The sequence below is a fragment of the Paenarthrobacter sp. NEAU-H11 genome (genome assembly GCF_050573415.1).
Lineage (GTDB): Bacteria > Actinomycetota > Actinomycetes > Actinomycetales > Micrococcaceae > Arthrobacter.
Genome location: NZ_JBNZGA010000012.1, coordinates 56019 through 110001, shown reverse-complemented (window position 1 = coordinate 110001; position 53983 = coordinate 56019). Strand labels below are relative to the sequence as shown.

At 67.1% G+C, this 53983-nt stretch carries 57 protein-coding genes (2 of these 57 only partly in view); 31 read left to right on the top strand and 26 right to left on the bottom strand.

Translation table 11 applies throughout. The features are described from left to right. Positions 1-150 carry the 5' portion of a WXG100 family type VII secretion target gene (locus ACQ3DC_RS15490; protein WP_157240220.1) on the bottom strand. Its footprint begins 114 nt before the window's first position, so only the first 150 of its 264 coding nucleotides appear in the window; it begins with the start codon at positions 148-150; its stop codon lies off the left edge, out of view. Positions 151-363: 213 nt separating this feature from the next. Between ACQ3DC_RS15490 and ACQ3DC_RS15485 the strand changes: the two genes are divergently transcribed. Continuing rightward, positions 364-636 (top strand): DUF2277 domain-containing protein, encoded by a 273-nt coding sequence (locus tag ACQ3DC_RS15485; protein ID WP_321214803.1) that lies wholly within the window; start codon positions 364-366, stop codon positions 634-636. Between the two features lie 9 nt (positions 637-645). On the opposite strand, the gene ACQ3DC_RS15480 is transcribed toward ACQ3DC_RS15485, so the two are convergent. The 6 genes from ACQ3DC_RS15480 to ACQ3DC_RS15455 form a co-directional block, all read right to left on the bottom strand. Continuing rightward, positions 646-2991: a heavy metal translocating P-type ATPase gene (locus ACQ3DC_RS15480; RefSeq protein WP_430752643.1), complete on the bottom strand. Its 2346-nt coding sequence runs from the start codon at positions 2989-2991 to the stop codon at positions 646-648. A gap of 26 nt (positions 2992-3017) precedes the next feature. Beyond that, complete coding sequence (locus ACQ3DC_RS15475) at positions 3018-3257, bottom strand: heavy-metal-associated domain-containing protein (protein ID WP_157240224.1); 240 nt, start codon at positions 3255-3257, stop codon at positions 3018-3020. A gap of 58 nt (positions 3258-3315) precedes the next feature. Continuing rightward, positions 3316-3663 (bottom strand): metal-sensitive transcriptional regulator, encoded by a 348-nt coding sequence (locus tag ACQ3DC_RS15470; RefSeq protein WP_157240226.1) that lies wholly within the window; start codon positions 3661-3663, stop codon positions 3316-3318. Positions 3664-3950: 287 nt separating this feature from the next. After that, positions 3951-4469 carry a universal stress protein gene (locus ACQ3DC_RS15465; protein ID WP_321214801.1) on the bottom strand — a complete coding sequence of 173 codons (519 nt, stop codon included), beginning with the start codon at positions 4467-4469 and terminating at the stop codon, positions 3951-3953. A gap of 54 nt (positions 4470-4523) precedes the next feature. Then, positions 4524-5264: a class F sortase gene (locus ACQ3DC_RS15460; RefSeq protein ID WP_430752642.1), complete on the bottom strand. Its 741-nt coding sequence runs from the start codon at positions 5262-5264 to the stop codon at positions 4524-4526. 103 nt (positions 5265-5367) lie between these two features. Beyond that, positions 5368-6045, bottom strand: a complete 678-nt coding sequence (locus ACQ3DC_RS15455) for a hypothetical protein (RefSeq protein WP_430752641.1) — start codon at positions 6043-6045, stop codon at positions 5368-5370. Positions 6046-6340: 295 nt separating this feature from the next. On the opposite strand from ACQ3DC_RS15455, the gene ACQ3DC_RS15450 reads away from it, so the two are divergent. The 3 genes from ACQ3DC_RS15450 to ACQ3DC_RS15440 all read left to right on the top strand — a co-directional run bounded on the left by ACQ3DC_RS15450 (position 6341) and on the right by ACQ3DC_RS15440 (position 8005). Next, a complete protein-coding gene (locus ACQ3DC_RS15450) occupies positions 6341-6541 on the top strand; it encodes a hypothetical protein (RefSeq protein ID WP_157240233.1) in 201 nt (66 codons plus the stop codon). A 62-nt stretch (positions 6542-6603) separates the two neighbouring features. After that, positions 6604-7710: a WD40/YVTN/BNR-like repeat-containing protein gene (locus tag ACQ3DC_RS15445; RefSeq protein ID WP_157240235.1), complete on the top strand. Its 1107-nt coding sequence runs from the start codon at positions 6604-6606 to the stop codon at positions 7708-7710. Beyond that, on the top strand, positions 7670-8005 hold the full coding sequence (locus tag ACQ3DC_RS15440; RefSeq protein ID WP_157240237.1) for a MoaD/ThiS family protein: 336 nt from the start codon (positions 7670-7672) through the stop codon (positions 8003-8005). The genes ACQ3DC_RS15445 and ACQ3DC_RS15440 overlap by 41 nt, the downstream gene beginning before the upstream one ends. A gap of 76 nt (positions 8006-8081) precedes the next feature. Here ACQ3DC_RS15440 and ACQ3DC_RS15435 read toward each other — a convergent pair whose 3' ends face one another. The 4 genes from ACQ3DC_RS15435 to ACQ3DC_RS15420 form a co-directional block, all read right to left on the bottom strand. After that, positions 8082-8318 carry a hypothetical protein gene (locus ACQ3DC_RS15435; RefSeq protein ID WP_139030984.1) on the bottom strand — a complete coding sequence of 79 codons (237 nt, stop codon included), beginning with the start codon at positions 8316-8318 and terminating at the stop codon, positions 8082-8084. Positions 8319-8445: 127 nt separating this feature from the next. Next, positions 8446-9675 carry a pyridoxal phosphate-dependent aminotransferase gene (locus ACQ3DC_RS15430; protein ID WP_157240238.1) on the bottom strand — a complete coding sequence of 410 codons (1230 nt, stop codon included), beginning with the start codon at positions 9673-9675 and terminating at the stop codon, positions 8446-8448. Positions 9676-9713: 38 nt separating this feature from the next. After that, positions 9714-11408: an alpha-amylase family protein gene (locus tag ACQ3DC_RS15425; RefSeq protein ID WP_430752640.1), complete on the bottom strand. Its 1695-nt coding sequence runs from the start codon at positions 11406-11408 to the stop codon at positions 9714-9716. After that, positions 11405-12397, bottom strand: coding sequence for a TIGR03885 family FMN-dependent LLM class oxidoreductase (locus tag ACQ3DC_RS15420; RefSeq protein ID WP_430752639.1), 993 nt, complete (start codon positions 12395-12397; stop codon positions 11405-11407). The genes ACQ3DC_RS15425 and ACQ3DC_RS15420 overlap by 4 nt, the downstream gene beginning before the upstream one ends. A gap of 173 nt (positions 12398-12570) precedes the next feature. On the opposite strand from ACQ3DC_RS15420, the gene ACQ3DC_RS15415 reads away from it, so the two are divergent. After that, complete coding sequence (locus ACQ3DC_RS15415) at positions 12571-13494, top strand: AEC family transporter (protein ID WP_421092617.1); 924 nt, start codon at positions 12571-12573, stop codon at positions 13492-13494. 45 nt (positions 13495-13539) lie between these two features. Then, the gene (locus tag ACQ3DC_RS15410) at positions 13540-14616 is read left to right on the top strand and encodes an ATP-dependent DNA ligase (protein WP_430752638.1); all 1077 of its coding nucleotides are present in this window, start codon (positions 13540-13542) and stop codon (positions 14614-14616) included. A 100-nt stretch (positions 14617-14716) separates the two neighbouring features. Here the strand turns inward: ACQ3DC_RS15410 and ACQ3DC_RS15405 are convergent, their stop codons facing one another. Continuing rightward, positions 14717-16036 carry an MFS transporter gene (locus ACQ3DC_RS15405; RefSeq protein WP_421092619.1) on the bottom strand — a complete coding sequence of 440 codons (1320 nt, stop codon included), beginning with the start codon at positions 16034-16036 and terminating at the stop codon, positions 14717-14719. 232 nt (positions 16037-16268) lie between these two features. Here ACQ3DC_RS15405 and ACQ3DC_RS15400 point away from each other — a divergent pair, with 232 nt between their 5' ends. The 12 genes from ACQ3DC_RS15400 (at position 16269) to ACQ3DC_RS15345 (ending at position 27845) form a co-directional block, all read left to right on the top strand. Further along, a complete protein-coding gene (locus tag ACQ3DC_RS15400) occupies positions 16269-17096 on the top strand; it encodes an IclR family transcriptional regulator (RefSeq protein ID WP_323057985.1) in 828 nt (275 codons plus the stop codon). A gap of 172 nt (positions 17097-17268) precedes the next feature. Further along, on the top strand, positions 17269-18150 hold the full coding sequence (locus ACQ3DC_RS15395; protein ID WP_321214792.1) for a shikimate dehydrogenase: 882 nt from the start codon (positions 17269-17271) through the stop codon (positions 18148-18150). Beyond that, positions 18150-20033, top strand: a complete 1884-nt coding sequence (locus ACQ3DC_RS15390; protein ID WP_430752637.1) for a bifunctional sugar phosphate isomerase/epimerase/4-hydroxyphenylpyruvate dioxygenase family protein — start codon at positions 18150-18152, stop codon at positions 20031-20033. Before ACQ3DC_RS15395 ends, ACQ3DC_RS15390 begins: the two co-directional genes overlap by 1 nt. A 58-nt stretch (positions 20034-20091) precedes the next feature. Further along, positions 20092-20979 (top strand): protocatechuate 3,4-dioxygenase subunit beta, encoded by an 888-nt coding sequence (gene pcaH / locus ACQ3DC_RS15385; RefSeq protein ID WP_430752636.1) that lies wholly within the window; start codon positions 20092-20094, stop codon positions 20977-20979. 4 nt (positions 20980-20983) lie between these two features. Then, on the top strand, positions 20984-21547 hold the full coding sequence (gene pcaG, locus ACQ3DC_RS15380; RefSeq protein ID WP_323057989.1) for a protocatechuate 3,4-dioxygenase subunit alpha: 564 nt from the start codon (positions 20984-20986) through the stop codon (positions 21545-21547). Beyond that, a complete protein-coding gene (locus tag ACQ3DC_RS15375; RefSeq protein ID WP_430752635.1) occupies positions 21544-23031 on the top strand; it encodes a lyase family protein in 1488 nt (495 codons plus the stop codon). The genes pcaG and ACQ3DC_RS15375 overlap by 4 nt, the downstream gene beginning before the upstream one ends. After that, positions 23024-23842: an alpha/beta fold hydrolase gene (locus tag ACQ3DC_RS15370; protein ID WP_430752634.1), complete on the top strand. Its 819-nt coding sequence runs from the start codon at positions 23024-23026 to the stop codon at positions 23840-23842. Before ACQ3DC_RS15375 ends, ACQ3DC_RS15370 begins: the two co-directional genes overlap by 8 nt. Then, positions 23839-24345 carry a 4-carboxymuconolactone decarboxylase gene (gene pcaC, locus ACQ3DC_RS15365; protein WP_157240257.1) on the top strand — a complete coding sequence of 169 codons (507 nt, stop codon included), beginning with the start codon at positions 23839-23841 and terminating at the stop codon, positions 24343-24345. Before ACQ3DC_RS15370 ends, pcaC begins: the two co-directional genes overlap by 4 nt. A gap of 87 nt (positions 24346-24432) precedes the next feature. Continuing rightward, entirely contained in the window at positions 24433-25647 is a 1215-nt protein-coding gene (locus tag ACQ3DC_RS15360; RefSeq protein WP_430752633.1) for a thiolase family protein, read from the top strand. Between the two features lie 4 nt (positions 25648-25651). Then, on the top strand, positions 25652-26347 hold the full coding sequence (locus ACQ3DC_RS15355; RefSeq protein ID WP_157240261.1) for a 3-oxoacid CoA-transferase subunit A: 696 nt from the start codon (positions 25652-25654) through the stop codon (positions 26345-26347). Between the two features lies 1 nt (position 26348). Continuing rightward, positions 26349-27023: a 3-oxoacid CoA-transferase subunit B gene (locus tag ACQ3DC_RS15350; RefSeq protein WP_430752632.1), complete on the top strand. Its 675-nt coding sequence runs from the start codon at positions 26349-26351 to the stop codon at positions 27021-27023. Between the two features lie 21 nt (positions 27024-27044). Continuing rightward, positions 27045-27845, top strand: coding sequence for an IclR family transcriptional regulator domain-containing protein (locus tag ACQ3DC_RS15345; RefSeq protein ID WP_430752631.1), 801 nt, complete (start codon positions 27045-27047; stop codon positions 27843-27845). Between the two features lie 84 nt (positions 27846-27929). Here the strand turns inward: ACQ3DC_RS15345 and ACQ3DC_RS15340 are convergent, their stop codons facing one another. Continuing rightward, a complete protein-coding gene (locus ACQ3DC_RS15340; RefSeq protein WP_430752630.1) occupies positions 27930-29267 on the bottom strand; it encodes an MFS transporter in 1338 nt (445 codons plus the stop codon). A 172-nt stretch (positions 29268-29439) separates the two neighbouring features. Between ACQ3DC_RS15340 and ACQ3DC_RS15335 the strand changes: the two genes are divergently transcribed. The 6 genes from ACQ3DC_RS15335 to ACQ3DC_RS15310 all read left to right on the top strand — a co-directional run bounded on the left by ACQ3DC_RS15335 (position 29440) and on the right by ACQ3DC_RS15310 (position 35210). Then, a complete protein-coding gene (locus tag ACQ3DC_RS15335) occupies positions 29440-30276 on the top strand; it encodes a shikimate dehydrogenase family protein (protein WP_430752629.1) in 837 nt (278 codons plus the stop codon). Positions 30277-30356: 80 nt separating this feature from the next. Further along, positions 30357-31223, top strand: a complete 867-nt coding sequence (locus ACQ3DC_RS15330) for an IclR family transcriptional regulator domain-containing protein (protein WP_157240270.1) — start codon at positions 30357-30359, stop codon at positions 31221-31223. A gap of 113 nt (positions 31224-31336) precedes the next feature. Then, a complete protein-coding gene (locus tag ACQ3DC_RS15325) occupies positions 31337-32506 on the top strand; it encodes a Re/Si-specific NAD(P)(+) transhydrogenase subunit alpha (protein ID WP_321214781.1) in 1170 nt (389 codons plus the stop codon). Next, a complete protein-coding gene (locus ACQ3DC_RS15320; protein ID WP_157240271.1) occupies positions 32506-32826 on the top strand; it encodes an NAD(P) transhydrogenase subunit alpha in 321 nt (106 codons plus the stop codon). The genes ACQ3DC_RS15325 and ACQ3DC_RS15320 overlap by 1 nt, the downstream gene beginning before the upstream one ends. After that, the gene (locus tag ACQ3DC_RS15315; RefSeq protein ID WP_421092629.1) at positions 32823-34196 is read left to right on the top strand and encodes an NAD(P)(+) transhydrogenase (Re/Si-specific) subunit beta; all 1374 of its coding nucleotides are present in this window, start codon (positions 32823-32825) and stop codon (positions 34194-34196) included. The genes ACQ3DC_RS15320 and ACQ3DC_RS15315 overlap by 4 nt, the downstream gene beginning before the upstream one ends. A gap of 93 nt (positions 34197-34289) precedes the next feature. After that, on the top strand, positions 34290-35210 hold the full coding sequence (locus ACQ3DC_RS15310; RefSeq protein ID WP_430752628.1) for a diacylglycerol/lipid kinase family protein: 921 nt from the start codon (positions 34290-34292) through the stop codon (positions 35208-35210). 6 nt (positions 35211-35216) lie between these two features. On the opposite strand, the gene ACQ3DC_RS15305 is transcribed toward ACQ3DC_RS15310, so the two are convergent. The 6 genes from ACQ3DC_RS15305 to ACQ3DC_RS15280 form a co-directional block, all read right to left on the bottom strand. Beyond that, positions 35217-35942 (bottom strand): maleate cis-trans isomerase family protein, encoded by a 726-nt coding sequence (locus tag ACQ3DC_RS15305; protein ID WP_323057999.1) that lies wholly within the window; start codon positions 35940-35942, stop codon positions 35217-35219. Positions 35943-35951: 9 nt separating this feature from the next. After that, the gene (locus ACQ3DC_RS15300; protein ID WP_321214778.1) at positions 35952-37376 is read right to left on the bottom strand and encodes an amidohydrolase family protein; all 1425 of its coding nucleotides are present in this window, start codon (positions 37374-37376) and stop codon (positions 35952-35954) included. Positions 37377-37403: 27 nt separating this feature from the next. Beyond that, on the bottom strand, positions 37404-38192 hold the full coding sequence (locus ACQ3DC_RS15295; RefSeq protein ID WP_430752627.1) for an aspartate/glutamate racemase family protein: 789 nt from the start codon (positions 38190-38192) through the stop codon (positions 37404-37406). After that, on the bottom strand, positions 38189-38872 hold the full coding sequence (locus ACQ3DC_RS15290) for a GntR family transcriptional regulator (protein WP_157240280.1): 684 nt from the start codon (positions 38870-38872) through the stop codon (positions 38189-38191). The genes ACQ3DC_RS15295 and ACQ3DC_RS15290 overlap by 4 nt, the downstream gene beginning before the upstream one ends. Before the next feature lie 80 nt (positions 38873-38952). Next, positions 38953-40311, bottom strand: a complete 1359-nt coding sequence (locus ACQ3DC_RS15285) for an MFS transporter (RefSeq protein ID WP_323058002.1) — start codon at positions 40309-40311, stop codon at positions 38953-38955. Between the two features lie 317 nt (positions 40312-40628). After that, positions 40629-41468 (bottom strand): ACT domain-containing protein, encoded by an 840-nt coding sequence (locus ACQ3DC_RS15280; protein ID WP_157240282.1) that lies wholly within the window; start codon positions 41466-41468, stop codon positions 40629-40631. A gap of 165 nt (positions 41469-41633) precedes the next feature. Between ACQ3DC_RS15280 and ACQ3DC_RS15275 the strand changes: the two genes are divergently transcribed. From ACQ3DC_RS15275 to ACQ3DC_RS15265, 3 genes are all read left to right on the top strand, one after another. Beyond that, a complete protein-coding gene (locus ACQ3DC_RS15275; protein WP_321214775.1) occupies positions 41634-42722 on the top strand; it encodes an FUSC family protein in 1089 nt (362 codons plus the stop codon). 53 nt (positions 42723-42775) lie between these two features. Then, on the top strand, positions 42776-43519 hold the full coding sequence (locus ACQ3DC_RS15270; RefSeq protein ID WP_430752626.1) for an IclR family transcriptional regulator: 744 nt from the start codon (positions 42776-42778) through the stop codon (positions 43517-43519). Positions 43520-43640: 121 nt separating this feature from the next. Next, entirely contained in the window at positions 43641-44828 is a 1188-nt protein-coding gene (locus ACQ3DC_RS15265; RefSeq protein ID WP_321214773.1) for a 4-hydroxybenzoate 3-monooxygenase, read from the top strand. A 98-nt stretch (positions 44829-44926) separates the two neighbouring features. Here the strand turns inward: ACQ3DC_RS15265 and ACQ3DC_RS15260 are convergent, their stop codons facing one another. Beyond that, entirely contained in the window at positions 44927-45466 is a 540-nt protein-coding gene (locus ACQ3DC_RS15260; RefSeq protein ID WP_157240286.1) for a TetR/AcrR family transcriptional regulator, read from the bottom strand. 56 nt (positions 45467-45522) lie between these two features. Here ACQ3DC_RS15260 and ACQ3DC_RS15255 point away from each other — a divergent pair, with 56 nt between their 5' ends. Continuing rightward, positions 45523-46578 (top strand): FAD-dependent monooxygenase, encoded by a 1056-nt coding sequence (locus tag ACQ3DC_RS15255; protein WP_157240288.1) that lies wholly within the window; start codon positions 45523-45525, stop codon positions 46576-46578. Here ACQ3DC_RS15255 and ACQ3DC_RS15250 read toward each other — a convergent pair whose 3' ends face one another. The 5 genes from ACQ3DC_RS15250 to ACQ3DC_RS15230 all read right to left on the bottom strand — a co-directional run bounded on the left by ACQ3DC_RS15250 (position 46579) and on the right by ACQ3DC_RS15230 (position 51857). Continuing rightward, positions 46579-48399, bottom strand: a complete 1821-nt coding sequence (locus tag ACQ3DC_RS15250) for an ABC transporter permease (protein WP_323058007.1) — start codon at positions 48397-48399, stop codon at positions 46579-46581. Continuing rightward, on the bottom strand, positions 48396-49463 hold the full coding sequence (locus tag ACQ3DC_RS15245; protein WP_430752625.1) for an ABC transporter ATP-binding protein: 1068 nt from the start codon (positions 49461-49463) through the stop codon (positions 48396-48398). Before ACQ3DC_RS15245 ends, ACQ3DC_RS15250 begins: the two co-directional genes overlap by 4 nt. A 55-nt stretch (positions 49464-49518) precedes the next feature. Then, positions 49519-50595, bottom strand: coding sequence for an extracellular solute-binding protein (locus tag ACQ3DC_RS15240; protein ID WP_430752624.1), 1077 nt, complete (start codon positions 50593-50595; stop codon positions 49519-49521). A gap of 235 nt (positions 50596-50830) precedes the next feature. Beyond that, the gene (locus tag ACQ3DC_RS15235) at positions 50831-51265 is read right to left on the bottom strand and encodes an acyl-CoA thioesterase (RefSeq protein ID WP_139030952.1); all 435 of its coding nucleotides are present in this window, start codon (positions 51263-51265) and stop codon (positions 50831-50833) included. Positions 51266-51353: 88 nt separating this feature from the next. Next, complete coding sequence (locus ACQ3DC_RS15230) at positions 51354-51857, bottom strand: GNAT family N-acetyltransferase (protein ID WP_321214767.1); 504 nt, start codon at positions 51855-51857, stop codon at positions 51354-51356. A gap of 153 nt (positions 51858-52010) precedes the next feature. Between ACQ3DC_RS15230 and ACQ3DC_RS15225 the strand changes: the two genes are divergently transcribed. The 3 genes from ACQ3DC_RS15225 (at position 52011) to ACQ3DC_RS15215 (ending at position 53837) form a co-directional block, all read left to right on the top strand. Then, positions 52011-52517: a MarR family winged helix-turn-helix transcriptional regulator gene (locus ACQ3DC_RS15225; protein ID WP_321214766.1), complete on the top strand. Its 507-nt coding sequence runs from the start codon at positions 52011-52013 to the stop codon at positions 52515-52517. 73 nt (positions 52518-52590) lie between these two features. Further along, positions 52591-52920: a hypothetical protein gene (locus tag ACQ3DC_RS15220; protein WP_430752623.1), complete on the top strand. Its 330-nt coding sequence runs from the start codon at positions 52591-52593 to the stop codon at positions 52918-52920. Continuing rightward, a complete protein-coding gene (locus ACQ3DC_RS15215; protein WP_430752622.1) occupies positions 52917-53837 on the top strand; it encodes a serine/threonine-protein kinase in 921 nt (306 codons plus the stop codon). Before ACQ3DC_RS15220 ends, ACQ3DC_RS15215 begins: the two co-directional genes overlap by 4 nt. Here ACQ3DC_RS15215 and ACQ3DC_RS15210 read toward each other — a convergent pair. After that, on the bottom strand, positions 53834-53983 hold the end of the coding sequence (locus ACQ3DC_RS15210; protein WP_157240296.1) for a histidine phosphatase family protein. Its footprint extends 522 nt past the window's final position; 150 of the gene's 672 nt are visible here — the last part of the coding sequence; its start codon lies beyond the right edge, outside the window; it ends in the stop codon at positions 53834-53836. The two genes, ACQ3DC_RS15215 and ACQ3DC_RS15210, sit on opposite strands and share 4 nt — an antisense overlap.

The window sequence follows — 53983 nt, the reverse complement described above, 5'->3', positions numbered from 1 at the left end:
GCGGAACTTGTCCGCGTCCGGCCCCTTCCAGTCGGTGCTGTTCAGCAAGCTGGTGAGATTGGACTTCTGCGTCTCGATCTGTGACGCGCCCTCCTGAAGCTTGCTGCCCAGCTGACGAAGCTGCTGAACGTCTGCACCCCACATGGCCATTGGTTTCTCCTTGTTAGATCGTGGATCCGAACCAGGTCGGCATCCCCCGCGGCCCCCCGGCTCATCCGGAAGATCCATTGCCTAAAACCTACCCCGGTCCGCAAAACAGTGTCGATGGGCAGCCCTGCCCATGCCGGACTCCCCATGGACGGCAGCCCCTGCGGGCCCGCGGAAGGGGTCGATCGCAGGCGTTCCAGAGCCTAGCATGGCTGTATGTGCCGGAATATCCGAACCCTTCACAACTTCGAGCCGCACGCCACGTCCGAGGAGGTCCATGCGGCCGCACTGCAGTATGTGCGGAAGGTCAGCGGCAGCACCAAGCCCTCCAGGGCCAACCAGGAAGCCTTTGAGGAGGCGGTTCACGAGATCGCCCACATCACGCAGCATCTCCTTGACTCGCTGGTGTCGCAGGCGCCTCCCAAGGACCGCGAAACCGAGGCGGCCAAGGCCAAGGCCCGCGCCGCCGTCCGGTACGGCGCGGCCTGAACTCCCGGACTACCTGCCTGCGGGCTGCCTGCCGAAACTCCGCAGCCGCAGCGAGTTGGCCACCACCAGCACCGAACTGGCGGCCATCGCGGCACCTGCGATCATCGGGTTGAGGAGGCCGAGCGCAGCCACGGGAATGCCGACGGCGTTATAGAAGAACGCCCAGAACAGGTTGGTCTTGATGGTGGCCAGCGTCTTCCGTGAGAGCTCGATCGCCTGTGCCACCTGGGCAAGGTCGTTGCCCATCACGGTCAGGTCTGCCGCCTCAATGGCCACGTCCGTGCCGGAGCCCATGGCGATCCCGAGGTCCGCCTGTGCGAGTGCCGCTGCATCATTGACGCCGTCTCCGGCCATGGCCACGGTGGCGCCGCCGGCCTGCAGCCTGCGCACCGCCTCGACTTTCCCCTCCGGCAGCACCCCTGAAAAAACGTCTTCCTCGTCAATGCCGACGGCGGCGGCCACCTGGGCGGCGACGGCCGCATTGTCACCCGTGAGCAGGATGGGGCGCAGGCCCAGCGCCTTCAAGCGCGCGACGGCGGCCGCGGAGCCTTCCTTGACGGTGTCGCGCAGGCTGATGATGCCGGCGGGAGTGCCGTCCACAGCAACCCAAATGGCGGTGGCGCCCGTGGCTTCCGCCGCCGACAATGCGGCGTGCTGTTCCTGCGCAATGGTGACGCCGTTCTCCTGCAGCCACCCCGCGCGGCCGGCAGCAACCAGCCTGCCCTCGACGGTTCCCGAAACGCCCCCGCCGGGGGCGGAACGGAAGCCCTGCACGGCCGGGAGGGCGCCGCCGTCGTCCGCTGGGTGGATCCCCTTGGTGCCCCCATGGGCGGCGGCCGCGATAGCCCTGGCCACCGGATGCTCGGACGCCGCCTCCACGGCGCCGGCCAGCCGCAAGACGCCACCCTCCGCGAAGCCCTCGAAGGCCAGCACCGCGTCCACGGCAAGGACGCCGGTGGTGACGGTCCCCGTTTTGTCCAGCAGGATGGTGTCCACCGTCCGGGTGTCCTCCAGGACCTGCGGCCCCTTGATGAGGATGCCCAGCTGGGCCCCGCGCCCGGTTCCGGTCAGCAGGCCAACCGGGGTGGCAAGCCCCAGGGCGCACGGGCAGGCGATCACCAGGACGGCGACGGCGGCGGTAAAGGCCGAGCGCAGGTCAGCACTGCTTACGTCGGGTCCCGTAAAGAGGAGCCACAACGCGAACGTCAGCGCGGCGATGCCCAGGACCACGGGAACGAACACGGCGCTGATGCGGTCCGCAAGGCGGGCTATGGGCGCTTTGCCGGTCTGGGCCTGGGACACGAGGCGCGCTATTTGGGCGAGGGTTGTTTCAGAGCCGACACGCGTGGCGCGCACCAGCAGGCGGCCGGACGTGTTGATGGTGGCGCCCGTGACGCGGCTGCCGGGGCCTACCTCCACCGGTACCGACTCGCCGGTCACCAGGGAAGCGTCCACGGCCGAAATCCCGTCTGCCACCACGCCGTCGGTGGCAATCTTTTCACCGGGCCGGACCACCAGGATGTCATCCACCTGGAGCCGGTCGGCCGGGATCCGCTGTTCGGTGCCGCCACGCAGGATGGTGGCATCCTTTGCGCCCAGGTTCAGCAGGGCCTGCAGGGCGTCGCCGGCTTTCTGCTTCGCGTTGGCTTCCAGGTAGCGGCCCAGGAGCAGGAAGGTTGTGACAACGGCCGCCACCTCGAAGTAGAGGCCGCCGGCCTCCATCCCTTCCATCCCCGGGTGTTCCGTCATGCGCGGATCCACCAGCAACTGCCCGGCCGAGAACAGGTACGCGGCCGTCACGCCGATGGAAACCAGGGTATCCATGGTGGACGCCAGGTGCCGCGCATTGATGGCCGCCGCGCGGTGGAACGGCCAGGCCGCCCAGGTCACCACCGGCAGCGCCAGGAGCGCGGCCACCCACCCCCAGTGAGGGAACTGGGCCGCGGGAACCATGGAAATAACGAAGACCGGGACGGTCAGGACTGCTGCCAGGATCAACCGGGGGCGGAGCTGCGCGGCGCCGCCATGGGCCGCGTGGTCGCCGACGGCCGCCCCGGTTGCGGGCAGCACCTCGGTTCCTCCGCCGGCAGTGTAAGGTGCTTGCGCTGCCGGAGCCTTGCGAAGCGTGGCCTTGTAACCGGCCGCATTGACCGTGTCTACGAGCTGTTGGTCGGTGACCCCGGCCGGAACGGTCACGTGGGCTGATTCGAGGGGGAGGTTCACCGTGGCCTGCACGCCGTCGAGCTTGCCGAGTTTCTTCTCCACCCGGTTGACGCAGGAGGCGCAGGTCATGCCCTCAATATCGAGCTCCACCACCCGGGTGCCGGGCTGGTGGAGAAGGTCCTGGTTGCTCATGCGGATCCCCGTGTCAGTGGTGGTCTTCAGGCTTCATTGGCGACGACCAGGTAGCCGGCCTCCGCCACTGCCTCGCCGATCTCGGAAGGGGAGAGTTCCTTGCTCGAGGTGATGGTCACCGTGGAAATGCCCCCGGCGTTCAGTTCGACGTCCACTTCTTCGACGCCCGCCAAGGCTTCGAGTTCTTCGCTGACTGCGGAGACGCAGTGGCCGCAGGTCATTCCGGACACGCTGACGATGGTGGTGGCGGGGGAGGTGGTGCTCATGGCTTGCTCCTTTGGGGGTGGCCGGCGGTGGCCGGCACGTAATCGGGTAATGGGCGGGTCAGCGAAGCAACCGGCCGATGGCGTCTGCCGCTTCCTTGACCTTGGCGTCTATTGCTTCCGCGCGTGCTGCCGGGTCCGGTTCGGAGGCGGCTCCCACCACGCAGTGGCCGATGTGTTCCTCCATCAGGCCCAGGCTCACCGCATGCAAGGCCTTGGTGACGGCGGATACCTGGGTGAGGATGTCGATGCAGTACTTGTCCTCATCCACCATGCGCGCAATCCCGCGGACCTGGCCCTCAATGCGCCTGAGCCTGCGAAGGTATGCGTCCTTATTGCCGGTGTAGCCGTGCGTCGGCAGGTGCGCCGTCCCGGGCCCGGGCGCAACCGCTTCTTCGATGCTGTCCATGGCATCAGGCTATACCCCTCAGGGGTATTCGATCAAGTACCCCCAGGGGGTATCTTTGCGAAGGTGTCCACGGCCAAAGAAGGCACAAAAAAGCTCCGGAGTGCGTTATTGGGGGATACGCACTCCGGAGCGGCTTTTGGGCAAATCCGGCGCCAATTGCGGTTGGTGCCGGTCTGCTTGAATCAGCTTACTGGCTGGTAGCGCGGACCGCCAGCGCCCCGAATAACTACTTTCGCTTTATTATCCGAGTCACCACGGAGGCCTGATCGGGGCCGGGATGGCGCCGATCACGGCCGGTCTTCATGGGCGGGCATCCGGTAGGGAACCACCAGGACAGGCCTGCTTTGATGATGGCTGAGCCACGCCCCCACCGATCCATTCAGGGCCTCCGCGAGGCGGTGCGAGAACCCCCGCTCCGAGGTGCCCACGATAATCATCGGCGCATTGGTTTCCGCAGCAAGCTGCGAGAGGCCGCGTGCGGGATCTCCGGCCAGTGTCCGCAGTGTCCACTTCACGCTGTCTGCCCCTCCCGGCACGTTTGCCACCGCGGCTTCGATGACTGCTGTGAGTTCCAAGGTCAGGGACCGGATCTCCTGGTCATCCGCCTCCGGATGGAGGGACAGCCGGTGGGCGGAGCGCGCCGGGTCCCACTCCACGAGATAACTTGCCTCGTCCACGTAGGCGCAGACCAGCGGGACGCCCAGCTGCGCAGCGAGGGTTGCAGCAGTCTGCAGGACTTCGGGATGCTGCTTGGGCATGACACCCACCAGGAGCGGGGCCGTGCCGTTGAATCGATCAGACGTCATAGCTCATTGTCCGCCTAGTGAAAGGCCCTGCACAGGGAGGCGGGCTTCACGCCGCTAAGAAACCGCAGGTGAGGCGGTGACAACGACGTTTTTCCCCCAGGGATCTTCCGTGTAGCAGCTGATGAGGACCAGGCGGTTGGGCACGATCTCCCAAATGGGGCTGTCCTTCAGGCTGGACTTCAGGTAGGTGGTGATGCTGTCCACCTGATAGGTGATGGTGCCTGAGGCCGTGTCAACCTCGAACCGGTCGCCCACCGCGGCGGCTGAACTCAAGTGATTGAAAGGCGCCTCCGCGCCGTCCCAGCTGTGGCCGATCACGTAGGTGGTGTTGGACGAGCCTTCGCCCGGCGTGCCGAAGGGAGTCAGCCAGTAGCCGTCTTTCGTGGCGGGCGGCTCGATGGTCTGGCTCGACTCGGCGGCGCTGTCCGGATCGAGGGGGTGCACGGGCACGTCGAAGCCCGCGGACGGGTACCGGATGCGGCGGGGCTGTGATGCGTCGGGCAGCAGAGGTTCCGGAGCGGCAGCGGCGGGGGATTCCGCAGGTGGCGCAGTTCCTGGTGCGGCAGCGGTTGCGGCGGGCGGCGCCGGCTTGGGGGCCGGAATCCCGGCATTGGCGGATTCGACGGCACGTCCGGCGAATCCGGAGGCAGGGTGCGGTGGGCTGAACAAGGGTGCGCCAAAGGTAAAGGACAGGAAAGCCAGGACGCCGCACAGGAGAATGGCCAGATCTCCCCGGTCCCAGCCCCGCCGCCGGGGTTTTGTCTCAGCGACGTGCCGGCTTTGGGCCTTTTCCATAATGCTCCCCGATGCTCGAGACGGGACCGGAAGGAAGGCGCCCCGCCGGGCACTGGCGGAACGCCTTCCTTGTCAGGTGGCCGCAATTGCGGCTTGGCCGGCGTCAGCCGCCCAGGGGCTGCGTGCGCGACCTGCGGCGGACCGCGACTGCCGCTCCTGCAGCCATCAGGGCACCCAGTCCAGCCAGCCAGGACGGACCGCTGTCAGCACCGCCGACGGCGGTCTGGGCGTTGTACCCCTGGTTGGTTCCCAGGCTGGTGGCTGCCGGGGCAGCCGCCGGGGCGGCGGCAGGTGCCTGCCGCTGGACGGCAGCCTGGGGTGCGGCTGCCACTGGTGCCGCCGCCGGTGGAACGGCTGCGGGCTGCTCGACGACGGGCGTAACAGCAGGGGGCTCGACCACAGGCTGGTTGACGACCGGTTGTTCGACCACGGGCTGCTCCACCACGATGGGGGGTTCCACGACGATCGGCGGCACCACCACAGGCGGCGTGACCACTACGGGCGCTGCGGGCGCCACGCAATCGTTGGCGTGAACGGCGATTCCCTTCGTGTCCCAGTTCCGTGCGCCCATGCCGTCGTTTGGCGGAACGATGTCATCCAGGTGCAGGTCGTGCCCGTCCAAGGCGCTGACGCCGATGGTGACTGCCTTGTAGAAGCCGCCGCCCTCAGCGTGGCAGATGGTGATCTTGTCTTTGGTCTTGTCGCCGGCGGCGGTGGCCGGAGCGGCGACGGTGAACGCCGCGAGCCCCAGCACCCCCAGTGTGGCCATGGTGCGTTTCATGATGATTCTCCCCAGTTCTTTGCCGGAAACGGACCATGCTGAGGAGGAACAGTGCTTGCGCCGAATGCCCCAGCAACACGGTCAGCTTGCTTGAGTTTTCAGGCTAGGCGGGTGCCCCCGGGGCAGTCCTGAGTAGGGGGTACTCGTCTTTTCCCGCCCTTGGCTGGTCCGGTTACTTGCGGGTACCCGCATCACGCAGGGACGACCCGCACCGGCTACCTGCCTTCCACGGGTGGATCTTGTCCGCGGGTGCCGCCGGGCCTAACGTTGAAGCAGACGAAAGGTGCGTGGAGTCATGGAAATCTTCATGTGGTGGCTGGACCTGGACCTGGCAAGTAAGGAATGGCTGCGGGAAAACCTTCGTGCCGAGGAATTGCCCCTTTCGGTGCTCCAGGGGATTGCGGAAGCAGGCGGTCCGCATCCGGAGAATCCTGCGGCCGTCCTCACCGAGGCTGACTGGGATTTCATTGAGACGCAGTCGGAGTTCGTGGACTAGCAGTCCCGTGTGCCGGCCCGGCAGCAAGAAAACCGTTGCGGGCCGCCTTGGGCGGTGGTTGCATGGTGGGCATGGCAACCACCGAGAGTTTTGTCCTTGCAATCGGAACCAAGAAGGGCTTGTGGCTTGCCACGAGCGGGGACCGGCGCCAATGGTCCTTCACCGGCCCGCATTTCCTGATGAGTGAGATCCCCAGCATCGGGATAGACACCAGGGAAGGCCGGACCCGGATCATGGTGGGCGTCCGCAGCGAACACTGGGGGCCCACCGTAGCCCACTCGGATGACCTCGGAGCCAGCTGGTCGGAGCCGGAGCAGGGCGCCGTCAGGTTTCCGGAGGACACCGGCGCAGCGCTGGAGCGCATCTGGCAGATTTACCCGGACGCGGAGTCCCGCCCCGGCGTCGTCTGGGCGGGGGCGGAGCCCATTTCCGTGTGGAAGTCAACGGATGGCGGTGAACACTTCGAACTGAACCGGGGTCTCTGGGACCATCCCCACCGCAGCGAGTGGGGTGCCGGGTACGGCGGCGCCGCCGCGCACTCCATCGTGGTCCATCCCGCGGGGGAGACGGTCCATGTGGCCATGAGTACCGGAGGTGTTTACAGGTCGCTCGACGGCGGCACCTCCTGGGAGCCGCGCAACCGCGGCATTTCCGCCTACTTCATGCCCGACCCCAACCCGGAGTTCGGCCAGTGCGTGCACAAGATCGCCGCGGATGCCGCCGTCGACGGGCGCCTGTACGCCCAGAACCACCACGGCGTCTACCGCACGGATGACAACGGGGAGAGCTGGAACTCCATTGCGGAGGGGCTGCCCGCCGATTTCGGCTTTGTGATGCTGACCCATCCCCGCCGCGAAGGCACCGCATGGGTTGTTCCCCTGAAGGCTGACGGCGAACGCATCCCGCCGGGCGGCGAACTGGCAGTCCACCGCACGGACGATTCCGGCAGCACCTGGAAGAGGCTCAGTAATGGCCTGCCTACACGGGAGTACAACAGTGTGCTGCGTGATGCTGCGTCCGTGGACACCGCGGAGCCGGCAGGGGTCTACTTCGGGACCCGCGGCGGAAGCGTCTACGCCAGCGCTGACGAGGGTGAGGTGTTCCAGGAGGTGGCGTCCCACCTTCCGGATGTGCTGTGTGTCCGGGCAGCCGTGGTTGCCGGTGGCTGACAACAACGCACGGCACATCACTGTGGTGCTCCCCAGTGTCCTGCATCCGCTGGCCGGCGGGCAGTCGGTCCTGACTGCGCCCGCCGACGGGCCGGTGACGGTGGGAAAGCTGCTGGATGCGGTGACCTCGGACTTCGCGGTGCTCGCCCGGCGGCTCCGCGACGAGACGGGCGCGCTGCGGCGTTTCGTGAATGTCTACGTGGGCGGAGACGAGGTGCGGCGGCTGCAGGGCCTGGACACCGAGGTGGCTCCGGGCCAGGAGGTGCTGGTCATCCAGTCCGTGGCCGGAGGCTGAGCGGGCTGGCAGGGGGCGTCCGTTGCGGCGGGCAGCCCTTACTGGCTACGCCCGCGGCAACGGCTTCCGGCTGGGGTCAGGCCACCCGCCAAACACTGCATTCGTCCGTATTGATGGCTTTGCGCAGGCCGGTGAGCCGGTCCAGGATCCAGACGACGCCGATGCCCGGTGCCGTTTCCTGGACGCGGCCGCGGCGGATCACCACGTCGTCGTAGGAGGGCCCGACGGAAAGGCGGGCTTCGATCTCGTCGCCGCGGTGGAGCTGGTCCAGGGCGCGGACTCTGGTCACATGTGGTGTCGCTTTCTGCTTCATGGCGTGGCCTCCTGGCTGGGGCTGGTGCCGGCTCTTGCCTGCAGAATCAAGTGTGCCCAAGCAATGTTGCGCCCGCGTTTCCCCTCGGTTAGGCGCGGGTTAGCTTTTCGCGCCGGAGCTGTTTCCCCTACGGCAGTTCCAGGCTGGTGCGGTAGGCCGCCAGGAACGTGGAGATCCGCCGCACGGCCTCCCGGATATCCAGCACGGACGGAAGGATCACGAACCGGAAGTGGTCCGACGCCGGCCAGTTGAAGGCCGAACCGTGCGAGACAAGGATTTTCTGGTCCTGCAGCAGGTCCAGGACAAATTGCTCGTCGCTGCTGATGGGGTAGAGCTCCGGATCCAGCCGGGGAAACAGGTACATGGCTCCAGCCGCAGGCACGCATGTCACGCCGGGGATGGCCGTCAGCAGTTGGTGGGCAAGGTCCCGCTGTTCGCGGAGCCTGCCGCCGGGCCGCACCAGCGCCTCGATGCTCTGGTAGCCGCCCAGGCAGGTCTGGATGGCGTGCTGGGCCGGGACATTGGCGCACAGGCGCAGGGAGGCAAGCAGTTCCAGTCCCTCCCGGTAGGCGGCGGTTGCGGCGAGCGGTCCGGTGACTGCCACCCAGCCGGCCCGGTAGCCCGGCATCCGGTAGGCCTTGGACAGGCCGCTGAACGTCAGGCAGCAGACGTCCTCCGCCACAGCGGCAGTGTGGATGTGTTTGGCGTCCTCGTACAGCACCTTCTCGTAGATCTCGTCGGAGAACAGGACCAGGTGGTGCTTGCGGGCCAGCTCCGCGAACTGCGCCAGGATGTGGCGCGGGTAGACGGCGCCGGTGGGGTTGTTGGGGTTGATGATCACAATCCCCTTGGTGCGGCTGGTGATCTTGGCTTCCACGTCGGCCATGTCCGGCCACCAGTTCTCCGCCTCGTCGCAGAGGTAGTGCACCGGCTTGCCGCCGGTCAGGGTGACGGCGGCCGTCCAGAGAGGGTAGTCCGGTGCCGGCACCAGGATCTCGTCGCCGTTCTCCATGAACGCCTGCAGGCACATTGAAATGAGCTCGCTGACGCCGTTGCCGATGAAGACGTCCTCCACGCCAATCTGCATCAGGCCGCGGGTCTGGTAGTACTGCGAGATCGCCGTGCGCGCCGTGAAGATGCCCTTCGAGTCGCTGTAGCCCTGGGCACCGCGCAGGTGGTGGATCATGTCCACCACCACGGACTCCGGCGCCTCCAGCCCGAACGGTGCGGTGTCCCCCAGGTTCATCTTGAGGATCCGGTGCCCCTCCGCCTCCATGGCTTTGGCGGCCCGCAGGATGGGCCCGCGGAGTTCGTACCGCACGTTCTGGAGCTTGCTGGAGTGTTGCATGGGGCGCATGGTTGATTTTTTCACAAACGGACGACGCCGGCGCACGGCTAGGGTGCCGGCCGATCGCCCTTGCGGTGCAGGCGGAACCAGCGGTAACCGTAGCGTCCCAGCCCAACCGTGAAGCCGCCGTCGGGATCCAGCGCTGTGTTGTCGCCGTCAAACAGGTCCAGCAGGACAGCGTCCCTGAACGCATTCCGCGGCCCGTCCTCCGCGCCCACCGTGCCCCTGACCTTCACGGGCTCCTCCCCGAAGTTGTGCAGCAGCACCAGGGTGCCGCCGTCCGAGCTGAGCGTGTGGGCGAAGACGGCCGGCTCCGGCTGGTCGATGAGGGCGAACTTGCCCCAGCCCAGCTCCGCCGATTCACGGTAGCGGCGGATCAGCGTGACCATGAAGTTGAACAGCGAACCGGGGTCCCGCTTGGCTTTGGCGGCATTCAGGTTGTCCGGGCCATACTCGTCCCGGACAACGGGCGCCACGAGTCGGGACACGTTGGCGGTGGAGAACCCGCCATTCTTTTCGTCATTCCATTGCATCGGGGTGCGCACGGCGGCGCGGCTCTTCTGCCGCAGGTCCTCGCCCATCCCGATCTCCTCGCCGTAGAACAGCACCGGTGTGCCGGGGAGGGAGAACATCAGCGAGTACACCATCCTGATGCGTTCCTGGTCGCCGCCGAGCATCGGGGGTAGCCGCCGGCGCAGCCCGCGCCCGTAGATCTGCATGTTCTTCTCGGGCCCGAACGCCGCGAAGACCTCTTCGCGTTCGCCGTCGGTGAGCTTGTCCAGGGTGAGTTCGTCATGGTTGCGGACGAACATGGCCCACTGGTTGTCGGGGTGGAGCGGTGGCCGGCTCTTCAGGGTTTCGGCCAGGGGACGGGCGTCCTGGCGGGCCAGCGACAGGTAGATGTGCTGCATGGACATGAAGTCGAACTGCATGTTCAGCTCGTTGCCCTCGGGGCCGCCGAAGTACTCCACCTGTTCCTTGTAGGGCAGGTTCACCTCGCCCAGCAGGACCGCGCTCCCGTTCCGGCGGCTGACGAAACTCCGCAATGCTGCCAGGTATGCGTGCGGATCCAGGTTGGCGGCCTCGTCCCTGGGCTGGCCCCGGGTTTCCAGGAAGAAAGGCACCGCGTCCAGGCGGAACCCGTCCAGGCCCAGCTCAAGCCACAGGCCCATGGCCTTGGCGATTTCATTCCGCACCGATTCGTTGGTCACGTTCAGGTCCGGCTGGTGTTTGGCGAACATGTGCAGGTACCACTCGCCGGTAGCGTCGTCCTGGGTCCAGAGTGAGTTCTCTTCGCCCGGGAACACTACCTCGGAGGACGTATCGGGGGGAGTGTCGCTCCGCCACACGTAGTAGTCCCGGTACCGGTTGTCCGTGGATTGCCGGGCCTCGACAAACCAGGGGTGCTGGTTCGAGGTGTGGTTCACCACAAAGTCCGCGATGACCCGCATGCCGCGGTCCTTGGCGGCCCTGATGAACTCCACCAGGTCCCCCATGGTGCCCAGCCGGGGGTCCACGGTGAAGAAATCCGTGACATCGTAGCCATCGTCCCGGTCCGGCGAGGGGTAGAAGGGCATCAGCCAGATGCAGGTCACGCCCAGGGCTGCCAGGTAGTCCACGCGCTGGGTGAGGCCGGCGAAGTCCCCGGTGCCGTCGCCGTCGTCATCAAAGAACGTCTCGACGTCCAGGCAGTACACCACTGCGTTCTTCCACCAGAGGTCCGAGGTTTCGGCGATCCTCATGCCGGAGCCTGTGCCTGCGCCTGGAGCCGCGAACCGTGCACCTGTGGAAGGACCTCCGCGCCGAACGCATCAATGAACGGCGCCTGCTCCTGCCCCACGAAGTGCAGGTAGAGCTCGTCGAAGCCCAGGTCGGAGTAGCCGGCCAGCCACTCGGCGTGCTGGCCCAGGCTCGCCGAAACGTTGACGGCCTTGCGGACCTGTTCCTCGCCCACCTGCCCGCTGACGCCGTCGAAATGCCCGGCTGTGGGGAGGTCCCACGGGACAGGCGGGGCGAAGGTGTTGGTCCGCCACTGGTCCAGGGCGATCGCTGCCGCGTCCTGTTCACGGGGCGCCCAGGACAGGTGCACCTGCAGCACGGCCTTGCCGCGGCCGCCGTTGTCCCGGTAGGCGGCCAGCATGTCCTTGAGCTTGGCTGCCGGCTGGTTGACGGTGACCAGCCCGTCCGCCCAGGCGGCGGCGCGCCGCGCGGTGTCCACACTGATGGCCGGCGCGATCAGCGGCGGAGGGGGCTCCGGAACGTCCCAGATCCGGGCCTGTTCCACGGTGACCAGGCCGTGGTGCGTTACGTCCTCGCCCCGGTGGAGCCGCCGGATCACCTCAACGCATTCCTCCAGCCGGCGCTGCCGCGTTTCCTTGGGCGGCCACGCATCGCCGGTGATGTGCTCATTCATGTTCTCGCCGCTGCCGGGTGCCATCCAGAACCGGCCCGGGAACATGCTGGCCAGCGTGGCGGAAGCGTGGGCAATGATGGCCGGGTGGTAGCGCTGGCCAGGCGCCGTCACCACTCCAAACCGGAGGCTGGTGGTGGCCAGCGCGGCACCCAGCCAGGACCAGGCAAACCCGGAATGCCCCTGCCGGGCAGACCACGGCTCGATATGGTCCGAGCACATGGCGGCATCGAATCCTGCCCGTTCCGCGTGCTGGACGTCTTTAAGCAGTTGCCCGGGACTGATCTGTTCGTGCGAGGCGTGGAAGCCGACAGTAACCATCGTTAACCTCTACCGTCCGGGGAGGTGTTGTGTCGAGGGGTCGCGGGGCTTCCTGTGTCCAGGGGGCGCGGCGCCTGTCCGGCGGCCGGTCACTTGTCAGATAACTTTGGACTTGTAGTACTGCGCTGCCCCGGACTCGCGCGCAGGCCGCGGAAACGGAAGGAAGTACCCCTGTGGGCGGTGTGCTGATCGGCCTGGCGGTGATCGGCGTCGTCATTGCGGTGGGGTACATCGCCGCACGGTGCGGCCTGGGCGGTGAGCACACTGTCTCCGCACTGACCCGCACTGCCTTCTTCATCACCAACCCCGTCCTGCTGTTTACCGTGGTGCTGGAATCGGACCTCACCGTGGTGTTCTCGGCCTATGTGCCGCTGGCGCTGATCACGGCAGCCGCCACCGCACTGCTGTACGTGCTGGCCAGCCGGCTGTGGTTCCGGCGGCCCCTGGCGGAAACCGCCGTGGGCGCAATGGCCAGTTCCTATGTCAACGCGAACAACATCGGCATCCCCATCACGCTGTATGCCCTGGGCGACGCGACCCCCGTGGCGCCGGTGCTGCTGGTCCAGCTGCTCCTGTTCGCCCCGCTGGTCCTCACCCTACTGGACCTTTCCGCGGCCGGCCGGGTCTCGCCGCGCCTGCTGCTCACCCAGCCCTTCCGGAACCCCATGATCATCGCATCCCTGCTGGGGGTGGTCCTCGCAGCGTTCCGTGTGGAACTTCCGGAACCAGTGATGGCACCGCTGGACCTCCTGGGCGGAGCCGCCGTCCCCGTGGTGCTGCTGGCCTTCGGCATGTCCCTGCACGGGACCCGGATGCTCCAAAGCGGCGGCCACACTGCGGAAATCCTCACTGCCACCGCGCTGAAGTCCGCGGTGATGCCCGTGGTGGCCTTCGTCGTCGGCCGCTTTCTCTTCAACCTGGACCAGCACATGCTCCTGGGCGTGGTGCTGATGGCGGCGCTGCCTTCGGCCCAGAACGTGTTCCTGTTTGCCGCGAAGTACGGGCGGGGCGTTGCGGTGGCCCGGGAAACCATCCTGCTGTCGACGGCGGCCGCGGCCCCGGCGCTGATCCTCATTGTGTGGCTGCTGGCCGGGTGAGCGCCGGTCTTCCGGAAGCGGCTGCCGCCCGGCAAGATGGGGCACATGGAACTTCCCGTGATGCCGCCGGTCCCGCCCATGCTTGCGAAGGCCGTCAGCGGCATCCCGGAGGGGGAGCTCAGTTATGAACCCAAGTGGGACGGGTTCCGGTCCATCATCTTCCGCGACGGCGATGAGCTGGAGATCGGCAGCCGCAACGAAAAACCAATGACCCGCTACTTCCCGGAACTTGTCGAGGCGCTGAAGGAGAACCTGCCGCCACGCTGCGTGGTGGACGGCGAGATCATCCTGATCGGTTCCTCCGGCGACCGGCTGGATTTCGACACCCTCCAGCAGCGCATCCACCCCGCCGCCAGCCGGGTGAAGCTGCTCGCGGCGCAGACGCCGGCCTCCTTCGTGGCGTTCGACCTGCTGGCCCTGGGCGACGACGACTACACGGGCCGGCCCTTCACGGAACGGCGGGCGGCGCTTGAGAAGGCGCTCGCCGGCAGCACGGCCCCGGTCCACCTCACCGCCGCCACCACGGACAAGGACACGGCGGAGCAGTGGTTCCGGCAGTTCGAGGGTGCCGGGCTGGACGGCGTGGTGGCCAAACGCCTGGACGGCAGGTATGAGCCGGACAAGCGTGTGATGTTCAAGACCAAGCACGAGCGCACGGCCGACTGCGTGGTGGCGGGTTACCGGCTGCACAAGAGCGGGCCGGACGCCATCGGATCCCTGCTGCTGGGCCTATACAAGGACGACGGCGGCCTGGCCAGCGTGGGCGTGATCGGCGCCTTCCCCATGAAGCGGCGGCAGGAACTGTTTGAACAGCTCCAGCCGCTGGTGACCACCTTCGATGACCATCCGTGGGCTTGGGCGAAGCAGGAGGAAGGCGAACGGACCCCGCGGAACGCCGAAGGCAGCCGGTGGAGCGCGGGCAAGGACCTGTCCTTCGTCCCGCTGCGCCCGGAACTGGTGGTGGAGGTCCGCTACGACCACATGGAGGGCGAAAGGTTCCGCCACACGGCCCAGTTCAACCGCTGGCGGCCGGACCGGGACCCGGAATCCTGCACCTACGCGCAGCTGGAGGAGCCGGTCAGCTTTGACCTGGCGTCGGTGCTGGAGACCGGCCGGCCGTAGTTGCTGCGAGGTTGCTGCCGAAACAGCCCACTTATAACCAGTAAAGGCCCGCCATTCCGGGGAATGGCGGGCCTTCCGGTCCCGAAACCGGGCTGGTGCGTTACTTCAGGCCGAGCTGCTTGGTGGGGGTCCTGAAGGATTCCTTGGCCGTGAGGGCGGAGATGACCGCGACGGAGCAGATGACGCCGGTAAAGATGCTGATCTGGACCCACCCGCCGGGCTTGATGCCGCCCATGGCCGCGACGATCGCCGGGGCGAAGCCTGCCATCAGGAAGCCCAGCTGGGTGCCGATGGCCAGGCCGGAGAAGCGCACCTTGGTGCTGAACATCTCGGCGTAGAAGGACGGCCAGACGGCGTTGGAGGCTGCGTAGCCGCAGGAGAAGAAGCCGATGGCTGCCAGGAACATCAGCGGCACGCTGCCGGATTCCAGGCTGAGCAGGAACACGGGGGTCAGCGCGGCACTGGCCACGGCACCGTAGATGAACACCGGCTTGCGGCCGATCTTGTCAGCGAGCATGCCGAAGAGCGGCTGGGTGCCCAGTGCCACCAGGTTGGCGCCGACGACGAGCCACAGCGTGGTGGTGCCGTCCACGCCGGCAACCGTCTTGGCGTAGCTGATGGCGAGGGTGCCGAACACGGTGGAGACGGCGGCGATGAAGGCGCAGCAGATGACGCGGAGGACGTCGCGCCAGTGGCCCTTGAGGAGGTCGGCGACAGGGAGCTTGGAGATCTGCGCGGACTTCTGTGCTTCCTCGAAGGCCGGCGGCTCGTGCAGGGTGCGCCGGATGAAGAAGGCAACAACAACCACCACGGCACTCAGCCAGAACGGGATGCGCCAGCCGATGCCGTACTTGATCTCGTCCGGAAGGGCGAGCACGGGGATGAAGACGAGGGCAGCGAGGATCTGGCCGCCCTGGGTACCGGTGAGGGTCCAGGAGGTGAAGAAGGAGCGGCGGTTGTCCGGGGCGTGCTCCAGCGTCATGGAGGAGGCGCCTGCCTGCTCGCCGGCGGCGGAGAGGCCCTGGCAAAGCCGGGCCAGGACCAGCAGGGCCGGAGCCCACCAGCCAACGGTGTTGAAGTCCGGAAGGCAGCCGATCAGGAAGGTGGAGGCACCCATCAGCAGGAGGGTGAACATCAGGACCTTCCGGCGGCCCACCCTGTCGCCGAAGTGGCCCAGGATGACGGCGCCAACCGGCCGCGCCACGTAGGCGAAGCCGAAGGTGGCGAAGGACATGATGGCCGCGTTCGCGTCAGCATTGGGGAAGAAGACCGTGGGGAAGATCAGGGCTGCGGCGGAACCGAAGATGAAGAAGTCGTAGTATTCGACGGCGCTGCCCAGGAAGCTGGCGAGGGCTGCCTTCTTCGGCGTCCCGGCCGGGGCGGCGATGCCTGGCTCAGTGGACGGAAGTAACTGGCTCATGGAGTTCCTTAGATGTGACGACTTTGTCGCGGATGGATCAGGGGGCTCGCAGCCGGCGTGGCCTGGGGTAGGGGCTTGGCCCGGCACGGCTGGACGGTTGGGAAAACCCGAACAGTAGCCACATGGTGGGAGCTACTTGTGCGATACAGCAATGATGGCTGTGAGTGGAGTCACTTGTCAAGAAAATAATCATCATCTAGAAATAGCTCTCACTATGTGGCAACATCGAGGTATGAGTGTGAATCAAACCACAGCTGACGACGATGCAGCTGTCGACATCAAAGCGGACGCCAAGGCGGCCAAGGCGGACCGTACGGACATGGTGGGCAAGGCCCTGGGCCTCCTGGTCCTCCTGGGAGACGAGCCCCGCGGCGCGAGTGCCGCGGAAATCTCCCGCCGTGCGGACCTGCCCTTCAGCACCACTTACCGCCTGCTGGGATCGCTGACGCGGGACGGGTTCGTTGATTATGAACCGGACGGGCGCCGGTACCACCTGGGCCTGAGGATCTTCCAGCTGGGCCAGCGGGTCTCGAACCACCACGGCTTCGCAGGAACGGCCATGCCGGTTTTGCGCCGGGTGACCGAGCAAACGGGTGAGGCAACCATCCTGAGTGTCCGGGACGGCCACCACCACCTGACGGTGAACAAGGTGGACGGCCCGCAGATGTTCAGGGTGACCAGCGACCCCGGACACCTGGGCTCCCTCTCCACTACCGCCGTCGGCAAGGCCCTGGTGGCCTTCGCGGAGGATGCCGAGCGGGAAAAGCTGTTGGCGGAGCTTCCGCTGGAGCGGTTGACGGAAAAGTCCATTACGGACCGCGACGCCTTCCGCGCCGAAATCGAGAAGGTCCGGGCCCAGGGGTATGCGGTGATGGATGAGGAGAACGAGGCCGGCATGCGCGCCGTCGCGGTCCCGCTCCTCAACTCCCAGGGCCACGCGTTCGCCTCGCTGGCCACTGCCGTTCCTGTCTTCCGCCTGAGCCTTGAAGGCCTGGAGGCGCACGTTCCCCTGCTGCAGGAGGCCGCGGCGGAACTGGCCGCGCGCCTTCCGCAGCGGTGAGCCAGGGCGTGCCCCATCGCACGAATACCGCAGATTCAGGCCCATCTGTTCGTATGTAGAACAAGAGTGCGAGAAGTGAACATTTGTTATATCGTTATTCCAGTCACCTGCTGGCTGCGTGTGCCCGAGGGCAACGCCGGCCGCCCGGTGCCGTATCAAAGGAGCTGCACGGATGAGTAATCGAACTGAGTCCTACCTCGTGGGACTGGTCGGCGACGGCGTGATGCCGTCACTCACCCCGCCCATGCACGAACGCGAAGGTGATGTGCAGGGACTGCGCTACCTTTACCGGCCCATCGACCTCCTGGAACTGGGCCTTTCCGGGGAATCCGTGGGAGAGCTCCTCAGGAGCGCCCGGAACCTCGGCTTCAATGGCCTGAACATCACCCACCCCTGCAAGCAGCTGGTCCTGCAGCACCTGGATGAGGTTTCTCCGGACGCCCGCCGGCTGGGCGCCGTCAACACCGTGGTGATCGAGGACGGCCGGTTCGTCGGCCACAACACCGACTTTTCCGGCTTTGCCGCCGCACTGGCTTCCGGCCTCCCTGCCGCAAAGCTGGACCGCGTGGTGCAGCTGGGTGCCGGCGGTGCCGGTTCCGCCGTCGCCTACGCCCTGCTCTCCGCCGGTGTCCGCCACCTGGACCTCGTGGACATGGACGCCGCCCGCGGCGCCGCCCGGGCCGCTGAACTGGCCGGCTTCTTTCCGGACAGCACCGTGACGGCACGGACGACGACGGAGCTGCCGCGGCTGATGCCTTTGGCCGACGGCCTGGTGCACTGCACGCCCGTGGGCATGGCCGCCCACCCCGGCGTTCCCCTCGACCTGGACCTGCTGGAGCCCCGGCACTGGGTGGCGGACATCGTCTACCGGCCCATCGAGACCGAACTTGTCCGCGGCGCCCGCGCCAAGGGCTGCGACGTGCTGGACGGCGGCCGCATGGCCGTGGGCCAGGCCGCCGACGCCTTCCGCATCTTTACCGGCCTCGAAGCGGACCCGGACCGCATGCGCAGCCACTTCCTGGAACTTGTGGCCGCAGAGGAGGTGGCTGCCTGATGCGCACCGGAATTGCCACCGTCTGCCTCTCCGGCACGCTGAAGGAAAAGATGCAGGCCTGCGCCATCGCGGGCTTCGACGGCATCGAGATCTTCGAACAGGACCTGGTCACTTCGCCGCTGAGCCCCGAGGACGTGCGGAAGATGGCCGCAGACCTCGGCCTGGGACTGGACCTCTACCAGCCGTTCCGGGATTTCGACGGCGTCACGCCGGACCTGCTGAAGGCCAACCTTCGGCGTGCTGAAGCGAAGTTCAGGCTCATGGGCCGGCTGGGCATGGACACCATCCTGGTCTGCTCCAACGTTGCCACGGCCACCATCGACGACGACGACCTCCGCGCCTCCCAGCTCTCCGAACTCGCGGAGCTGGCAGGGGAGCACGGCATCAGGGTCGCCTACGAGGCCCTGGCCTGGGGCAAGTACGTCAATGACTACGAGCACGCCTACCGCCTGGTGGAGATGGTGAACCACCCCAACTTCGGCACGTGCCTTGACTCCTTCCACATCCTCTCCCGCGACTGGGACACCGCGCCCATCGAGAAGATCAACGCGGAGAAGATCTTTTTTGTCCAGCTGGCGGACGCCCCCAAGCTCTCCATGGACGTCCTGTCCTGGAGCCGCCACTACCGCGTGTTCCCGGGCGAAGGCCAGTTCGAGCTCGCCAAGTTCATGGGCCACGTGGTCCGAGCCGGCTACGCCGGCCCGGTCTCGCTGGAAGTCTTCAACGACGTCTTCCGCCAGTCCGACGTCGACCGCACGGCCGTGGACGCCATGCGGTCGCTGATCTGGCTGGAGGAACAGAGTGCCAAATGGCTGTCAGGCACCGCGGAAGCCGCAGGCGGCAGCAGTGCTGCCTCCCGCCGTCGTTATCCCATGGAACTGGCCACCCTGCCCAAGGTGAACGAACCCGCCGGCTTCAACTTCGCCGAGGTCAAGGCGGACGACACCGTGCAGCTTGAGAAGCTCCTGGGGCAGCTCGGCTTCGAATTCGAGGGCCGGCACCGCACCAAGGACGTCCAGCTGTGGACCATGGGCCAGGCCCGCGTGATCATCAACGAGCAGGCAGCGTCACACGCGGAGCCGTCCATCGCCGCGCTGGGTTTCGACGTCGATTCCCCCGTGATTGCCTCGGCCCGCGCGCAGCAGCTGAAGGCGCCCGTGGTGGCCCGCAAGGTCCAGGCGGACGAGGAAGTATTCCAGGGCATTTCCGCCCCGGACTCCACTGAGATCTTCCTGTGCCAGGGCAGCCCGGACGGCACGGCCGCATGGACGCATGAATTCGGCGAGGGCCTGGAGCAACCGCGGGTGGCGCGGAACGCGGTCATTGACCATGTGAACCTCGCCCAGCCGTGGCAGCACTTCGACGAAGCCGTCCTCTTCTACACCAGCGCCCTGGCACTGGAGCCGCAGCCGTTCGCCGAAGTCCCCAGCCCCAGCGGGCTGGTGCGCTCCCAGGTCATGCAGACGTCCGACGGCGCGGTGCGGCTGGTGCTGAACCTGGCGCCGGTGCAGCAGGCCGCCGGGCAAGGTACCCAGAGCGTGCCCAAGACTTACCAGGAGCACATCGCCTTCGCCGTGGACGACCTCGTGGCCGCCGCCAGAGCCGCCCGTGACCGGGGGCTGGAATTCCTGCAGATCCCCGCGAACTACTACGAGGACCTGGACGCCCGCTTCGACCTCGAACCCGGATTCCTGGCCACCCTCAAGGACCTCAACCTCCTGTACGACCGCGATGCCGACGGCGAATTCCTCCACTTCTACACGGCCACCGTGGGCAGCGTGTTCTTCGAAATGGTGGAACGCCGCGGCAACTATGACGGCTACGGGGCACCCAACGCCCCGGTCCGCCACGCAGTGCAGTACGACTCGCTGCACCGCACCTGAGCAGCACTGCCTGTACACCTGACAACCGCCCAAACCGAAAACCAGAAAGGAGCCAGCCGTGCCGGAAGACATCAACGCCGAGCTTGAAACGGACGAGTCTGTGCCGCCCGCCGAGCCCAAGGCAGCCCACCTGCCCCTGGACCTCGCCATCGAAACCCAGGCTGACCTCAGTGCGGAGATCAGTGCCCTGGGCGAGGCCTATGCCCGGGCCCTCAAAGACGGTGCGCCCGCCGAGACCCAGCCCCGGCTGGACTACCCGCCCTACCGCTCCAGCATCCTGCGGCATCCCACCAAGAGCCTGCAGCATGCGGACCCGGAGACCGTCGAACTGTACTCCCCGGCCTTCGGGCACCAGGACGTCCATGCACTGGAATCGGACCTGACCATCCAGCACAACGGCGAGCCGCAGGGTGAGCGCATCATCGTGTCCGGCCGGGTCCTGGACGGTGACGGCCGCCCGGTGGCCGGCCAGCTGGTGGAGATCTGGCAGGCCAACTCCTCCGGCCGCTACATCCACAAGCGTGACCAGCACCCCGCTCCGATCGATCCCAACTTCACAGGCATCGGCCGCTGCATCACCGGCCCGGACGGCTCCTACCGGTTCATCACCATCAAGCCCGGCGCCTACCCGTGGAAGAACCACCTGAACGCCTGGCGCCCGGCGCACATCCACTTCTCCCTGTTCGGCACGGAGTTCACCCAGCGCATCATCACCCAGATGTACTTCCCCGGTGACCAGCTCTTCCCGCTGGACCCGATCTACCAGACCATCGTGGACCAGGATGCCCGCGACCGGCTGGTGGCCACATACGACCACAGCCTCACCGAGCCCGAGTGGGCCCTGGGCTACAACTGGGACATCGTCCTGACCGGGCCCAAGCGGACCTGGACCGAAAACGAGGCGTTCGGTACCGCAGGCGACAGCAACGAAGAGGCAGGGGAATAGGCATATGAGCAACCAGACCAAACTTGTCCCGACCCCCGGCCAGACCGTCGGTCCCTTCTACGGCTACGCCCTGCCCTTCGAGAAGGACAACGAGCTGCTGGCCCCGGGTTCACCCGGCTCCATCCGGCTCCAGGGCACGGTGTACGACGGCGCCGGACACACCATCCCCGACGCCATCCTGGAAATCTGGCAGCCCGACGCCCAGGGCAACGTGGTCCAGAAGACCGGCTCCCTGGTCCGCGACGGCTACACCTTCACCGGGTGGGGCCGCGGCGCCGTGGGCAACTCCGGCGTCTTCACCTTCACCACGGTCAACCCCGGCCCCACCAAGCCGGGCGCGGCACCGTTCATCTCCGTGGCGCTCTTCGCCCGCGGCCTGACCAACCGGCTGTTCACCCGCATCTACCTGCCGGAAGACACCGGGGCGCTGGCCAACGACCCCCTGCTCAGCTCCCTGGATCCGGAGCGCCGCAAGACACTCATCGCCCGCCGCGACCCTGACGGCGGCCTCACCTGGGACATCCGCCTGCAGGGTGAGGGCGAGACCGTCTTCCTGGACTTCCAGTGACCGGAGCCGCCGGCCCGGGAGATACGGCCGCCTTCGGAGGAGAGGGCGACGCCGGACTGCTGAGCCCCGTCTCGGCGTCGCCCCTTGTGGCGGCGCTGACCGGGGACCGCGCAGTCCTGGCAGCGATCCTCGCCGTCGAGTCCGGCTGGGCCGCCGTGCTGGAGAAGGAGGGCCTCGCACCTGCCGGTGCCGCCGCCGTCGTGTCCGCTGCCGCGGAACCCGGCCGGTACAGCATGGCCGCCATCGCCCGGCGTGCCCAGGGCGGCGGCAACCCGGTCATCCCGCTGCTTGCCGACTTGCGGAAGCAGGTTGCCGCGCTGGATGCCGCCAATCTTGGGGCGGGGAAAGCGGTGCACACATCGCTGACCAGCCAGGACGTCCTGGACACGGCGCTGATGCTGGTGGCCCGCAACACCGTGGAGGCGCTGCTGGGTGACCTGAAACGCACGACGGCGGCGCTCGCGGCCCTGGCGGAACGGCATGCGGATACGTTGTGCGTGGGCAGGAGCCTGACGCAGCATTCCCTGCCCTTCACGTTCGGACTGCGGGCCGCACAGTGGTTCCAGGGCACGGCTGCCGCAGCCCGGCAGCTGGCGGGCCTGGACTTCCCGGTCCAGTTCGGCGGCGCGGCGGGCACCCTCGCGGCTGCCACTGTACTGACCCGCGGTTCAGCTGCCACCCCCTTCGGGCTCGCCGATGCCCTGGCCTCCCAGCTCGGCCTGGCCGCGGCCCCTGCACCGTGGCACACCAACCGGCTGGCCGTGACGTCGCTGGGCAACGCCCTGGCCGCAGTGCTGGACGCCTTCGGCAAGATCGCGGCGGATGTCCTGTTCCTGAGCCGTCCCGAGGTCGGCGAGCTGGCTGAGCCGCGGGCCGCCGGCCGGGGGGTCTCTTCCGCCATGCCGCAGAAACAGAACCCCGTGTTGTCCGTGCTGGTCCGCAGCGCCGCGCTGCAGGCCCCGGCCCTGGCCGCCCAGCTGCACCTGGCCGCCGCCAACTTCAACGACGAACGCCCGGACGCCGCGTGGCACACCGAGTGGCCTGCGCTTCGGCAGCTCCTGGCCCTGTCCCTCGGGGCGGCCGGCCACGTCCGCGAGCTGGCCGAGGGCCTCCAGGTGTTCCCGGACGCCATGCGCCGGAACCTGGATCTCGCCGGGCCGCTGCTTTTGGCTGAAGGCGTGGGTGCGGCTGTTGCCCCGCTGCTTCCGGACAAGGGCGGGCTCAGCGGAAAGCAGCAGCTCCAGGCCGTGGTGGACCAGACGCTCCAGGCCCCGCCCGCGGAGCAGGCCGCCACGTACCGCAAGCTGCTCCGCGAGGCGGTCCCCGCCGGGGTCCTGAGCGACCTTCGGCTGGAGGAAATCCTCAACCCCGCCAGCTATCTCGGCGAGGCCCCGGAAATCGCGCGGCGGATCCTGGCCGCGTATCCGGACTTTGCCGCCAATCCACCTGCAGACACCGAACCGAATGGAGCTTCCCGTGGCTAAGCCAGCCCTGAAGGCAGCGCTGCTGTCCCCCCAGCGACCCCTCGGAGACCATCCGTTGGTGGTGGCCGGTCCGTCACTGGGCACGTCCACCATTCTTTGGAACCGCACCGCTTCCTTGCTGGGGAACGACTATGACGTGGTGGCCTGGGACCTGCCCGGCCACGGCGTCTCGCCCGCCGCCACCGAAACGTTCGACGTCGGCGCGCTGGCTGACGCCGTGGTGGACCTCGTTGATTCCATCGCCCCCGGCGCATCCTTTCACTACGCCGGCGTCTCGCTGGGCGGCGCCACCGGCCTGCAGCTGGGCATCAAGCACGGGGAACGGCTCAAGAGCCTGTCCGTGCAGTGCAGCGGCGCGAAGCTGGGCACCCCGGAGGGGTGGCTCGAGCGCGCCGAAACCGTGCGCAGCCAGGGCACGCCGGTGATGATCCAGGGCTCGGCCGAGCGCTGGTTCGCGCCGGGCTTCATGGAGCGCGAGCCCGAGCTCAGCAGCCGGCTCCTGCACGCCCTGCGCGACGCCGACCGCTTCAGCTATGCGTTCTGCTGCGAGGCGCTCGCGGCTTTTGACGTGCGTGACGAACTGGGCAGCATCCGGGTGCCAACCCAGGTCATAGCCGGCGCGCTGGACGGGGTGGCCCCGCCGTCGTCCGCGGAGGAAGTGGCCGCAGGCATCATCGCCGGCGGCGGCACTGCCACGGCTGTCACGCTGGAGGGCGTGGCGCACCTGGCCCCCGCCGAGGCGCCTGCCCACGTGGCAGACCTGATGCGCAGCCTCATCTCCTGGGCAGAATCGCGGGGAGCAGGCGCATGAGCGGCTTCGAACAGGCGGGCGCGGAGCGTCACGGCGTGGTCCAGCCGGACGCCACCAGCCGGGACATTTACGACGGCGGCATGGTTGTCCGCCGCGAGGTCCTGGGCGATGCGCACGTGGACCGGGCCAACGCCAACAAGGACGAGTTCACCGAGGACTTCCAGGACATGATCACGCGGATCGCGTGGGGCGGCATCTGGACCCGGCCCGGCCTTTCCCGCCAGATGCGCTCCGCCGTCACCATCACCGCGATGGTGGCGCACGGGCACTGGGAAGAGCTGGCCATGCACATCCGGGCCGCCGTCCGGAACGGCCTCAGCAGGGACGAAATCAAGGAAATCCTGCTCCAGACGGCCATTTACTGTGGCGTCCCCTCGGCGAACACGGCCTTCAAGACAGCCCAAGAGGTCTTCCATGCAATGGACAGCACTGCACTGGACAACGCCGCAATGGACAACGCTGCAACGGACAACACACACACCGACGAACCCCAACCCAACTAGGTAGCGCGAAGTGTCGTTTTGACCCCCGAAAACGACACTTAGCGCTACCTAGTTGGGAAACCCAGACGCAAACCAGAGGAACGAGTTATGAACCAGGCTTTTGTGTACGACGCCGTGCGCACCCCGTTCGGCAAATTCGGGTCCGGCCTTGCCGCCGTCCGCCCGGATGACCTTGCCGCGCACGTCATTAAGGAATCCGTGAAGCGGGCCCCGGGGCTTGATCCCGAGCGGATTGATGAGGTGGTGTTCGGCAACGCGAACGGCGCCGGCGAGGAAAACCGGAACATCGCCCGGATGGGCACCCTGCTCGCGGGGCTGCCGGTGTCCATCCCGGGCACCACGGTCAACCGGCTCTGCGGGTCCTCGCTGGATGCCGCCATTATCGCCTCCCGCCAGGTCAACGCCGGTGATGCCGACCTGATGCTGGTGGGCGGCGCCGAATCGATGTCCCGGGCGCCGTGGGTGCTGCCCAAGACGGAGAAGCCCTACCCGGCCGGGGACATGACCCTGGCCTCCACCACCCTGGGCTGGCGGCTGGTGAACAAGGCTATGCCCAGGGAGTGGACCATCTCCCTCGGCGAGGCCACGGAACGGTTGCGCGAGAAGTACGGGGTGACCCGCGAAGCGCAGGACGAGTTCGCCGCGGCCTCCCACAACCTCTCCGCCGCCGCGTGGGATGAGGGGTTCTACGACAACCTGGTGGCACCGGTTCCGGGCACGGACCTGGTGCGGGATGAGGGCATCCGCCCCGGCTCGTCGGCGGAGAAGCTGGCCGGGTTGAAGACGGTGTTCCGGACCGAGGACGGCACGGTCACCGCGGGGAATGCTTCGCCGTTGTCCGACGGCGCCTCCGCGGCCTGGGTGGGGAGCGAGGCCGCCGCCGGGCTGCTGGGGCTGGACCCTTTGGCCCGGATCGCGGGCCGCGGCGCGCACGCGAACGATCCGCAGTACTTCGGGTACGCCCCGGTGGAGGCGGCGAACAAGGCCCTCGCGAAGGCGGGGATCGGCTGGGACCAGGTGGGCGCCGTCGAACTTAACGAAGCGTTCGCCGCGCAGTCCTTGGCGTGCATCAACGCCTGGGGGATCGACCACGAAATCGTGAACCGGCACGGCGGCGCGATCGCGATGGGCCACCCGCTGGGTGCGTCCGGAACCCGGATCCTGGGCACCCTCGCCCGGAGCCTGCAGGCCTCCGGGGAACGCTGGGGCGTGGCCGCGATCTGCATCGGCGTGGGCCAGGGCCTGGCCGTGGTCCTCGAAAACGTCACCGCCTCCGCAGGCACCAGCACAGGAAAGGCATAAGCGCATGCTGACTTTTGTAGATTCTGTCCGCGAGGCCGTGTCCGGCATCAAGGACGGTTCCACCGTAATGATCGGCGGGTTCGGCAACGCCGGCCAGCCGTTCGAACTGATCGACGCGTTGCTGGACTGCGGCGCCACGGACCTGACCGTGGTCAACAACAACGCCGGCCAGGGCGATCAGGGCCTTGCGCTGCTGATCAAGGAGGGCCGGGTGAAGAAGATGATCTGTTCCTTCCCGCGGCAGTCCGATTCCTGGCACTTTGACGCCAAGTACAAGGCCGGCGAGATCGAACTCGAACTCGTGCCGCAGGGCAACCTGGCCGAGCGGATCCGGGCCGCCGGGGCCGGGATCGGCGGGTTCTTCACCCCCACCGGGTACGGCACGATGCTGGCCGAGGGCAAGGAAACCCGCATCATCGACGGCCGCGGCCAGGTGTTCGAAACACCTATCCACGCCGACGTCGCCCTGATCAAGGCACTGAAGGCCGACGGCAAGGGCAACCTTGTGTATCGCAAGACGGCCCGGAACTTCGGTCCGATCATGGCCGCCGCGGCCAGGCAGACCATCGTCCAGGTCTCCGAGATCGTCCCCGTCGGGGGACTGGACCCGGAAAACGTGGTGACCCCCGGCATTTACGTCAACACTGTGGTCCGCGTGCCCGCGGCCAGTACCGCCTCCCCTGCAGGAAAGGTCGCTTGAGATGAGCACCGCAACAACCCTCCAGACCTCTGCCACACCCCTGGGCCGGGACGACCTCGCCCGGCTCGTGGCCAGGGACATCGCCCCGGGATCGTTCGTGAACCTGGGCATCGGCCAGCCCACCCTGGTATCCAACTACCTCACCGGGGAACAGAACATCACGCTCCACACGGAGAACGGGATGCTCGGCATGGGCCCCGTTGCCAAGGGCGACGAGATCGACGAGGACCTCATCAACGCCGGCAAGATCCCGGTCACCGAACTCCCGGGCGCCTCGTACTTCCACCACGCGGACTCGTTCGCGATCATGCGCGGCGGACACCTGGACATCTGTGTCCTGGGCGCGTTCCAGGTCTCCGCCACCGGTGACCTCGCCAACTGGCACACCGGGGCGCCCGGTGCGATCCCCGCCGTCGGCGGCGCCATGGACCTCGCCACCGGCGCCAAAGACGTGTTCGTGATGATGACCCTGCTGACCCGCGAAGGTGGCTCCAAGATCGTGGAGTCCTGCACCTACCCGCTCACCGGCGTCGGCTGCGTCACCCGCGTCTACACAGATAAAGCCGTCTTCCTCACCGGCCCCGACGGGGTCACCGTCCGGGAAACCTTCGGCTGCACCCTCGAGGAGCTGCAGGAGCTGGTCCCCGTCCCGCTGAGGGCCGCGGCGGCAGCGTAAAGGCCCCTAGGATTGGTTACCATGACCGACGCAGCAGCGGGGGCCCCGCAGGCCAGTGACCAGTATGTCCAGTCCCTGGCCCGCGGGCTCGCGGTGATCCGCGCGTTTGATACGGAGCATCCGGTCATGACCCTCACCGCGGTGGCTGCCCGGACCGGCCTCACCCGCGCCACTGCGCGGCGGTTCCTGCACACCCTGGTGGAGCTGGGCTATGTCAGGACCGACGGCAAGACGTTCGCGCTCACGGCCAAGGTGCTCCAGCTGGGGTACGCGTACCTGTCCGGATTGTCACTGCCGCAGCTGGCCCAGCCGCACCTTGAGGAATTGTCGCTGAAGCTTGGTGAGTCCACCTCCGCCGCCGTGCTGGACGGCACCGACATCGCGTACGTCGCGCGCGTGACGACGCGTCGCATCATGACCATAGGCATCACCGTGGGCACCCGTTTCCCCGCCTATGCCACCTCCATGGGGAGGGTGCTGCTGGCCGCGCTGTCCCCTGCCGACCTCAAGGCGTACCTTGCCGCCGCCGACATCAAGCCGCTGACCCCACGCGCGTTGGGGAGCGTCAAAGAGCTCCTGGCTGTCCTGGACACGGTCCGGGCCCAGGGCTGGTGCCTGCTGGACCAGGAACTCGAACTTGGCCTGATGTCCGTGGCCGCGCCGGTCTACGACGGATCCAAGGTGGTGGCGGCAGTGAACGTGTCCCTGCAGGCCCAGTCCGTGGCTGCCAAGCCGGACCCTGACGCCTACCTTTCATCGGTTGCCGAGGAAATCGTCGCCACCGCAAAGCTGATCTCGGCCGACCTCACGGCCCGGGGCTGACCACGCCCCTTCCGTCCTCAAACTGGAAGAGGCCGACGGCGGGTGCTTCCCGCCGTCGGCCTCTTCCTTTTTGTTGCCCGGCACTTACCGTACGTGGTTGCCCAGCTGCCGCAGCGGGGTTTTGCTCGTTTCGCGGGCCCACAGGGCACCGGCTACCGCGAGGACGGAGGAGCCTGCCACGATCCACGCGGCGGGACCCCAGTTGGCCTTGTCCGCGCCCACCAAGGCCGTGCCCAGCAGCGGGGTGAAGCCGGCGCACAGAATACCGATCTGCAGCCCGATGGCCATGCCGGAATACCGGACCTTGACATTGAAGAGCTCGGAGAACCAAGCAGGGTAGATCGCGTTGGACATGGCGTACGTGCCGGCCGTGATCAGCGTGCTGGTCAGGAAGATCATCGGGATGTTTCCGGTGGAAATCACCGAGAAGTAGACGAAGATCATGGCTCCGGATCCGAGGACGCCGGCGATGAACACCGGACGCCGGCCGAACCGGTCCGAGAAATGGGCCATGAGCGGCTGCGTGCCGATGGCCAGGACGTTTCCGAGGATGCTGACCCAGAGCATGGTTGATGCCGGGACGCCCACGGTGACGGCGTACGCGAGGCCGAAGGACTGCATGAACGTGTTCGTGACGGTTTCGAAGGACATCAGGGCCACCTGGAAGAACTGGGCCGGGTGGGTCTTGAACATCTTGGCGAGAGGGAGCTTCACCAGTTCGCCGTGGTCGTGCTTTTCCTCAAAGACTTCAGGTTCCTCCAGCGAGCGGCGGACCAGGTACGCGACGATCAGCACGATGATGGATCCCCAGAAGGGGATTCGCCAGCCCCAGGCGAGGCGGTCGGCCTCGCTCATGGCGGCCACGGGAAGGAAGGCCAGGGATGCCAGGACGATGCCGGCGGAGATGCCGCTCATGGCGAAGCTGGCGAAGAATCCGCGACGGCCTTCGGGAGCTTCCTCGGTGGAAAGGGCAGATGCGCCGGCGGTTTCCGCTCCTGCTGAGAGTCCTTGCATCAGCCGGAGCAGAACCAGCAGCGCGGGTGCCCAGTAGCCGGCGCTATTGAAGTCCGGCAGGATCCCAATGAGGAAGGTGGCAGCGCCCATGAGCACGAGGGTCAGGACCAGTGTGTTCTTGCGGCCGATTTTGTCGCCCAGATGGCCGAAGACGACAGCACCGAAGGGCCGGGCGACATAGGCGACGCCGAAGGTGGCAAACGACGCGATGAGCGCCACCGTGGGGTCTCCAGTGGGAAAGAAGATCTTGGAGAAGATCAGCGACGCTGCGGTCGCGTAGATAAAGAAGTCGTAATACTCGAGTGCCCCGCCAAGGAACGCGGCCAGGGCCGCTTTCCTGGCGCGCTTGAGCTGCCGTTCGGCCTCGGCAGGTGTCTGGGCCTCGGTGCCTGCTGCGATGTTCGTCATTCCGGTGATCCTTCCACGCTGAAGGCGTTGGGTTTATCGTGGATTTGTACGCATATCGAACATATGTGCGCAATGCGTTTTATCAGAGCATACTAGGTGGTGAGGCCGATCACAACGCCTCCGCCCGCAGCCCCTCCCGGCAGCGCGATGACACGGACACGAAAGGCATCACATGGAAGACCCCACGCCACCGGCCCGGTTGTTCCTGATCGGCTCCGCTGCCTCAGAGGCAATGTCGCCCCGGGTATGGAATCCCGTGCTCCGCCGGCTCGGCATCCCCTGGGCGTATGAAGCCTGGGACGTGCCACCGCAGGGCGGCATGGACCGAGTGCGGAACCGTCTGCGGGAACCGGACATCATCGCCGCGAACGTGACCATGCCCCACAAGCACTGGGCAGCTGAAGCCGCCGACGAGGCCACGGAAGAAGTCCGACTAAGCGGTGCCTGCAACATGCTGCTGCGGAAGGGGACTGCGCTGTTCGGCCACAACACCGACGTCACGGCGGTGCGGGCTCTTCTGGGCAGCGGGCACCAGCGGCATGCCCTTCTGATGGGGGCCGGAGGAGCGGCCAGGGCGGCTTTGATCGCACTCCGGGGGCAGGCCGGCACGGTGACCATTACCGACCGGGATCCCCGTGCCACGGAGGAACTGTCCAGCCTTGCCGGGGAGTTCGGGATGGATGCCCGCAGCGTCGGCTGGGAGCAGGCGCCGGGCCTGGCCGCCGAAGCCTCCCTCATTGTCAACGCCACGCCCATCGGTAAAGGCAGGTCCGACCGGCCCGTATGGGGCGAGGGCCCGCTCGCTGCCGATGCCCTGGTCTACGACTTCGTCTACGCCGGCCACGTCACGGGAACTATTGCCCGCGCCCGTGAACTCGGCGCACGGGTGGTGGACGGCTGGGACCACCTGCGTGAGCAGGCCGTCGCGATGGTTCCCCTCCTGGGCCTGGGCGGGCGGGCCAATTCCCTGCTTGCGGAAACGCTGGAGCAGCTGAGGGACGCCCACTGAAGGATATGATCTAACAGGCCTGGCCCGGGCCACAGGCCCACAGGGCCGAGCCAGGGCGGCCAGGGAGGAACGCACAGGTCATGGAAGAGCAGGCAGCCTACTTTGTGAAGTCGGTTGAGAAGGCCTTTGACGTCCTGCTCGCCTTCACGCCGGACCATCCGCGGCTCACCGTCTCCCAGGTTGCAGCCCGCACCGACATGACACGGGCCTCCGCGCGGCGCTTCCTCATGACCCTGGCTGACCTCGGTTACCTCCGCGCCGACGGTCCCGCCTATGAGCTGACCGCCCGCTCGCTGGATGTTGGCAGGTCCTACCTGGCCGGCCTGACGCTCCCCGGTGTGGCTGAGCCCCACCTCAAGAATCTGGCCGCCGACCTGAACGAAACAACGGCTTTGTGCATCCTGGAGGGTGCCGACGTCGTCTACGTTGCCTGCGTGCCGTCGCCTCGGCTGCTGAGCGTCACCATCACCGTGGGCACCCGGTTCCCGGCCTGGGCAACCTCCATGGGCAGGGTCCTCCTTGGCGGACTGCCGGAGCCTGAGTTCCAGCGGTACCTCGAAGCGGTCCAGCTGCACCGCTATACCCACCGTTCGGTCGCCAGCGTGGAGCACCTCCGTGCCGAAGTTGAGGCAGCCCGGGACAGGGGATGGTCCATGGTGTCCGAGGAGCTGGAGGAGGGCCTGCGGGGCGTGGCCGTACCCGTCTGGCGCGGCAACGACATTGTTGCCGCAGCCAACGTGTCGCTGCAGACCCACCGGGCCTCCGCCGCCGAAGTCGAAAAGACCGTCGTCCCCCGACTCATGGAGACGGCTCGGCGGATTGCCCTCGACTTTGGCGGGCCCGGCACGGCGCACGAGTCCCCGCACCCAGGCCCTGGGCGGCCTGACAGGCGAATCGTTACCGCAACGCCCGGCAGGCCACTCCCGCCGCCGCGGCTTGAGCCATAGACTCTAGCCAACTACGTGCAGCAGAGCCGCTCCGCGACGTTCCCGCCGGTCAGCCGGCAGGGCGCCACCCGTGAGGCCCTGCCGCGAGCTACTGCAGCGAGGGGAGTTGGCGGGTGAAACTGGGCATACCGCGGGAACGCCGGGAGGGTGAACGGCGTGTGGCGGCCACACCGGAAACGGTGAAGCAACTGGCGGCGCTCGGCGTCGAGGTACTCCTGGAGGAAGATGCCGGTGCGGCGGCAGGGTATCCGGACCTGGCATACACCCAGGCCGGTGTGCACCTCGTCCGTGAACTCGACCTGGCCCAACTGGATGTCCTGGCCCACGTCCGGCCCCTGGACCCGGAAACCGCCCGCTCCCTGAAAAGGGGAGCCGTTACGGTGGGGCTCGCATCGCCGTCGTCCGAACTCCCAACGGTTGAAGCGCTCGCCGAGGCCGGGGTGACCGCCTTTGCCCTGGAACTGGTGCCCCGCATCTCCCGGGCCCAGTCCATGGACGCCCTCAGCTCCCAGGCCCTGGTGGCCGGCTATCGGTGCGTCCTGGAAGCGGCCATCCGGCTGCCCAGGTTTTTTCCGCTATACATGACCGCCGCCGGGACCGTTCCGCCCGCCCGTGTCCTGGTGCTCGGCGCCGGCGTGGCGGGCCTCCAGGCCATCGGCACCGCAAAACGCCTGGGTGCGCGCGTCTTCGCCAACGACATCCGCCCGGCCTCCGCGGACGAGGTGGCATCCATGGGCGGCACCTTCGTCCGGCTGGACCTGGAAGCAGGCGAGGCTGCCGGGGGTTACGCCCGCCAGCTCAGTTCCGACGCCGGCACCCGGCAGCGCCAGCTGCTCGCCCCGCATGTGGCCCAGGCGGACGTGCTGATTACGACGGCGGCCGTCCCGGGCAGGCGTGCCCCGCTCCTAGTCACCACCGAAATGGTGCAGGGCATGCGGGCCGGATCCGTCGTCGTCGACCTCGCCGCAGAGTCCGGCGGCAACGTCGAAGGCGTGGTACCCGGCCAGGACATCCCGGTGCCCACGGCGGACGGCTCCGGCTTCGTCACGCTGGTGGGCCTGAAGGATGCCCCCTCGGCCATGGCTTCGGATGCTTCCCGCCTCTACGCGAAGAACGTTGCCAACCTGATTGCGCTCATGGTCCGGGACGGCGCCCTGGTCCACGACTTCAAGGACGAAGTGCTGGCGGGCGCCTGCCTGACCCATGACGGGGAAGTGCAGCACCAGCCGACGGCGCAACTCCTGGCGGAACGGGCCGGCAGCCGGCGGGAAGGGGTGCTCTGATGGACGGGATCAGCCTGCTGACCATCACGGTGCTGGCGGTGTTCGTCGGCTTCGAGGTGGTTTCGAAGGTCTCCAGCACCCTGCACACGCCCCTGATGTCCGGCGCCAACGCCATCCACGGGATCATCCTGGTGGGCGCCATCATTGTGGCCGGCCAGGCAGCGGACCCGTGGGTGCTCGCGGTGGCCCTCCTCGCCGTCGTCCTTGCCACCGCCAACCTGGTGGGCGGTTTCGTGGTGACCGACCGGATGCTGCACATGTTCCATGCAAAGAAACCGGCGGGCACAAAAGGGGCAGCGGGGAAGGTGGACGGCAGATGAGCATCCTCGATCCCGTGTGGACCTCGCTCCTGTACCTCATTGCCGCCGTCTTCTTCATCCTGGCGCTGCGCGGGCTCAGCTCCCCGCGGACGGCCCGCCGCGGCAACCTGGTCGGTGCAGCCGGCGCCCTGATCGCTGTCGTCACGGTGTTCCTGTCCGCCAGGCTGGAGAACATCCCCTGGATCCTGGCGGCCATAGCCGTGGGCTCAGCGGTGGCGGCCCCTGTGGCGCGCCGGGTCAAAATGACGCAGATGCCGCAGCTCGTGGCGCTTTTCAACGGCGTGGGCGGCGGGGCGGCGGCGCTGGTGGCGCTCCTGGAACTCAGCCATGCCGGCGACCCCTGGATGCGGCTGGCGATTGTCTTCACCCTCATGGTGGGCGCCGTGTCCTTCGCGGGCTCGGGGGTCACGTTCGCGAAGCTGCAGGAACTCATGACAACGCGGCCGGTGCTGTTCCCGGGCCTCCCCGTGGTGATGGCCGCGGTGCTGCTCGCCGCCGTCGCGGCCGCGGCCGCCGTCGTTTTCAGCGGCTCCCTCCCGCTCGCGGCGCTGCTGCTGGTCCTCGGCCTGGCGGCGGGCATCCTGCTGGTGCTGCCCGTGGGCGGGGCCGACGTCCCGATCGTCATCTCGCTGCTGAACGCCTTCACGGGCCTGGCCGTGGCGGCGTCCGGCGTGGTGCTGGGTAACGTGCTCCTGGTGGTGGCCGGCACGCTGGTGGGCGCCTCCGGCACCATCCTTACCCGGGCCATGGCGGCTGCCATGGGACGGAGCGTGGCCGGCATCCTGTTCGGTGCCTTCCGGGGAGGTTCGACGGCGGGATCCACCGCCGTGAGCGAGCGTCCGGTGCGGTCCTCCAGCGCGGAGGACGTGGCGGTGCTCCTGGGCTACGCGCAGCGGGTGATCATTGTTCCGGGCTATGGCCTGGCGGTGGCGCAGGGCCAGCACACGGCCGCCGAACTGGCGCTGGCCCTTGAAGGGCGGGGCATCGAGGTGGACTTCGCCATCCATCCCGTGGCAGGCCGGATGCCCGGTCACATGAACGTGCTCCTGGCCGAGGCGAACGTGCCGTACGAGTCGCTGAAGGAAATGGGCGAGATCAACCCGCAGTTCAAAACCGCGGATGTTGCCCTGGTGGTGGGAGCGAACGACGTCGTGAACCCCGCGGCCAAGACGTCCCAGGGCTCGCCCATCTACGGCATGCCCATCCTGGAAGTGGCCGACGCCCGGCAGGTGATCTTCCTCAAGCGGTCCATGCGGCCGGGTTTCGCCGGGATCGAGAATGACCTCCTCTACGAGCCCCAGACCTCCCTGCTGTTCGGCGACGCAAAGGATTCACTGGCGCAGGTGCTCGGGGCGGTCAAGGCGCTGTAGCTTCCTGCCTGCTGCCTGCCCGCTTCGAACCCCTCGCGGGGCAGGCTAGTCTTCTTTCAGAAGTAGCCTTTCCATTCGCCACCAAAGGACGCCATGACTGCCAACAGCTCCACTTCACTCCAGCGCGCTGCAATCATCGTCAATCCAGCCAAGCCCGTGGACATCGACGTGCGCGGCCTGGTGGCCAAGCACTGTGTGGAAAACGGCTGGGGCGAGCCGCTGTGGTTCGAAACCACCAAGGAGGATCCCGGCGTCGGGCAGGCCAAGGACGCACTTGCCCAGGGCGCGGACATTGTCATCGCGGCAGGCGGCGACGGAACCGTCCGGTGCGTCGCCGAGGTCCTCTCCGGGGGCGACGTCCCGATGGGCCTGCTCCCGCTCGGCACGGGGAACCTCCTGGCCCGCAACCTGGGAATGGATGTCACGGACTACGACGGCGCCATGGCCGGTGCCCTGATCGGAACCGAGCGGAAGATCGACGTCGTCCGCGCCCGCCGGAGCGATCCCGACAAGGAGCAGCTGTTCCTGGTCATGGCCGGGGTGGGATACGACGCCACCATCATGGCCGACACCAACGAGGACCTGAAGGACAAGGTGGGCTGGCTGGCCTACGTGGACGCCGGCATCCGCAACCTCCCGGGCAAACCGGTGAAGGCCACCATCGTGATTGACGGCAAGACTGCCGTGCACCGCGGGGTCCGCAGCGTCATGGTGGGCAACTGCGGCAAGGTCCAGGGCGGCCTGGAGATCTTCCCGGAGGCCAAGATGGACGATGGCCTGCTGGACGTTGCCGTGCTGGCCCCGCACCACGGAAAGCTGGGCTGGCTGTCCGTGGTTGCGGGGATGATCGGCAAGGGCCGGGGCAAGGACACCGCGGTGGAGTACTACCAGGGCAAGACCGTTGAGATCACCCTGGAGCACGACGACGACTACCAGCTGGACGGCGACCACGAAGGCCAGGGCAAGCACGTCCTGATGACCATGGACCCGTCGGCTTTGACCGTCCGGATGTAGCCGTCGCTAGGCCAGGAGTTTCCCCCACCGCGGGTCAAGCAGCGGTGCGCCGGCGAGCCTGAGGGCGTGCCAGAGGGTCACTGCCACGGAATCCAGCACGGGCACGCCGGTGCCTTCCTCGATCCCGGCCGTGATGTTGGCACCGTAGAGGTTGGTGCACAGGTAGACAAGGGCGTCCGGCGCGGTCGAAGCGAGTTCCAGGGAACCGGGCCGCATTTCGTCATCGGTTACCCGGGCGAAGGACTCATTGTCGCTCAGGCCCAGGGCGCGGTGGTCCACCGTCTTGATGCCTTCCCGCTCGTAGGAGGCGATCACCTGGTGGTTCACGTCCTCCGTATAGGGCGTGAACAGCGCTATCCGTTCCGTACCGAAGCTCCGGAAGGCCTCGAGGTAGGCCAGGGTGGACGTGGTGGCAGGGATGCCGGTGGCGTCGGTGATTTCGTGCACGAGTTCCTGGTCGTGGGCCGAGCCCAGCCAGGAGCCGGAGGTGCCGTTCCAGGCGATAACGTCCACGTCCGCCGTCGCCAGCAGCCTGGCAGCCTCCCGCATCACGGCGGGATCAAACTGCCGGTCCGAGGAGTCGTCCAGTGCGATCCTGGTGACGGGGATGCGCGTGAAATGGACGGTGACGTCAGTCCGGTCACCGAGGATACGGTAGGTCTGCGGTTCCAGGCAGGTGTTGGAGGACGGCACGATCATGCCGATCCTGTGCGGGCGCGTGGTTGAAGGCATGGGGGGCTCCTAGAGGGCTGCGGCGGCAACGCCGGCGGGGATGGCGGGCTGGTGGTGGCGGAAGCCGTTGCGGGCGACGAAGCGTCCGGCAGCGCCGGGATCATGGAATCCATCGGAATCCAGCACCACGCGGCCGTGGGACACAACGACGGCGGGCCAGCCGGTCAGTGCCATCCCGTGGAAGGGGGAGAAGTCCGTCCCCATGTGCAGGGCGCCGCCGTCGACGGAACGCTCCTCGGCCGGGTCGAAAACCACCAGGTCGGCGTCAAACCCTTCCTCGATGCGGCCCTTGCCGGGAACGGCGTTAATCCGGGCAGGACCGGCGGAAAATACCTCCACGAAGTCCTCCACGCTGGCGCCGGCGGAGGTCATGGCGGTGAAGGTGACAGGCATGCGCGTCTCCACGCCCGGCAGGCCGTGCGGCATGGCCCGGACGTCGTCGGTGCGCTCGCGTTTCTGGGACAGGTCGTAGCAGGAGTGGTCCGAGGACATGGCGTGGATCGCCCCTGAGGTCAGCCGCTCCTTCAGCGCGGCCACTGTTTCGGCATCGCGCATGGGCGGGCAACACGCGTACCACTCCGGAAACCTTGAGGCGTATACGGAGTCATCGAGGGTGACGTAGTGGGGGCAGGTCTCGGAGAAGGCCGCCAGTCCGCGTGCGCGTGCTTCGGTTACCAGGTCCACCGCCCCCGGCGTTGACTGGTGGACAAAGTACACGGGAGCGGAGGTGTATTCCGCCATGGCGAGCGTTTCCTTGACAGACACTTCCTCGGCAAGTCCGGGCCGGGTCCGGTGCAGGTGCCCTATGCCGATCCTGCCGTCCTGTGCGTGTTGTTCCGTGCAGTCGCTGATGATCGGATCATGTTCGGCATGGATATACGTGAGTCCGTCCAACCGGACCATCTCACGCATGACCTTGAGGATAGTGTCCCCGTCCGCCATGGTGGTGCCGCGGTTCGTGGTGTACATCTTCACGGAGCGCACACCCTCCGCGGCGAGCTGTTCGAGCTGCCACGGCACGGTTTCGTCCCAGCTGATGACAGCGCCGTGGAGGGCGACGTCGCACCGGGACTCGGTGGCCAGCTCCTTCTTGTGAAGCACGGCTGCGAGCGGCGTTTCCTGGGCGTCCCGGGGAATGCCGAAGTCGATGATGGTGGTGGTGCCGCCCCAGAGGGCCGCGGTGGACGTGGTGCGGTAGTCGTCCAGGGTGCGGAAGCGCCCGGTCACCTGGGCCACGTGGCAGTGTCCGTCCACGCCCCCGGGGATGACCAGCATCCCGGTGGCGTCGATGGTCCGCACGGCCCGGGGCGCGGGTTCAGTGGCGTCGAGGAGTTGCGTGATCACACCGTCCCGGACAACGATATGGGCGATCCGGCGTCCGAAACTGTTGACGACGGTGGCGTTGGCAATGACAAGGTCTGGCTGGGGGGACATCGGTGTCCTTCTTCTGATGAAAGCGGTCTAAGTGGCTGGTACCGCCGGAGCGGCGCTGTTCCGGGCTGCGGAGAGGGCGGCGTCGAGGTTTTCACTGAGCCCCTTGCGGTCCTTTGGCGGTGGCGGGGCGAAGGCGCCTGCGCGGTGCGGACCGGACTGGAGCCCCACCACGGCCTCCGCCATCCGGATTCCGGCGGAAATGCCGTCAACAACAGGCACGGGAATCTCCCCCTCGAGTTCCCGGGCCAGTCCTGCGAGGGGAGCCCCGGCCAGGATAACGACGTCGGCTCCGTCCTCCGCGACGGCCTGCCGGCTCAGTGCCAGGAGGGTCTCCTTGAAGTCCTGTTGGACTGAGCCGATGCTGTTGAGTGTTTCGTTGATGGATCGGATGGAAGCGAGCCTTCCGAGGAGGCCGAACCGTTCCACGCAGTCGCGGTACCAGGGCTTGATCCGGTCCGAGATGGCAATGATGGAAAACCGGTGCCCCTGCAGGGCGGCGGCGCAGAGCGCGGCTTCGGTGATGCCGATCACCGGCACGCCGGCCAGTTCCTTGAGGGCAGGCATGCCGGGATCGCCGAACGCAGCCACCACCACTCCGTCCACGGGATCGGCGCCGGGCCGGGTATGTTCGGCGATGATTTCGGCGACGGCGCCGGCGGCGATGAGGGATTCGAAGCGGGTCTCGATGTATTCCACGCCGTGGCCGGCGGTACGGACCACCAGTTCGGTGCCCGGTGCAGCAGACCGCAGGGCTTCGGATTCGATCAGGGCAGTGACATCGTCGCTGATGTTGGGGTTGATGACGAGGAGTCTCATTTTTTCTTCCGGTGAAGTTGGGGTTCTGTTTTCTGGAAGTCCTCCGGGAACTGCTCGCGGTACTTGCCGATGTGTGAGGCGGACTGGGCCGCGGCCGTGTCCGGGTCTCCGCTGGCGATCGCGGCATACAGGGCGCGGTGTTCCTGGATGAGTTCGGGCAGGTCGCTGACGTGCCGGAACAGCCAGTGCATGCGCCCCTGGAGCGGTTCAAGCGCGGACTTGAGGAAGTTGTTGTCCGCAATGCGGGTGATGGCGTCGTGGAATTCGCTGTTGGCACGGTGGGCTTCGCGGACGGCGCCCTTCGCGAGGAAACCCTCGGCGTCGTCGAGCAGGCCCTTCAAATATGCCAGGTCCTCCTGGGTTGCCCGCACGGCGGCAAGCCGGCATGCGAGCACTTCAAGGGACTGCCGGACGTCAAAGAGGTCCTCTACGTCCTTGGGGCTCAGGGTGCTGACTTCTGCGCCCCGTGCACCGCGGTCGCTGATGAGGCCCTCCTGGCGGAGCATGCGGAGTGCTTCCCGCACGGGCAGCCTGGAGACGGCGAATTCCGCCGCCAGGTCCCGTTCCACCAGCCGCGTGCCGGGAGCGTAGTGTCCTTCGAAAATCCGGGTGCGGAGGGTATCCCGGACGGCCTCGCGCAGCGGGCGTTCCTTGTCCTGGGTATCTTCTGCGGTAAGCATGGTGCTCCATTCGGATTCTTCGTGTGGCGTTTGCTCCCGGCAGCGGGGGCGTGGATGGAATGTTGCCTTGGATGGCTAGCTTAGACAGGAAGCCGCTTGTTGTAGTTCAGGGTCAGGACGGAGGCGCCCATCACGATCGCGGAGCCTACGAAGTAGAGCAGTGCCCAGGTGTAGGAACCGGTGGCCCCGACGATCAGGCCTACGGCGATGGGAGTGACGAAGCCGGAGATGTTGCCGCTGAAGTTCATGGCACCGCCCAGCACGCCGGCATTGGTACGCCCGCCCAGGATGGAGGGGATGCTCCAGAAGAGGCCCACCCACCGGAGGAAGAACATCACCATCGACAGCAGCACTACAGCGGTTGTGGAATCCGGGACCACCGTGACACCGATGAGGCCGCCGATAACCACGGCGCTGGAGATGCCCAGCAGGGTGCGCATCACACGGTTGGCTGAGGCGCCGGAGGCACGCCACTTGTCGGCGATGGTGCCGCCAATGATTTCGCCCACGAACCCTGCTCCGAAGATCACGAAAGTGGACCAGCCGATGGTCTTGAGGTCAAACCCCTTGGCCTGGGCGAGGTAGAGCGGTCCCCAGGTCAGCAGGCCGTAGAACACGCCGTTGAAGCCCAGCCAGCCGAAGCACATGGCCCAGAAGGAACGGAACCGCAGGTAGGGGAGCAGGGCGCGCTTGCCCTGGCTGCCGTCGAGCTTTGCCTCGGCGTCCTCTGCTGCGTGGGAAGCCTCGATGTAAGCCGCTTCTGCCTCGTTGACGCCGCGGTGGTTACGGGGGTTGTCGCGGACGTACCACCAGACGGCGAGGCCCATGAGGACAGTTGCAGCACCGGCGATGACGAAGGCCATGCGCCAGCTGCCCGTTGACGCGATCAGCCCCGCGATGATGATGCCGCCGAGGCCGGCGCCCAGGGGTGCGCCCGCGTCCAGGATGGTTGCGCCGCGGCCACGCTCGGATTTGTGCATCCAGATGGCGTTCAGTTTGCCGCCGGCAGGCATGACCCCGGCCTCGGTGACCCCGATGCCCATGCGGGCAATGAACATGCTGAGGAAACCGCCGGCCATGCCGGAGGCAGCAGTGGCCGCACCCCAGCCGACGCAGGACGCCGTCATGACCTTGCGGGGTCCGAATTTGTCGATGAGCCAGCCAACGGGAATCTGCATCAGGGCGTATGTCCAGAAGAAGGCGGAAAGCAGGAGGCCCACGAGCTCCGGGGCAAGGTTGAATTCTTTCTGGATGATCGGGAGCGCAACGGAAATGGAACCGCGGTCGATGTAGTTGACTGCGACCAGGACCAGCAGCAGCAGGAAGAGCTTCCAGCGGACAGCGGTGCGTCGTTGCACCCCGTCCTTCTGTGGTTCACCTGCGGTGGCGGAATCCAGGCTGCCGTCAGCGGCGGCTGTTTCAGTATTCGGGAAAGACACGGCTTCTCCTTCACGGGGAAGTTTGCGGATAGGGGAGGAACGAACGGGCGGGCGCGGCCGGCATTCGAGGGGCCCGGCCTGCGGGTGGAGGACAAACGAGAGGGTGGGCGATCCGGAGCGCATACCTGCTCTTTGCCATTTTTGGGATCCCAATTTGGGATCCCAAAATCAAAGGTAGAAGTGACCGGGACCACTGTCAAGGCTTTTTTTCGGTGCGGGACCGTTGCAGCTCGAAAAACCGCTTTGTGACTGCCGCGAGCCCCAACTGAGTAGCGCTAAGTGTCGTTTTGGAGGGTCATAACGACACTTAGCGCTACCTAGTTGGGGAGGCCCGGGGCCGGACGGTGGGCCAGGATTTCGGCCAGCTCGGCCAGGCGGTGGGCGCGGGCTGATTCCGCCGGGGTGAACGGCTCCCCGGGACGCACAAAGGTGATGGGGCCGTGCCAGGCCGTAGGAATCTTGAGCCGCGTTCCGGCGTCGTGCCTTTCCAGGCGCGCCTCGGCCGGGGAAAGAATCCGTGCCCGCAGCAGTTCGGCCACGGCAAGCGGCAGTTCATCCGGCGCGTCGGCGATCCGCGCCGCGAGGCTGAGCGCCTTCGTCTGGCCGTCCGCCATGGCCAGGGCTGTGGTGGGCCAGGCGCGGGACCGGGTGCCGCCGGCCTGCTGCAGCGCCTCGAGCAGCTGGTGTTCGTCCACATCACCGGGCGTCGACAGGACAAACTCGTCCAGCACGCCGCCGGCCACGGGGTGCACGTGGATGCTCAGGATGTTCGTGTCCAGGCGGGCCAGGGCCTTGGTCACCTTCTGCAGCGATCCCGGCTCGTCCCGCAGGACGGTGCGGGCCCGCCACAACGCCGGCGCCACAGCCAGCCGCCGCCGCTGCCGCAGGGCCGGAGCATGCAGCCAGCCGCGGAGCACCCGCGCCGCGGAGGGTTCCGCCACCCAGATGACCAGGACGGTGGCGGTGACGGTCAACACGAGGACCTTGGCCAGGTAGGGGAGCTCGGTGCCCACCACCAGGGCGTGGACCAGGAGTTCGATCGGAAGCATCACGGCCACGTTGGCCAAGGTCAGGCGCGTCCGGGTGGGTTCCGGCATCAGGCCGCAGACCTCGCAGCTCAGTTCAGCCTCGGGAGTGGTCCTTGCGCTGGGCTTCATGGTCCAAGGATTGCGCGGCGCTGTTTCGCGGGTGTTGCCCGGCTGTTCCGATCTCGCGACGCGCGCCGGGCGTAGGATTCTGGAGGAACGTCAGCGCAGCCGCCCCGTCAAACCGGAAACCGGGCCTCCCAGGCACCCTGTCCCGCAGGAAAGGCGCTATTCCACGTGAAGCTGCTCGCTGAAATGTTCAGCATCGCTCCCGGCAACAAGGACCACCACCCGGCCCTGAGGTGCGCGGTGGGCGTCTTCGTTCCGCTCTTCTCCCTGGTGCTGCTGGGCCGGCTGGATTTGGCCATCTTCGCGTCCTTCGGTGCCTTCACCGGGATTTACGGCCGCGGCGAACCCCACGGCACCCGTTTTGCCCTGCAGCTGCGGGCGGGGTCGCTCATGCTGCTGGTTATCCTCCTCGCAGCGCTCGCCGCCCGCGCGGGTGCGGCCTGGGGACTGGATGACGCCGGTGCCACCTGGCTCCTGGTCCTGGCCACCACGCTGGTGGCAGGCGGCTGTTCGGTGGCCATTTCCTGGTTTCGGCTGCGGCCTGCGGGGTCCCTCTTCCACATCTTCGCCTTCGCTGCCATCGCCTCGATCCCCAACCAGCCGCCGCTGTGGGAGGGCATGCTGGTTGCTGCCGCCACCACGGCCTTTTCCCTGCTGGTGGGCTTCTCCTCACGGGTGCTGCCCAGCCACCGCACGGCATGGGTCCGGCCGCGGCCCATCCGCCGCACCCCGGAAGAAAAGCGCGCCGCCTGGCTTGAGGGCATCGGTTACCTGGTGGCTGCCGGGCTGGCCGGTGCGCTGGCCACCTGGGCCGGCAACAGCCTCGGGTTCGGCCATAACTACTGGGCCATGGTGGCGGCCGTCGTTCCGCTGGTGGGCCACACCACGCGGCACCGTGTCCGCCGCGGCGTGCAGAGGATCATCGGCACCGTGCTGGGGCTGGTGGTGATGGCGGGGATCCTGGTGCTGGGGCTTCAGCCGTGGCAGACCGTGCTGGTCATGGCGCTGTGCCAGTTCGGGGCTGAAATGTTCATCATCCGCCAGTACCTGCTGGCCCAGGTATTCGTCACGCCGCTGGCATTGGTGTCCACCCTCCTGGTGGTCCCGTCCTCGCCCGGGATCCTCCTCCGCGACCGCATCATCGAGACGGTCATCGGAGCCGTCGTCGGCATTGCCGTGGTGCTTGCCCCCGGAGCCGGGCGCCGCTTCCGGAAACGGACGACGACGGCGCCTGCCAAGGGTGCGCCGCCCGCCTGAGATTCTGCATGGGTAGGCTTGAACCATCCATTCAACGGAAGCGCGGGTGTGCGATGGCCAATTCTGCCTCGGGTGACTCGGTGGTTGACCGGATCGTCCGGCTGATCTCTGCCTTTCCGGAGGACGTCAGCGCTTTGCAGCTGGCGGAACTCGCTGAACGCGCGGGTTTGCCGCTCACCACCACCCACCGGCTGGTCCGGCAGCTCGCCGGCCACGGTCTGCTGGAGGCCGCTCCTGGAGGCATGGTGCGCCCCGGGCTCCGGCTCTGGGAACTCGTCAACCGCACCGCCCCAACCCTTGCCCTGCGCCAAGCGGCCATGCCGTTCATGGAGGACATCCAGCAGGTCCTTAACCAAAACGTGAACCTGGCGGTGCTGGACGGCTGGGAAGCCCTCTTCGTCGAGCGCCTGTCCCGCCGCGGCTCTGTGGCCAACCGGGCCCGGGTGGCCGGCCGGATGCCCGTGCATACCTCGTCCGCGGGCCTGGCGCTGATGGCGCACCAGGACAAACTGCTCCAAAGCCGGTACCTCGAGCAGTTTGGGGACCCCGACGGGAAGATCGGCACGGACGCTGTCCGGGTGCTGCTCAGCGAAACGTTCCACCAGGGCTATGCGCAGCTGAAGGGCGTTGTGGATCCGGATACCTGGGGCATCGCCGTCCCCGTACTGGACCTGCGCCAGCGCGCGGTGGCCTCGCTCGGCGTCGTGGTTCCCTTGCAGGAGATGCGTCTGCAAGCCCTGGTGCCCGCCCTGCAGACAGCCGCACGGGGTATTGCGCGGAGGCTTGCGGAACCGTAACCGGAAAGATCTGCCTTCCGTTCAACGGAATTGGAATATCACGGTGCGCCGGCCGGCGCGCACACTGGAGGCAGAAGCACCCATCGGCCGGCAGCCGGCCCCGCAACGAAGCGAGAATGCCATGGCACGAACAATCATCACCACCCAGGTGGCCATCATGGGCGCAGGCCCGGCCGGCCTGATGCTGTCCCACCTGCTGGCCAAGGCCGGGATCGACTCCACCGTCATTGAAGTCCGCAGCCACAAGGAGATCTCCGAGACCGTCCGCGCCGGCATCCTGGAGCACGGCACCGTCAACCTGCTGGTGGAAAGCGGCGTCTCGGACCGGGTCCTGCGCGACGGCGACCGGCACGACGGCATTGAACTGCGCTTCAACGGCGAAAGCCACCGGGTGGACTTCAAGGATCTGGTGGGGGAATCCGTGTGGCTGTACCCGCAGACTGACGTTTTCCTGGACCTCGCCGCCCGCAGGAAAGCCGACGGCGGCGACGTCCGCTACAGCGTCACGGACACCACGGTGCATGACCTTGAGGGCAAGCCGAAAGTCTGGTTCACGGACTCCGAGGGCGTGGAGTACGAAGTCCGGGCCGACTTCCTGGTGGGGGCGGACGGGTCCCGCAGCCACTGCCGGTTCCAGATCCCGGAGGCGCACCGCAAGTGGTACTTCCATGAGTACCCCTTCGCCTGGTTCGGCATCCTGGCCGAAGCCCCCCGCAGCGCCGACGAGCTCATCTATGCCAATTCCGCCAACGGCTTCGCCCTGATCAGCCAGCGCACCGAGACAGTCCAGCGGATGTACTTCCAGTGCGACCCCAAGGAGAACGTGGCCGAGTGGGATGACGAACGGATTTGGGCCGAGTTCCGCAGCCGGGTCAACGGCAACGGCTTCGTGCTCAAGGAAGGCCCCGTCATCGACAAGATGGTCCTGCCCTTCAGGAGCTTCGTCCACACGCCCATGCGCTACGGGAACCTGTTCCTCGCGGGAGATGCCGCCCACACGGTCCCGCCCACCGGCGCCAAGGGCCTGAACCTGGCCATCCACGACGTCAAGATGCTCTTCGAAGGGCTGGACAGCCACTACAACTCCGGCTCGGAGCACCTGCTGGAGACGTACAGCAAACGTGCCCTGGAGCGGGTGTGGAAGGCCCAGCAGTTCTCCTACTGGATGACCACCATGCTGCACACCCCTGCCGATGCGGATGACTTCTCCCGCGCCCGCCAGCTAGGGGAACTCAATTCAGTGGTGTCGTCCAGGCACGGCATGGCCTACCTCGCCGAGGCCTACACGGGCTGGCCGGGCACGCCTTAGAAGTACGCGCGCGGAGGTACTCGTGTGGAGGTACGACGGCGGGGCTGGCGCCGCCTCAGGCGGCAGGCCGGCGTCGTGCACGGCAGCGGAAGGCGCGCTCAGGGCGCAAGCAGCCGCCGGACTGCTGCGGCGATGGCTGCAGCATCAGGCTGCCCGTCCCGCCGGACCGTGAGCAGGTGGAGCATCACGCCGTCGCCGTAGTCGGCCACGTCCCGGGCCCGGGCGGCCGCATCGGTTACCCCAAGCGCCGCGAGGGTATTTTCCATGCCGCCCACCAGCCGGAAGTGCCCTGCCTTAACCGCGTCCGGCTGGTCCAGGGACAGGGCAAGGCGGGCGCGGGTGAGGGCCGCATGCTTCCCGGTGAGTGACAGCACCAGCCCGGCCAGCTGGTCTGCCAGTTCCGCAACGGTTCCCGGCGGGCCCGACGGGGCGAGGTCCTGGAGCAGCTGGCCGTCGAGCTGCTCCATGCGGCCCAGCGCGGCCTCCACGAGCGCCGCGCGGGTCCGGTAGTAGTTGGACGTTGTGCCTTCCGCGAGCTGCGCCGCCGCGTCAACGGCCCGGTGCGTGAGGCCCTTCATGCCTTTGTCCGCCACCACCCGGAGGGCGGCGTCCATCAGTTCCGTGCGGCGGTCAGGCATGCGCCCAGTCTAATTGACCGTTTCGCAAAAACTACAAAAGTAGTAAAGTCGCCAGCATGGAGACAATTGCGATTGTTGGCGGCGGCATTGCCGGCCTGGCGCTGGCCGCGGGCCTGGACCACAGCCGGTTCCAGGTGACGGTGTACGAGAAACGGCCCGGGCTGCCGGCCGTGGGCAACACGCTGGGGATGTGGCCCAACGCCCAACGTGCCCTTGCGCGTCTGGGAATCCTTGAAGAGGCGCGGGCGGTCAGCCCGGTGCTCGGCAGCGGATCGGTCCGTGACGCCCAGGGAGAGCCCTGGATCACCGTCAACGCGGGGGAGATGTTCGGCATTTCCCGGGCTGACCTGCTGCGGTTGCTGGACGGTGCCGTCCCGGGAACCGTCCGCCGGATCACCAGCACCGTCAGGTCACTTCCCGACGACGGCAGCCTGGTGGTCGGGGCCGACGGCGTGCACAGCGCAGTCCGGCGGGAGGTCTGGGGCGCCGGAAAGGAGGCCCGCCTCACCCCGTACCTTGCCCTCCGCGGGACCCTGCCTGCTCCGGTCAGCCACGACGAGGTGGGCGAATACTGGGGCCGCGGCGACCTGTTCGGCATGGCTGCCGCCCGGGGAGGGTCCTTCTGGTGGGCCAGCTACCGGTCCGCGATGGGCCCGTACGGAATTGACGCAGCATCAGCCCTGGAATACGCCCGGGAGCGCTATTCCAGCCACGCGCCCGCCATCCGCCGCACGCTGGCCGCAGCCACGCCCGAAGCATGCCTGGTCCAGCGGCTCTGGACAGTTCCGCATCTTGGCTCCTACGTCCGTGGACGTGCCGTGCTCATCGGCGATGCCGCACACGCCATGATGCCCACCTTGGGGCGTGGCGCCTGCGAGTCGTTGGTGGATGCCGTAACACTGGCTGGCCTCCTCAACACGCTGCCAGAAGGCCAGGCACTGCATGCCTACAACCGCCAGCGGTGGCTTCGCACGCGGGCTCTGAGCCTGGCATCCGCCGCGCTGGGACGCGTCGCCTTTGCGGACGGTGCCCAGCCGCTGCGTGACGGCCTCCTCAGGCTTGCCCGACGGCGGAACGGACGCACCGCCGTCGTCAGCGGTTCTGCCGGGTGATCACCGGACGGTAGCGGCCGGCTGCGGCGCGTCCGCCCCGGACCCGGCGGCCCCGGGGACCCCGGGGCCAGGGGCGGCAGATGCGGGCGGAAGGGCCGGCAGCCGCTTTTTCCGCGACCCGCCCCGGCTGGAGCGGCCGTACACCAGGTACATGGTCACCCCGGTGATGATCATCAGGAGCACGGTATACACAAAGGTGTTGGCGACGCCGTCCACACCCTCCGCGCCATCCGTGTTCGCCTTGATGACCAGGCCCAGCGGCTGGACCAGGGGGTGGGCCAGGAAGATCGCGGTGTCGTAGTCGTCGAGCAGGCTGTTGAAGTTCAACGCCGTAATGGCGGCGGCAGCCGGGAGCACCAGCGGCAGGAGGATCCGCCGGAAGACATACAGGGTCTTTGCGCCCATGATGGCCGCCGCTTCCTCCAGGGAGGAATTCACGGAAGCAAAGGACGCTTTGAGCATGCGCAGCGTGAACGGGATTTTGACCGTCACGAAAGCGATCAGCAGGATCACGGTGGTGCCGGTGAGCACTGCCCCGCCCACCAGGGGATTGGGGTGGTCGTAGCTGATGATGAGGCCAAGGGCCAGCAGTGCGGACGGCAGGATCCAGGGGATGTGGAGCAGGTATTCGAAGACCGACGCCACCCAGTTTTTGTACTTCTGCAGCAGCCTGGCCACAAACAGCAGCCCGCCCACGGCAATCACGGCGGCCAGGGCGCTGTACAGCACGCTGACGATGAACGGCCGCAGCCCCGACGGCTGGGTGAGGACCCGCTGGTAGTTCTCGAGCGTCAGGCTGCCGAGCGAAAGCTGGCCGGTCTGGATGGCAGCGCCGTCGGCGAACGAGTACAGGACAATCAGCACCACCGGCAGCGTGTAGACGGCAAACAGCAGGTAGGCAACAGCATGGACAGCCGCATTGGCCACCGGATGGGTGATGTCCTGCTTCTGCAGGGCCGAGGACACCTTGGACACCGAGAAGTAGGTGCCGCCTTTTTCCAGCCGCGACATCACGGCGAGCATCAGGATCGTGGCCAGCCCAAGGATCACCGCCAGCAGCGCCGCCAGGTCCCTGGAGGTGGGGCTGTTGGTGAAGGTCAGGATCATGGGGGTGATGGTCTGGAAGTCACGCCCGCCCAGCACCTGCGGAGCGCTCAGGGCGCCCAGCCCGGTGAGGAAGGACAGGATGGTGACGGCGAACAGGGTGGGCTTGAGCATGGGCAGCACGATCCGCCGCAGGATGGTCCAGGTTGATGCCCCCAGGTTCCGGGCCGCTTCAATGGTCTGGTAGTCAATGCCCTTCAGCGCGTTGGCCACGAACAGCATGTGGTTGGTGGTGGTGGCGAACGTCATCACCACCAGGACCGCGAAGAAGCCCGAGAACCAGCCGGGGTCCATGCCGGGGAACACCTTCACCAGCAGCGAGGTGACGATTCCCTTGTCCCCGTAAATGAACTTGTACCCGGCGGCCAGGACAATGCCGCCGTAGATGAAGGTGGATGCATAGCCGAGGAACAGGATCCTGGAGCCGCGGATCCGGAAGTAGTGCGTCACCAGGACAATGAACACGCCTACCAGGTTCACCGTGATGGACAGGGCCACCGCCAGCAGGAAACTGTTGCCGAGCGCCTTCATGGCCCGCTGCGACGTGAAGAGCTTTTCGGCCGCCCTCCCGGAGAAGCTGCCGTCCGGGAAGAACGTGGCGATCAGGACGTTGATGTTGGGCCACACCAGGAACGCCGCAATGAACCAGGTCAGGACCACGCCAACCACCAGCACGAAGGGGGAGCGGGCCATGCCGCGGACCGCAGTGCTGCTCATGGCAGGACTGCTGCCGGGTCCTGCTGCCGAAGGGCAGCCCCCGTCACCGGGTGGTACTGCAGGACGTGCCCGGGCTGGAGGTAGACCGTGGTTTCCGTGCCCCGTTCCGGGTGGGCGCCGCCGTCCTCCTTCACGAGCAACCGGATGTCCGCTCCGTGGCTGCGCACCACATAGCGGCTGTGCAGGCCGTGGTAGGTGCGGGACACCACCGTGCCGGAAAGTCCGACGGCGCCGCCTCCTTCAGCCCCGCGGGCCAGGGACGCCTTTTCCACCCGAAGGTAGGACTTGGCGTCCGTGCTGAGCCCTGCCCCCGCAAGCCGGTTCAGTTCCGCCACGACCTCCGGGGTCAGTGCGGAGCTGTCGCCGATGAAGTTGCAGACAAACTCGGACGCAGAGTGGTCGTAGATCTCCTGCGGCGTCCCCACCTGTTCCACCACGCCCTTGTTGAACACCGCCACGCGGTCGCTCATGGCCAGGGCCTCGTCCTGGTCGTGGGTGACGTACACAGTGGTGATGCCGAACTCGCTCTGCAGGTCCTTGAGCTGCTGCCGGAGCTGGTGGCGCAGTTTGGCATCCAGGTTGGACAGCGGTTCGTCCAGCAGGAGGATTTTGGGCCGCAGCACGAGCGCCCGTGCCACGGCAACCCTCTGCTGCTGGCCGCCGGACAGTTCCGCCACATTCTTGGACAACTGTTCATCGCTGAGCTCCACCCGCCGCGCGATGTCCCGGACCAGGCGGTCACTGTCCGCCGGTTTCTCCTTCCGGACCCGGAGGCCGAAGGCGATGTTTTCCCACACGCTCATGCTGGGGAAGAGGGCGTAGTTTTGGAACACCATCCCCACCTGCCTCTTGTCGCTGGGAAGCCGGGTAACGTCCTTGCCGTCAACGTGCACCGTGCCGGCGGACGGCTGGATGAAGCCCGCCAACGTCCGCAGGGCCGTCGTTTTCCCGCAGCCGGACGGCCCCAGGAGGGTGAAAAACTCCCCCGGACGCACGTGCAGGTCAAGGTTGGGGATGGCGGTGAAATCACCAAAGGAAACTTCGATGTTGTCCAAGCGGATCATGGCAAACCTGTCTGATGAAGCGAAGTTCGGGTTGACGGGGCCGGCAGCGGACCGGTTACGTCATGTACTCGAGCTCGATCTTCTCCACCCAGGCGCCCATGTTCTCCTGCACGAACTCCCAGTCGATGTCCTGCTGCTTGAGGTCCGCGAAGAAGTCCACCACCTCGGGGTTGGCCTGGGCTTCGGCTTCCTTGTTGACCGGCATGGAATTGAACTGCTTTGCGAACTCGCCCTGGACCTCGGAGCTGCCGAACCAGTCGATGAATTTCCTGGCCTGCTCCTCCTTCTTGGTGCCCTTCACCAGGGCGATCTGTTCCACGGCGAGCGGGACACCCACGGAGGGGACCACTGTCTCGACATTCACCTTGAAGGATTTCTCGCGCTCGGCGATGATCGAGGACGGCATCTGGCCCATGTCCACTTCGCCGGACGCGATACGGGCAAAGAGGTCGGTCTTTGCTACCGCCGGGCTGCCGTTCTGGAAGTACTGCTCCACCTGCTTCCAGCCCTCGTCGGAGATGCCAAGGTCGCCCGAATCGTCACGGTAGCGGCTGAGGATTCCCGCGAAAACGAGCTGGGCGGTGGCGGTGCCCAGGCCTGTCACGCGCTCGTAGCGGTCCTTGAACTCGTCCTTGGCCCACAGGTCGGTCCAGTCCTGCGGGGCCTTGTCCTTCGAGATCTTGTCCGAGTTGTAGCCAAGGAGGATTGCCTGCTTTACCAAGGGCCAGTAGGCCTCGCCGTCACCCAGTCCCTTGTCCACTTCGCCGGCCCAGGCCGGCTCGTAGGGCTCCAGGGCGTCTGCGGCCTTGATCTGCGAGAAGTACATGTTGTTCAGCCCGAACGCGACGTCGGCAATCGGGTTGTTTTTCTCGGCAATCAGTTTGTTGGTGGCATCTGCGCCGCCGGCACCGACGATCTCGATTTTGAAGCCCGCTTCAGCGGCCTTGGCGGTCAGCCAGTCCCCGCGGCCCTCGCCGTTGGAGTTGGTGTAGACAACCAGGGTCTCCCCCGAGCCGCCTTCCGGAGCTGGGGAGGACTCCCCTGACGCCGCGGGAGTAGCGGCCCCACCGCCGCATCCGGCAAGAAGCGTGACGGTGACGGCGGCGGCAACCAGGGTCTTCAATTTACGCACGATCTGGACTCATTTCTGGACTGGAATCGGAGCATGTCCGGCAAGCCTAACGCCGGGCATGCGGAATTCACGGCTGTTATGGCTATCGATTCGATAAACAGCCCGGCTGTCCACTCTGGTCCAGGCAGGAGAACGGTCGGAGGCGCGTGGGTGAACGGGCGGCAAAAGCTGCGCAGGGCTCCGCGGCGGGCGGCTGCAACGGCGGCCCGGCGGCGGAACGGACGCGCCGCCGTCGTCAGTCCTGGCTCAACGTCTCCGTGAGGTGGTGCGTGGGGATCCTGTCCCGGTCGTAGGTGATCTCGGTATAGCCGTGCGGCTCCGGCTTGCCGGATGGGTTGAGGTTCACGAAGACGATTTCCTCGATGGTGAGGATGCTTTGGCGGGTGATCATGTTGCGGACCTCGGCGCGCATGGTCAGCGAAGTCCTGCCGAAGCGCGTGGCGGTCAGCCCCATCTCGATGAGGTCGCCCTGCACCGCCGAGCTGACGAAGTTGATTTCCGAAATGTACTTGGTGACGGCACGGCCGTTGCCGAGCTGGAGGATGGCATAGATGGCAGCTTCCTCATCGATCCACTTCAGCAGGCTGCCGCCGAACAGCGTCCCGTTCGCGTTGAGGTCCTCGGGCCGGACCCACTTGCGGGTGCGGAAAGTGATGTCTGCTGTTTCCATAGGGCGAGGTTAGCTGAGAGCGGCGCCGGCGCACCCATGTGACGCCTCCGCGCCCCTGGCGGGGGCGGACTGCCGGGCGCCGGCGGGCCTAGGCCATGGCGGTATGGGCCGCGCTGCGGGCGTTGATGCTCTTCGCGTAGCAGTAGGAGTGCGCAACACCTATGTAGGGTCCAAAGTTGGGAACGGCTTCAAAACCCGAGTTTTCGTAGAAGTTCCGCCCGTCCGGCTGAGCCGATCCTGCTTCCGCCTTGATCCGCGTGATTCCCTGCTTGAAGGCTTCCGCCTCGAGGGCTGCGAGGATGGAACTGGCCACACCGGAACCCCGGGTGTACGGAACGACGTACAGCCGTTTGATCTCCGCCGTTTCCGCATCGAGCATGCGCAGGCCGCCGCAGCCCACGGGCTGCCCCGAGCCCTTGTCATAGGCAACAAGGAAGACTGCGCAGTCGGCGCCCGACGGCGGCGGCCCGGGTTCGTGGTCCGGGGTGCCAAAGCGGGCGTCCAGTTCGGCCTGCTGGGCGTGGCGCAGAGCGGCGCCCACGGGGTTGGACCAGGGGACCTGCCTGATGTTAAGGCGCGGATTGGTCTGCATTGTGCCTCGATTCGCCGAAGGGTTATGCAAACCCAGAGTAGGAGGCGGCCGTTACGCCGGTGTTTCTTTCCGGTTAGCTCCGGGATAACGTGCCGTTCATGCCGTGGCCAACTCACTTGGCTGTCTAGTTATCAGCTGGTCTAGTATGATTCCATGCGTTCTACGGGTAATGAAGGCTCCGGGTATTGGTACGGGCCGGACGGTCAACTGGACTACGGCGCGGCGGTGCTGAAGTCGTTGCGGGACTACCGGACCGCTGAAACGGCGGTACGCCGGTCCACCCGCGACTCCATGGGAATGGGTGAAACGGACATTCTTGCCCTGCGCTACCTGCTGCGCGTCCAGGCATCCGGCAAAACGGTGGTACCCAAGGACATCAGCCAGTTCCTGGGCATCACCAGCGCCTCCACTACCTCCCTCATTGACAGGCTTGTGGCGAGCGGGCACGTGCGCCGCGAGGCGCATCCCACGGACAGGCGCTCCGTGGTTGTGGTTCCCACCGTCGAATCGGACAAGGAAGTCCGCGTAACGCTCGGCGCCATGCACCGGCAGATGATGTCGGTGGCCGAAGGGCTGACCGCAGAGGAGGCCCGGGTAGTAGTCAAGTTCCTGGAGCGGATGACCGAGGCACTGCAGCAGGCGCAACACGACGAGAAGTAACTAGCCTAGCTAGCTAGATTGGCTAGCAATATGTATGCTTACGATTATTCCCGTAATCCTTACAGCCGGAGTCGTGAGCGTCTTGGTTACCTTTACTGAGCTTTTGCCCTTGGAATCCCTTGCGTGCAGCGCGCCCTTCAACGCTTCGCCCCAGCAGGGCGGGGCTGCCATCAGTCCCGCCGTCCACTGCGGCTCCGCCATGGAACTCGTCACCCCCGCCGTGGGGCCTGCCGCCGTCGGCTATACCTTCGAACCGGAGGACGGCGGTCCCGTGCACCTGCCGCCCGTGTGGCGGTGCGCGTGCGGTTTCCAGCTGGACGCCTGGATCCAGTCCCCTTATGGCCGCGTGTCCCAGCACGGGGCAGTTGTACCGGTTCCGGATCCTGTGGCGCTCTCCGCATGACCGCGCCCGCGCACCTTCGATCAACCGCGGCCCTCAAAGCCGCCGCACCTACAGTGGCGGGGCGCTACCAGCTCAAGGACCTTCTGGGCCGCGGCGCGCTCGCGCAGGTCTTCCGCGCGGCGGACCTGGAAGGCGGGGCCGATGTGGCAGTGAAGGTGGCCGTGGACGTTTCGGCCAAACACTTTGAGCGGATCAGCAACGAAGCCGCCGTCCTGTCGGGCCTGCAGCACCCATCGATCGTCAAATTCATCGGCCAGGGCGTCGTATCCGGGAACTCTGCACTCGCCGGCCGCCCTTTCCTTGTGGAGGAACTTGCATTGGGCCCCAGCCTCGCGGAGGCTGGCCGCACCAGCCAGTACCACCCCGACGTCGTTGCCGGCTGGGCCCGGGGACTCTTCGAGGCCCTGGCCCACCTCCACGGGCAGGGGATGGTGCACCGCGACATCAAGCCCGCCAACCTGATGCTGAGCGGCCTGCGGCGTAGCCCTGTCCGCATCATCGATTTCGGCATCGTGGCGCCCGCCGGCTCGGCCCCGGAACCCGGCATGTCATCCGGAACCGTGCACTACATGAGCCCTGAGCAGGCATCGGGAGGACCGGCGCGCGCCTCCTGGGATGTCTACGCCACGGGGCTGGTCCTGCTGGAGCTGCTTACCGGAGCCAAGGCGTTCCCCGGCACTGCCATCGAGTCCCTCGTGGCCAGGACCCTTCGCAGTCCGCAAGTGCCGGACTCCCTGGGTTCCGGCTGGCGTTCCTTCCTCCGGTCCCTGACGGCCATGGACAGCGCAGAACGTCCGACGGCGGGGGAGGCAGCGGGCATGGCCGCGCGGCTCGTCCCCGTACCCGCCGGCGAAATGGTCAGCCCCTGCCGCGGGAGGGCGGTTTTCCCTGCCCGGCGGATCCACCAGCTCGCCTAGGCCAGGTCCCGGCCGGTGGGGTCCTCCGCGGTTGGGTCGGCGAGGGCAAGTCCGCCCACGGGGCTTCCGTCCCAGTGGATGAGCTTCCACCCGCGGTCCGGATCCCCTTCCAGCGCCACGATTCCGGTATTTGCCAGCACATGGCG

Excerpts from the sequence above, each read along its gene's own strand:
- ACQ3DC_RS15485 (WP_321214803.1), top strand. The coding sequence starts at position 364 with ATGTGCCGGAATATCCGAACCCTTCACAACTTCGAGCCGCACGCCACG.
- ACQ3DC_RS15480 (WP_430752643.1), bottom strand. The coding sequence starts at position 2,991 with ATGAGCAACCAGGACCTTCTCCACCAGCCCGGCACCCGGGTGGTGGAG.
- ACQ3DC_RS15475 (WP_157240224.1), bottom strand. The coding sequence starts at position 3,257 with ATGAGCACCACCTCCCCCGCCACCACCATCGTCAGCGTGTCCGGAATG.
- ACQ3DC_RS15470 (WP_157240226.1), bottom strand. The coding sequence starts at position 3,663 with ATGGACAGCATCGAAGAAGCGGTTGCGCCCGGGCCCGGGACGGCGCAC.
- ACQ3DC_RS15465 (WP_321214801.1), bottom strand. The coding sequence starts at position 4,469 with ATGACGTCTGATCGATTCAACGGCACGGCCCCGCTCCTGGTGGGTGTC.
- ACQ3DC_RS15460 (WP_430752642.1), bottom strand. The coding sequence starts at position 5,264 with ATGGAAAAGGCCCAAAGCCGGCACGTCGCTGAGACAAAACCCCGGCGG.
- ACQ3DC_RS15455 (WP_430752641.1), bottom strand. The coding sequence starts at position 6,045 with ATGAAACGCACCATGGCCACACTGGGGGTGCTGGGGCTCGCGGCGTTC.
- ACQ3DC_RS15450 (WP_157240233.1), top strand. The coding sequence starts at position 6,341 with ATGGAAATCTTCATGTGGTGGCTGGACCTGGACCTGGCAAGTAAGGAA.
- ACQ3DC_RS15445 (WP_157240235.1), top strand. The coding sequence starts at position 6,604 with ATGGTGGGCATGGCAACCACCGAGAGTTTTGTCCTTGCAATCGGAACC.
- ACQ3DC_RS15440 (WP_157240237.1), top strand. The coding sequence starts at position 7,670 with ATGTGCTGTGTGTCCGGGCAGCCGTGGTTGCCGGTGGCTGACAACAAC.
- ACQ3DC_RS15435 (WP_139030984.1), bottom strand. The coding sequence starts at position 8,318 with ATGAAGCAGAAAGCGACACCACATGTGACCAGAGTCCGCGCCCTGGAC.
- ACQ3DC_RS15430 (WP_157240238.1), bottom strand. The coding sequence starts at position 9,675 with ATGCGCCCCATGCAACACTCCAGCAAGCTCCAGAACGTGCGGTACGAA.
- ACQ3DC_RS15425 (WP_430752640.1), bottom strand. The coding sequence starts at position 11,408 with ATGAGGATCGCCGAAACCTCGGACCTCTGGTGGAAGAACGCAGTGGTG.
- ACQ3DC_RS15420 (WP_430752639.1), bottom strand. The coding sequence starts at position 12,397 with ATGGTTACTGTCGGCTTCCACGCCTCGCACGAACAGATCAGTCCCGGG.
- ACQ3DC_RS15410 (WP_430752638.1), top strand. The coding sequence starts at position 13,540 with ATGGAACTTCCCGTGATGCCGCCGGTCCCGCCCATGCTTGCGAAGGCC.
- ACQ3DC_RS15405 (WP_421092619.1), bottom strand. The coding sequence starts at position 16,036 with ATGAGCCAGTTACTTCCGTCCACTGAGCCAGGCATCGCCGCCCCGGCC.
- ACQ3DC_RS15400 (WP_323057985.1), top strand. The coding sequence starts at position 16,269 with ATGAGTGTGAATCAAACCACAGCTGACGACGATGCAGCTGTCGACATC.
- ACQ3DC_RS15395 (WP_321214792.1), top strand. The coding sequence starts at position 17,269 with ATGAGTAATCGAACTGAGTCCTACCTCGTGGGACTGGTCGGCGACGGC.
- ACQ3DC_RS15390 (WP_430752637.1), top strand. The coding sequence starts at position 18,150 with ATGCGCACCGGAATTGCCACCGTCTGCCTCTCCGGCACGCTGAAGGAA.
- pcaG (WP_323057989.1), top strand. The coding sequence starts at position 20,984 with ATGAGCAACCAGACCAAACTTGTCCCGACCCCCGGCCAGACCGTCGGT.
- pcaC (WP_157240257.1), top strand. The coding sequence starts at position 23,839 with ATGAGCGGCTTCGAACAGGCGGGCGCGGAGCGTCACGGCGTGGTCCAG.
- ACQ3DC_RS15360 (WP_430752633.1), top strand. The coding sequence starts at position 24,433 with ATGAACCAGGCTTTTGTGTACGACGCCGTGCGCACCCCGTTCGGCAAA.
- ACQ3DC_RS15355 (WP_157240261.1), top strand. The coding sequence starts at position 25,652 with ATGCTGACTTTTGTAGATTCTGTCCGCGAGGCCGTGTCCGGCATCAAG.
- ACQ3DC_RS15350 (WP_430752632.1), top strand. The coding sequence starts at position 26,349 with ATGAGCACCGCAACAACCCTCCAGACCTCTGCCACACCCCTGGGCCGG.
- ACQ3DC_RS15345 (WP_430752631.1), top strand. The coding sequence starts at position 27,045 with ATGACCGACGCAGCAGCGGGGGCCCCGCAGGCCAGTGACCAGTATGTC.
- ACQ3DC_RS15340 (WP_430752630.1), bottom strand. The coding sequence starts at position 29,267 with ATGACGAACATCGCAGCAGGCACCGAGGCCCAGACACCTGCCGAGGCC.
- ACQ3DC_RS15335 (WP_430752629.1), top strand. The coding sequence starts at position 29,440 with ATGGAAGACCCCACGCCACCGGCCCGGTTGTTCCTGATCGGCTCCGCT.
- ACQ3DC_RS15330 (WP_157240270.1), top strand. The coding sequence starts at position 30,357 with ATGGAAGAGCAGGCAGCCTACTTTGTGAAGTCGGTTGAGAAGGCCTTT.
- ACQ3DC_RS15320 (WP_157240271.1), top strand. The coding sequence starts at position 32,506 with ATGGACGGGATCAGCCTGCTGACCATCACGGTGCTGGCGGTGTTCGTC.
- ACQ3DC_RS15315 (WP_421092629.1), top strand. The coding sequence starts at position 32,823 with ATGAGCATCCTCGATCCCGTGTGGACCTCGCTCCTGTACCTCATTGCC.
- ACQ3DC_RS15310 (WP_430752628.1), top strand. The coding sequence starts at position 34,290 with ATGACTGCCAACAGCTCCACTTCACTCCAGCGCGCTGCAATCATCGTC.
- ACQ3DC_RS15305 (WP_323057999.1), bottom strand. The coding sequence starts at position 35,942 with ATGCCTTCAACCACGCGCCCGCACAGGATCGGCATGATCGTGCCGTCC.
- ACQ3DC_RS15300 (WP_321214778.1), bottom strand. The coding sequence starts at position 37,376 with ATGTCCCCCCAGCCAGACCTTGTCATTGCCAACGCCACCGTCGTCAAC.
- ACQ3DC_RS15295 (WP_430752627.1), bottom strand. The coding sequence starts at position 38,192 with ATGAGACTCCTCGTCATCAACCCCAACATCAGCGACGATGTCACTGCC.
- ACQ3DC_RS15290 (WP_157240280.1), bottom strand. The coding sequence starts at position 38,872 with ATGCTTACCGCAGAAGATACCCAGGACAAGGAACGCCCGCTGCGCGAG.
- ACQ3DC_RS15280 (WP_157240282.1), bottom strand. The coding sequence starts at position 41,468 with ATGAAGCCCAGCGCAAGGACCACTCCCGAGGCTGAACTGAGCTGCGAG.
- ACQ3DC_RS15270 (WP_430752626.1), top strand. The coding sequence starts at position 42,776 with ATGGCCAATTCTGCCTCGGGTGACTCGGTGGTTGACCGGATCGTCCGG.
- ACQ3DC_RS15265 (WP_321214773.1), top strand. The coding sequence starts at position 43,641 with ATGGCACGAACAATCATCACCACCCAGGTGGCCATCATGGGCGCAGGC.
- ACQ3DC_RS15260 (WP_157240286.1), bottom strand. The coding sequence starts at position 45,466 with ATGCCTGACCGCCGCACGGAACTGATGGACGCCGCCCTCCGGGTGGTG.
- ACQ3DC_RS15255 (WP_157240288.1), top strand. The coding sequence starts at position 45,523 with ATGGAGACAATTGCGATTGTTGGCGGCGGCATTGCCGGCCTGGCGCTG.
- ACQ3DC_RS15250 (WP_323058007.1), bottom strand. The coding sequence starts at position 48,399 with ATGAGCAGCACTGCGGTCCGCGGCATGGCCCGCTCCCCCTTCGTGCTG.
- ACQ3DC_RS15245 (WP_430752625.1), bottom strand. The coding sequence starts at position 49,463 with ATGATCCGCTTGGACAACATCGAAGTTTCCTTTGGTGATTTCACCGCC.
- ACQ3DC_RS15235 (WP_139030952.1), bottom strand. The coding sequence starts at position 51,265 with ATGGAAACAGCAGACATCACTTTCCGCACCCGCAAGTGGGTCCGGCCC.
- ACQ3DC_RS15230 (WP_321214767.1), bottom strand. The coding sequence starts at position 51,857 with ATGCAGACCAATCCGCGCCTTAACATCAGGCAGGTCCCCTGGTCCAAC.
- ACQ3DC_RS15225 (WP_321214766.1), top strand. The coding sequence starts at position 52,011 with ATGCGTTCTACGGGTAATGAAGGCTCCGGGTATTGGTACGGGCCGGAC.
- ACQ3DC_RS15215 (WP_430752622.1), top strand. The coding sequence starts at position 52,917 with ATGACCGCGCCCGCGCACCTTCGATCAACCGCGGCCCTCAAAGCCGCC.